Annotated in this window: 48 protein-coding genes and 1 pseudogene (1 of these 49 running past the window's edge); 30 read left to right on the top strand and 19 right to left on the bottom strand. The window is 71.3% G+C overall.

Annotation, left to right across the window (positions count from 1 at the left end; all coding sequences use genetic code 11):
* The 3 genes from ACFVX4_RS03885 to ACFVX4_RS03875 form a co-directional block, all read left to right on the top strand.
* Positions 1–433, top strand: the final stretch of a protein-coding gene (locus tag ACFVX4_RS03885; protein ID WP_389971608.1) for a glycosyltransferase. The gene continues 1037 nt to the left of window position 1, outside the view; 433 of the gene's 1470 nt are visible here — the last part of the coding sequence; its start codon lies beyond the left edge, outside the window; it ends in the stop codon at positions 431–433.
* Between the two features lie 62 nt (positions 434–495).
* Positions 496–2010, top strand: coding sequence for a DUF6056 family protein (locus ACFVX4_RS03880; protein ID WP_389971606.1), 1515 nt, complete (start codon positions 496–498; stop codon positions 2008–2010).
* A 75-nt stretch (positions 2011–2085) separates the two neighbouring features.
* On the top strand, positions 2086–2871 hold the full coding sequence (locus ACFVX4_RS03875) for a phosphatase (RefSeq protein ID WP_266418916.1): 786 nt from the start codon (positions 2086–2088) through the stop codon (positions 2869–2871).
* A gap of 52 nt (positions 2872–2923) precedes the next feature.
* Here ACFVX4_RS03875 and ACFVX4_RS03870 read toward each other — a convergent pair whose 3' ends face one another.
* The 4 genes from ACFVX4_RS03870 to ACFVX4_RS03855 all read right to left on the bottom strand — a co-directional run bounded on the left by ACFVX4_RS03870 (position 2924) and on the right by ACFVX4_RS03855 (position 6593).
* Complete coding sequence (locus ACFVX4_RS03870; protein WP_389971604.1) at positions 2924–3895, bottom strand: cation diffusion facilitator family transporter; 972 nt, start codon at positions 3893–3895, stop codon at positions 2924–2926.
* A 52-nt stretch (positions 3896–3947) separates the two neighbouring features.
* Positions 3948–4823 (bottom strand): acyl-CoA thioesterase, encoded by an 876-nt coding sequence (locus tag ACFVX4_RS03865; protein ID WP_389971602.1) that lies wholly within the window; start codon positions 4821–4823, stop codon positions 3948–3950.
* Positions 4824–4842: 19 nt separating this feature from the next.
* On the bottom strand, positions 4843–6000 hold the full coding sequence (locus tag ACFVX4_RS03860) for an acyl-CoA dehydrogenase family protein (protein ID WP_389971600.1): 1158 nt from the start codon (positions 5998–6000) through the stop codon (positions 4843–4845).
* 203 nt (positions 6001–6203) lie between these two features.
* Positions 6204–6593, bottom strand: coding sequence for a peptidase inhibitor family I36 protein (locus tag ACFVX4_RS03855; protein ID WP_389971598.1), 390 nt, complete (start codon positions 6591–6593; stop codon positions 6204–6206).
* 234 nt (positions 6594–6827) lie between these two features.
* Here ACFVX4_RS03855 and ACFVX4_RS03850 point away from each other — a divergent pair, with 234 nt between their 5' ends.
* Together ACFVX4_RS03850 and ACFVX4_RS03845 are read left to right on the top strand one after the other, a co-directional pair.
* Positions 6828–7187 (top strand): VOC family protein, encoded by a 360-nt coding sequence (locus ACFVX4_RS03850; RefSeq protein WP_389971596.1) that lies wholly within the window; start codon positions 6828–6830, stop codon positions 7185–7187.
* Positions 7188–7542: 355 nt separating this feature from the next.
* Complete coding sequence (locus tag ACFVX4_RS03845) at positions 7543–7671, top strand: hypothetical protein (protein WP_389971594.1); 129 nt, start codon at positions 7543–7545, stop codon at positions 7669–7671.
* Positions 7672–7783: 112 nt separating this feature from the next.
* Here the strand turns inward: ACFVX4_RS03845 and ACFVX4_RS03840 are convergent, their stop codons facing one another.
* On the bottom strand, positions 7784–9259 hold the full coding sequence (locus tag ACFVX4_RS03840; RefSeq protein ID WP_389971592.1) for a PucR family transcriptional regulator ligand-binding domain-containing protein: 1476 nt from the start codon (positions 9257–9259) through the stop codon (positions 7784–7786).
* A gap of 108 nt (positions 9260–9367) precedes the next feature.
* Here ACFVX4_RS03840 and ACFVX4_RS03835 point away from each other — a divergent pair, with 108 nt between their 5' ends.
* The 3 genes from ACFVX4_RS03835 (at position 9368) to ACFVX4_RS03825 (ending at position 13582) form a co-directional block, all read left to right on the top strand.
* Entirely contained in the window at positions 9368–10837 is a 1470-nt protein-coding gene (locus ACFVX4_RS03835) for a sodium:solute symporter (RefSeq protein ID WP_389971590.1), read from the top strand.
* 94 nt (positions 10838–10931) lie between these two features.
* A complete protein-coding gene (speB, locus tag ACFVX4_RS03830; RefSeq protein WP_389971588.1) occupies positions 10932–11900 on the top strand; it encodes an agmatinase in 969 nt (322 codons plus the stop codon).
* Positions 11897–13582 (top strand): thiamine pyrophosphate-binding protein, encoded by a 1686-nt coding sequence (locus ACFVX4_RS03825; RefSeq protein ID WP_389971586.1) that lies wholly within the window; start codon positions 11897–11899, stop codon positions 13580–13582. Before speB ends, ACFVX4_RS03825 begins: the two co-directional genes overlap by 4 nt.
* Before the next feature lie 69 nt (positions 13583–13651).
* Here ACFVX4_RS03825 and ACFVX4_RS03820 read toward each other — a convergent pair whose 3' ends face one another.
* Positions 13652–14026: a hypothetical protein gene (locus tag ACFVX4_RS03820; RefSeq protein WP_389971584.1), complete on the bottom strand. Its 375-nt coding sequence runs from the start codon at positions 14024–14026 to the stop codon at positions 13652–13654.
* A gap of 169 nt (positions 14027–14195) precedes the next feature.
* Here ACFVX4_RS03820 and ACFVX4_RS03815 point away from each other — a divergent pair, with 169 nt between their 5' ends.
* The 4 genes from ACFVX4_RS03815 (at position 14196) to ACFVX4_RS03800 (ending at position 21423) form a co-directional block, all read left to right on the top strand.
* A complete protein-coding gene (locus tag ACFVX4_RS03815; protein WP_389971582.1) occupies positions 14196–15167 on the top strand; it encodes a serine hydrolase in 972 nt (323 codons plus the stop codon).
* A 149-nt stretch (positions 15168–15316) separates the two neighbouring features.
* The gene (locus ACFVX4_RS03810) at positions 15317–19069 is read left to right on the top strand and encodes an ABC transporter ATP-binding protein (RefSeq protein ID WP_389971580.1); all 3753 of its coding nucleotides are present in this window, start codon (positions 15317–15319) and stop codon (positions 19067–19069) included.
* 409 nt (positions 19070–19478) lie between these two features.
* Complete coding sequence (locus tag ACFVX4_RS03805; RefSeq protein ID WP_389971578.1) at positions 19479–19850, top strand: hypothetical protein; 372 nt, start codon at positions 19479–19481, stop codon at positions 19848–19850.
* Between the two features lie 103 nt (positions 19851–19953).
* Positions 19954–21423 carry a S28 family serine protease gene (locus ACFVX4_RS03800; protein ID WP_389971576.1) on the top strand — a complete coding sequence of 490 codons (1470 nt, stop codon included), beginning with the start codon at positions 19954–19956 and terminating at the stop codon, positions 21421–21423.
* Between the two features lie 60 nt (positions 21424–21483).
* On the opposite strand, the gene ACFVX4_RS03795 is transcribed toward ACFVX4_RS03800, so the two are convergent.
* Both ACFVX4_RS03795 and ACFVX4_RS03790 read right to left on the bottom strand, forming a co-directional pair.
* On the bottom strand, positions 21484–23349 hold the full coding sequence (locus ACFVX4_RS03795) for a glycoside hydrolase family 3 protein (protein ID WP_389971573.1): 1866 nt from the start codon (positions 23347–23349) through the stop codon (positions 21484–21486).
* A gap of 192 nt (positions 23350–23541) precedes the next feature.
* The gene (locus tag ACFVX4_RS03790) at positions 23542–24456 is read right to left on the bottom strand and encodes a LysR family transcriptional regulator (RefSeq protein WP_389971571.1); all 915 of its coding nucleotides are present in this window, start codon (positions 24454–24456) and stop codon (positions 23542–23544) included.
* Positions 24457–24570: 114 nt separating this feature from the next.
* On the opposite strand from ACFVX4_RS03790, the gene ACFVX4_RS03785 reads away from it, so the two are divergent.
* Complete coding sequence (locus ACFVX4_RS03785) at positions 24571–25506, top strand: EamA family transporter (protein WP_389971569.1); 936 nt, start codon at positions 24571–24573, stop codon at positions 25504–25506.
* 14 nt (positions 25507–25520) lie between these two features.
* Here the strand turns inward: ACFVX4_RS03785 and ACFVX4_RS03780 are convergent, their stop codons facing one another.
* Entirely contained in the window at positions 25521–26309 is a 789-nt protein-coding gene (locus ACFVX4_RS03780) for a sugar phosphate isomerase/epimerase family protein (protein WP_389971567.1), read from the bottom strand.
* A 125-nt stretch (positions 26310–26434) separates the two neighbouring features.
* The gene (locus ACFVX4_RS03775; protein ID WP_266418956.1) at positions 26435–27499 is read right to left on the bottom strand and encodes a LacI family DNA-binding transcriptional regulator; all 1065 of its coding nucleotides are present in this window, start codon (positions 27497–27499) and stop codon (positions 26435–26437) included.
* 108 nt (positions 27500–27607) lie between these two features.
* Here ACFVX4_RS03775 and ACFVX4_RS03770 point away from each other — a divergent pair, with 108 nt between their 5' ends.
* The 3 genes from ACFVX4_RS03770 to ACFVX4_RS03760 are packed head-to-tail and all read left to right on the top strand — an operon-like array spanning position 27608 to position 30764.
* Positions 27608–28759 carry a Gfo/Idh/MocA family protein gene (locus ACFVX4_RS03770; protein ID WP_389971565.1) on the top strand — a complete coding sequence of 384 codons (1152 nt, stop codon included), beginning with the start codon at positions 27608–27610 and terminating at the stop codon, positions 28757–28759.
* A 38-nt stretch (positions 28760–28797) separates the two neighbouring features.
* Positions 28798–29940: a dihydrodipicolinate synthase family protein gene (locus tag ACFVX4_RS03765; RefSeq protein WP_389971563.1), complete on the top strand. Its 1143-nt coding sequence runs from the start codon at positions 28798–28800 to the stop codon at positions 29938–29940.
* Positions 29937–30764 carry a sugar phosphate isomerase/epimerase family protein gene (locus ACFVX4_RS03760; RefSeq protein WP_389971561.1) on the top strand — a complete coding sequence of 276 codons (828 nt, stop codon included), beginning with the start codon at positions 29937–29939 and terminating at the stop codon, positions 30762–30764. The genes ACFVX4_RS03765 and ACFVX4_RS03760 overlap by 4 nt, the downstream gene beginning before the upstream one ends.
* A 57-nt stretch (positions 30765–30821) precedes the next feature.
* On the opposite strand, the pseudogene ACFVX4_RS03755 reads toward ACFVX4_RS03760, so the two are convergent.
* Together ACFVX4_RS03755 and ACFVX4_RS03750 are read right to left on the bottom strand one after the other, a co-directional pair.
* Positions 30822–31142, bottom strand: a pseudogene (locus ACFVX4_RS03755) (hypothetical protein); the annotation flags it as partial.
* A gap of 7 nt (positions 31143–31149) precedes the next feature.
* The gene (locus ACFVX4_RS03750) at positions 31150–31377 is read right to left on the bottom strand and encodes a Scr1 family TA system antitoxin-like transcriptional regulator (protein WP_389971559.1); all 228 of its coding nucleotides are present in this window, start codon (positions 31375–31377) and stop codon (positions 31150–31152) included.
* A gap of 197 nt (positions 31378–31574) precedes the next feature.
* Between ACFVX4_RS03750 and ACFVX4_RS03745 the strand changes: the two genes are divergently transcribed.
* The 3 genes from ACFVX4_RS03745 to ACFVX4_RS03735 all read left to right on the top strand — a co-directional run bounded on the left by ACFVX4_RS03745 (position 31575) and on the right by ACFVX4_RS03735 (position 35861).
* A complete protein-coding gene (locus tag ACFVX4_RS03745; protein ID WP_389971557.1) occupies positions 31575–32069 on the top strand; it encodes a hypothetical protein in 495 nt (164 codons plus the stop codon).
* 72 nt (positions 32070–32141) lie between these two features.
* On the top strand, positions 32142–34442 hold the full coding sequence (locus ACFVX4_RS03740; protein WP_389971555.1) for an ATP-dependent RecD-like DNA helicase: 2301 nt from the start codon (positions 32142–32144) through the stop codon (positions 34440–34442).
* A gap of 129 nt (positions 34443–34571) precedes the next feature.
* A complete protein-coding gene (locus tag ACFVX4_RS03735; RefSeq protein WP_266418968.1) occupies positions 34572–35861 on the top strand; it encodes a citrate synthase in 1290 nt (429 codons plus the stop codon).
* Between the two features lie 501 nt (positions 35862–36362).
* On the opposite strand, the gene ACFVX4_RS03730 is transcribed toward ACFVX4_RS03735, so the two are convergent.
* The 5 genes from ACFVX4_RS03730 to ACFVX4_RS03710 all read right to left on the bottom strand — a co-directional run bounded on the left by ACFVX4_RS03730 (position 36363) and on the right by ACFVX4_RS03710 (position 41317).
* A complete protein-coding gene (locus ACFVX4_RS03730; RefSeq protein WP_389971553.1) occupies positions 36363–38675 on the bottom strand; it encodes a heavy metal translocating P-type ATPase in 2313 nt (770 codons plus the stop codon).
* 121 nt (positions 38676–38796) lie between these two features.
* Entirely contained in the window at positions 38797–39105 is a 309-nt protein-coding gene (locus ACFVX4_RS03725) for a heavy-metal-associated domain-containing protein (protein WP_389971551.1), read from the bottom strand.
* Between the two features lie 345 nt (positions 39106–39450).
* Complete coding sequence (locus ACFVX4_RS03720; protein ID WP_389971549.1) at positions 39451–39648, bottom strand: helix-turn-helix transcriptional regulator; 198 nt, start codon at positions 39646–39648, stop codon at positions 39451–39453.
* Positions 39649–39828: 180 nt separating this feature from the next.
* Positions 39829–40257, bottom strand: a complete 429-nt coding sequence (locus ACFVX4_RS03715; protein ID WP_389971547.1) for a peptidoglycan-binding protein — start codon at positions 40255–40257, stop codon at positions 39829–39831.
* Between the two features lie 103 nt (positions 40258–40360).
* Positions 40361–41317, bottom strand: a complete 957-nt coding sequence (locus ACFVX4_RS03710) for a sugar phosphate isomerase/epimerase family protein (RefSeq protein WP_389971545.1) — start codon at positions 41315–41317, stop codon at positions 40361–40363.
* A 200-nt stretch (positions 41318–41517) separates the two neighbouring features.
* Between ACFVX4_RS03710 and iolC the strand changes: the two genes are divergently transcribed.
* The 5 genes from iolC to mmsA are packed head-to-tail and all read left to right on the top strand — an operon-like array spanning position 41518 to position 47691.
* Positions 41518–42513, top strand: a complete 996-nt coding sequence (gene iolC / locus ACFVX4_RS03705; protein WP_389971543.1) for a 5-dehydro-2-deoxygluconokinase — start codon at positions 41518–41520, stop codon at positions 42511–42513.
* Positions 42510–43424 (top strand): deoxyribose-phosphate aldolase, encoded by a 915-nt coding sequence (locus ACFVX4_RS03700; RefSeq protein ID WP_389971541.1) that lies wholly within the window; start codon positions 42510–42512, stop codon positions 43422–43424. Before iolC ends, ACFVX4_RS03700 begins: the two co-directional genes overlap by 4 nt.
* Positions 43421–44302, top strand: coding sequence for a 5-deoxy-glucuronate isomerase (gene iolB, locus ACFVX4_RS03695; protein ID WP_389971539.1), 882 nt, complete (start codon positions 43421–43423; stop codon positions 44300–44302). Before ACFVX4_RS03700 ends, iolB begins: the two co-directional genes overlap by 4 nt.
* Positions 44299–46179 (top strand): 3D-(3,5/4)-trihydroxycyclohexane-1,2-dione acylhydrolase (decyclizing), encoded by a 1881-nt coding sequence (iolD, locus tag ACFVX4_RS03690; RefSeq protein WP_389971537.1) that lies wholly within the window; start codon positions 44299–44301, stop codon positions 46177–46179. Before iolB ends, iolD begins: the two co-directional genes overlap by 4 nt.
* A 12-nt stretch (positions 46180–46191) precedes the next feature.
* Complete coding sequence (mmsA, locus tag ACFVX4_RS03685; protein WP_389971535.1) at positions 46192–47691, top strand: CoA-acylating methylmalonate-semialdehyde dehydrogenase; 1500 nt, start codon at positions 46192–46194, stop codon at positions 47689–47691.
* A 66-nt stretch (positions 47692–47757) separates the two neighbouring features.
* On the opposite strand, the gene ACFVX4_RS03680 is transcribed toward mmsA, so the two are convergent.
* Complete coding sequence (locus tag ACFVX4_RS03680; protein ID WP_389971533.1) at positions 47758–48180, bottom strand: hypothetical protein; 423 nt, start codon at positions 48178–48180, stop codon at positions 47758–47760.
* Between the two features lie 176 nt (positions 48181–48356).
* The gene (locus ACFVX4_RS03675) at positions 48357–49085 is read right to left on the bottom strand and encodes a VC0807 family protein (RefSeq protein ID WP_389971531.1); all 729 of its coding nucleotides are present in this window, start codon (positions 49083–49085) and stop codon (positions 48357–48359) included.
* Between the two features lie 228 nt (positions 49086–49313).
* Here ACFVX4_RS03675 and ACFVX4_RS03670 point away from each other — a divergent pair, with 228 nt between their 5' ends.
* The 6 genes from ACFVX4_RS03670 to ACFVX4_RS03645 all read left to right on the top strand — a co-directional run bounded on the left by ACFVX4_RS03670 (position 49314) and on the right by ACFVX4_RS03645 (position 56700).
* Complete coding sequence (locus ACFVX4_RS03670) at positions 49314–49916, top strand: DUF4291 domain-containing protein (RefSeq protein ID WP_389971529.1); 603 nt, start codon at positions 49314–49316, stop codon at positions 49914–49916.
* 108 nt (positions 49917–50024) lie between these two features.
* Positions 50025–50747, top strand: a complete 723-nt coding sequence (locus ACFVX4_RS03665; RefSeq protein WP_389971527.1) for a DUF981 family protein — start codon at positions 50025–50027, stop codon at positions 50745–50747.
* Positions 50748–50923: 176 nt separating this feature from the next.
* Entirely contained in the window at positions 50924–53584 is a 2661-nt protein-coding gene (locus tag ACFVX4_RS03660) for an alpha/beta fold hydrolase (protein ID WP_389971525.1), read from the top strand.
* Positions 53581–54459 (top strand): ABC transporter permease, encoded by an 879-nt coding sequence (locus ACFVX4_RS03655; protein ID WP_385324272.1) that lies wholly within the window; start codon positions 53581–53583, stop codon positions 54457–54459. The genes ACFVX4_RS03660 and ACFVX4_RS03655 overlap by 4 nt, the downstream gene beginning before the upstream one ends.
* Positions 54460–54591: 132 nt before the next feature.
* Positions 54592–56199 carry a von Willebrand factor type A domain-containing protein gene (locus tag ACFVX4_RS03650; protein ID WP_389971522.1) on the top strand — a complete coding sequence of 536 codons (1608 nt, stop codon included), beginning with the start codon at positions 54592–54594 and terminating at the stop codon, positions 56197–56199.
* 33 nt (positions 56200–56232) lie between these two features.
* On the top strand, positions 56233–56700 hold the full coding sequence (locus ACFVX4_RS03645; RefSeq protein ID WP_389972098.1) for a DUF1772 domain-containing protein: 468 nt from the start codon (positions 56233–56235) through the stop codon (positions 56698–56700).
* Positions 56701–56803 lie beyond the last annotated feature (103 nt).

Below are 56803 nucleotides of genomic sequence, written 5' to 3'. Positions count from 1 at the left end.
GAGGAGGCGCACCGTACGCCAGTTCATCGAATTCGGGTTGATCGGAATCATCAATACGGCGGTATATCTGGCGGTATACGCCTCGTTGAATGTCTGGATTCCCTATCTGGCCGCACACGTCATCGGATACGCGGTCAGCGTCGTGGGATCATTCCTGCTCAACTCCTGCATCACCTGCCGCACGAAGCCGACCTGGCACGCCTTCGTCCGGTATCCCCTGTCGAGCGTCGTCAATCTCGTACTCACCGGAATTCTGCTCTACCTCGGCGTGAGCAGACTGGGCATGGACAAGAACATCGCCGCCGTGGCCGCGGGGATCCTCGCCACCCCCTTCTCGTTCCTGCTCGCCCGCTGGGCCATCGACTCCGGTGCCGCCCTCGCCCGGCAGGGCGGCGGCCCGGCCGAGAGCAGTACCGGACACACCACACCGTGAACCCACCACCTGAACTTCTTGGCGTACAAGACGCGAGCAGCGTACGAAGGGCACCAGTGCACATGACCACGGACACGTCGAAATCCACCGGCACACAGGCGGAGGGTGAGGAACCCCCCCGGCCGGAAGCCCGTCCGGGCCCCGCGCGGCGGTGGGCGGCGATCGGGACGTCGGGCCTTGCCCTGCTGCCGCTCGCCCTGCTCGGCGCGGCCTTCTGGATCGGCCGGCTGGTCCGCCCGGGAGGGGACGACTGGTGCTTCCTCCCGGTCGTACGGGACGAGGGCGCCTCCGGGATGATCGGGAAGTTCTTCCTCCACGACAACGGACGCATCGCCAACGCGCTGCTCGTCATCGGGTACGGATCCTTCGGCGTCCCGGGCCACCAATTGTTCGCCCTGGTCAGCGGGGTGCTCATGCTGGGCATCCTCTGGGCGCTGATCGCCTCCGCACTCAAGAGGGCCGGGCTGACCGCGCCACGCGGGCTGGCGCTGCTGGTGGGCGCGACGACGGCGGCGCTCTTCTTCTTCGCGACGCCCAACCCGTACAAGGCGTTCTACTGGCCCGCCTCCTCCGTCTCGCACACCGTCGCACCGGTGCTGGCCTGCGCCGCCGTGATCCCGCTGCTGCGCGCACGGACACGGCGGGGACGCGACTTCGCGCTGGGCGTCGGGTACCTGGCGGGGATCTTCATCGGCACCCTGTCGGAGGAGACGGCGATCGTCGCGTTCGTCGTGCTCGCCGCCGTCCTGCTGATGAGCTGGTGGGCCCTTCCCGGGGCCGGCCGGACCCGTACGCGCGTCTGGTGCGTGGTCGCCTTCGCCGGGGTCGCCGTCGGGACGGCCATCCTGTACCTGTCGCCCGGCGCACGCACCCGGCGTGGACGGTTCGGCGCCGACAGCGCCTCCATGTTCGGCCCGGAGGCGCTGACCACGGCGCTGCGGGCGTTCGGACACGTCCTGGGGACGATCTTCACGACCTGGCAGTACCTGGGAGCGGTCGCCGTCGGCGTGCTGCTGGGCCTGCTGGTGCGCGGAGGCGAGCGGGGAGCGGACGCGCCGGACGGGTCCCTGCGCCGCAGGCCCCTCCTCCTGGTTCTCGTCGGATTCCTCGCCTTCCTGGTCTCCGGCTACCTCTGCGTCGTCGTCGCCTACCCCGCCTTCGGGGCGAGCGTGGGGACCGCGTCGCGCATCTGGGGCGACTTCCTCCTGTTGTACGTGCTGCTCCTGGTCGGCGTCGGCGCCCTGTTGGGACGGGCGTTGCGGGCCCGCAGGTGGGGGATCCGCGCGGCGACGGCGGCGGCCGCCGGAGTCGTGTGCGCCGCGACCTGCGTCGGCCTCGCCGTCCCGCTGCTCCGGCTGGAACGGCAGATGGACGTGCGCGCCCAGCGGTGGGACCGGCAGGACCGCTCGCTGAGGGACGGGGCGGCGCGCGGCGCCCAGGTGCTCCCGTACACGCCGGTATCGGTCAGCGGGATGCTGGAGCCGTTCGGCAACCACGGCCGGCGGGCGTGGCCGGCGCAGTGCGTCGCCCAGTACTACCACCTGAAGAAGGTCACGCACTCGACCCGGCTGCCCTGACCGGCGGGCCGGGCCGATCGGTCAGTCGTGCAAGACACCCGGCACACTGCGCACACCTGACGGCACAATGGGTTCATGCCGATACCCAGCCGCGCCGCCCTCGTCGAACACCTCGTCCGCACGCGTATAGCCGGAGACGTCGCCACACCGCGCGACAACAACCTCTCCCACTACCGCAAGCTCGCCAACGGTGACCGCCACTACTGGCTGGGTCTGGAGCTCGGCGACCGGTGGCGCGACGAGCAGGACGTGCTGGCGGTGATGGCCGAGCGCTGCGGGGTCAGCGACGACCCGGAGCACCGGTTCGGGCAGGACACCATCGACCCGGAGCTGACGGTCGACGCCCTGGAGCGGATGGCGGCGCGGCTGCGGAAGGCGGCGGCGGGATCGGAGCGGGTGCTGTTCGCGACCGGGCACCCGGGCGGGCTCCTCGATGTGCACCGGCAGACCGCGGACGCGCTGCGGGCCGCCGGATGCGAGATCGTACGGATCCCCTCGGGGCTGATCGCCGACGAGGGCATGGTGTTCCAGTTCGCGGACGTCGCGGTGCAGGAGCGCGGCGCGACCCTCTGGCACACCCACTCGCCCGCCCCGATGGCCGCCATCCTGGACGGCCTGGAGCGCGAGGGCCGCCCGCTGCCGGACCTGGTCGTCGCCGACCACGGCTGGGCGGGGTGCGCGGCGCAGCGCGGGCTGGACGCGGTGGGGTACGCGGACTGCAACGACCCGGCGCTCTTCCTCGGCGAGGCGGAGGGGACGCTCCAGGTGGCCGTCCCGCTGGACGACCATGTGCTGGACCCGCGGTTCTACGACCCGATGACGGAGTACCTGCTGGACGCGGCGGGGCTGATCCAGGACTGATCCAGAGCGGATCCAGGACTGATCCAAGGCCGATCCCGGCCGTACGGCCCGGTCAGACCGGGCCGGAACCGGTACCGGGCCCGCGCAGCCGCTGCCTCAGGCCCGGGGTCGGGTCCAGGTACACCCGGCGGATCGACGGATAGCGCTCCCGAAGCTGCTCCTCCGCCTCCTCGCACGCCCACTCGATCTGCTCGGCGGTCGAGGCGTCCCGGAAGTCGATCTTCGCGGCGATCAGGATCTCGGCCGGCCCCTGGATGAGCGTGGTGAGTTCCAGTACCTCGATGATGTGCGGGACGGAGAGCAGTTCCTCGCGGATGCCGGCGCGCATCGGCTTCGGCACCGGACGGCCGATCAGCAGCTGGGCGTTGGACCGGCCCAGCACCCAGGCGACGTACACCAGCAGCAGACCGATCAGGATCGACGCGATGCCGTCCCAGACCCCGGAACCGGTCAGCTGGCCGCCGAGCAGTCCGCCCGCGGCGAGCAGCAGACCCGCCAGCGCCGCCGAGTCCTCCATCACCACGGCCTTGACCGCGGTGTCGGGGGTGTGGCGGAAGTAGTGCCCGACCGGTGCCCGCAGCCGCGCGGCCTCGCCGCGGACCTGCCGGATCCCGGTCCGCAGCGAGTAGCCCTCCAGCAGGAAGGCCACCGCGAGCACGATGTACGAGACGAGCGGATTGCCGAGCTCCTCGCCCGCCGCGAGGGTGTGGATGCCGTCGTAGACGGAGAAGACCGCGCCGCCGACGAACGTGGCCACGGAGGCGAGCATCGCCCAGATGTAGCGCTCGGGGCCGTAGCCCAGCGGGTGTTCCTCGTCCGCGGGCTTCTCGCTGCGTTTCAGCGCGGTGAGCAGCAGCAGCTCGGTGACCGTGTCGGCGACCGAGTGCGCCGCCTCGGAGAGCATCGCGCTGGACCCGCTGATCAGCCCGGCGACGGCCTTCGCCACCGCGATGCCGAGATTCGCGGCCGCCGCGACGACGACCGTGAACAGGGACTCCCCACCGCCGGTTTTCTCGTCGCTCATGGTGGGGAGTATGTCCGAATCGGTGAGCCGTGGCCCGTCGGCGCGGGGCGCGTCAGTCCCGGGGGACGCGGACCACGCCCTCCTGGATGACGGTGATCGCCAGTCGGCCGTCCTGCGTGTAGATCCGGGCCTGACCCAGCCCGCGCCCGCCGGAGGCGGACGGCGACTCCTGGTCGTACAGCAGCCATTCGTCGGCCCGGAACGGCCGGTGGAACCACATCGCGTGGTCCAGGCTCGCGCCGACCACGTCGCCGACCGCCCAGCCCCCGCGCCCGTGGGCGAGGAGCACCGAGTCGAGCAGCGTCATGTCGGAGACGTACGTCGCCATGCAGACATGGAGCAGCGGATCGTCCGCGAGCTTGCCGTTGGTGCGGAACCACACCTGGGAGCGGGGTTCGCGCGGTTCGCCGACGCTGCCGAAGGGCGGGGCGTCCACGTAGCGCAGGTCGACCGCGGCCCGCGCCTCGATCAGCCGGTCCACGACCCCCGGCTCGCTGAAGCGGTCCGCGTACCGGGGCAGCAGCTGCGCCGCCGTGGGCAGCGTCTCCGGGTTCGGGGCGGGCGGCATGGCCGCCTGGTGCTCCAGGCCCTCCTCGTACGTCTGGAACGAGGCCGAGAGATGGAAGATCGGCTGGCCGTGCTGGACCGCGACAACCCGGCGGGTGGTGAAGGAGCGGCCGTCGCGGATGCGGTCGACGCTGTAGACGATCGGCGCGCCCGGGTCGCCCATCCGCAGGAAGTAGGAATGCAGGGAGTGGGCGGTCCGGGCGGCGGGGACGGTGCGGCCCGCGGCGACCAGGGCCTGGGCCGCGACCTGGCCGCCGAAGACACGGGGCACGACCGCCGAACGGCTCGTACCCCGGAAGATGTCCCGCTCGATCTGCTCCAGGTCGAGCAGATCGAGCAGGGAGTCGAGTGCAGCGCTCATGGAACGAACGTAGCCGCTCTCACAGGCCCATGGACTTGGCGATGATCGACTTCATGACCTCGCTGGTGCCGCCGTAGATGCGGTTGACCCGGTTGTCCGCGTACAGGCGGGCGATCGGGTACTCGTTCATGTAGCCGTAGCCGCCGTGCAGCTGGAGGCAGCGGTCGATGACGCGGTGCGCGACCTCGGTGCAGAACAGCTTCGCGGAGGCGGCCTCGGCGGCGGTCAGCTCACCGGCGTCGTGGGCCTCGATGGCGCGGTCGCAGACGGCTTCGGCGGCGTCCACCTCGGCCTGGCAGGCGGCCAGTTCGAACTTGGTGTTCTGGAAGGACGCGACGGTCTTGCCGAAGACGGTGCGCTCGGAAACGTACTGCTGGGCGAACCGGACGGCCGCCTTGGCCTGGGCGTACGCGCCGACGGCGATGCCGAGGCGCTCCTGCGGGAGGTTCTGGCCGAGGTAGGAGAAGCCCTTGTTCTCCTCGCCGAGGAGGTCCTCGACCGGCACCTTGACGTCGACGAAGGCCAGCTCGGCGGTGTCGGAGGTGCGCAGGCCCAGCTTGTCGAGCTTGCGGCCGACCGAGTAGCCCTCGGCCTTGGTGTCGACGACGAGCAGCGAGATGCCGTGCCGGCGGTCGTCCGCCCTGGGGGCGTCGGTGCGGGCGCAGACGATGACCCGGTCGGCGTGGACGCCACCGGTGATGAACGTCTTGGCGCCGTTGAGGATGTAGTGCGTGCCGTCCTCGGAGAGCTTGGCGGTGGTCTTCATGCCGGCCAGGTCGGAACCGGTGCCCGGCTCGGTCATGGCGATGGCGTACATCGACTTGCCGGTGACGAAGTCCGGCAGCCAGCGCTTCTTCTGCTCCTCGGTGGCGTACGCCTTGAGGTACGGCAGGCAGAGCAGCACATGCACGCCGGAGCCGCCGAAGTTGACCGCCGCGCGGGCGCACTCCTCGGAGATGATCGCCTCGAACTTGAAGGACTCGACCCCGGCGCCGCCGAACTCCTCCGGCACCTCGATGCCGAATATGCCCAGCTCGGCGAGCTTGTAGTAGAAGTCGCGGGGCACCTGGCCGGCCGCGAACCACTCGTCGTAGACGGGGGCGACCTCGGCCTCGATGAAGGCGCGGATGGTCTCCCGGAACGCCTCGTGGTCCTCGTTGAATACCGTACGGCGCACGGGGTGCCTCCTTGGTCAGCTTCGGGCGAGCTTCGGCCAGCCTGGCTAAGCGCTTGCTCAGATATGTTTAGAAGTTACCCGGGGGTCACCGAGGCTGTCCAGGGTGATGCGCAGCACGCCCACGCGGGCCGTACGGCCGCGGACACGCGGAAAGCCCTCCCCGGCCACCGGCCGGGAAGGGCTTCTGGTGCACTCCTTGCCGCCTACTGGGGCTTGAAGGAGCGGATCTGGTAGTTCCCCTGGAGGTTGCCGCCCTGTCCGGCGGGCGTGGAACCGACCCGGGAGTTGTAGTTGGTCTGGGTGTAGTACTGCACCTTGTGCCCGGTCGCGTTCCACACGGAGCGGACATTCTGGCCCCGCTGGATGAAGGAGCAGTCGTCGGCGGTATTCGCCCGCTTCTTGTCCGACCACTGGCAGCGGGTGCCACCTCCGTTCCAGTCGCTGTAGATACAGAAATATCCGGGGCTGCAGCTGTAGGAAGCCCTGGCGCTTTCGACGGCGGCGTTCTCGGCCGCCGCGACGGCGACGGGCCCGGCGCCGAGCCCCAGGGCCAAGGCGATCGAGGTGACGGTGAGCGCACTGATGCGATGCATGGCGGAAACCTCTTCTCCTGACGGTGATCAAGGCTCTGCCCCTGATCACCGGCAGCCTGGCACGGCTGTGACCTGCGCAGACAGGCGCGGATGCGGGGCGCTCGAAGCCCGCTTCGAAGGTCACGGTGCTCCTGTGCGCACCGGCGCGAACGCCCTGCCCGGCATGATCGGCGACGGGCGCCCCGCGCCCTCCCGGACCGCGCGTCGTAGGGTGAGCTCCTCCGGAGGTGGATCATGTTCGAGGGCCTACGCACCGTGATGGTTTTCGCGGCGGACCCCGAGGCTTCCGCGCGGTGGTACGGGGAGCTGCTCGGCGTCCCGGTGCGGGTCGATGTCGGTGACACGGGCGCCGTCTACGCTTGGGTCGTGACCGGCGGCGTCGAGCTCGGCTTCCACCCCGTCGACGACGCGCGCAACCCGAGGGGCGGCAGCCCGGTCGTGTACTGGAGCGTGGCCGACGTGGCCGCGGTCCGGGCGCGGCTGCTGGCCGCCGGCTGCGAGCACCACCGAGGCCCCCTGGTGATCGAGCCGGGCCGCCGCATCGCGCAGCTCCGCGACCCGTTCGGCACGATCATCGGCATCGACGGTCCGTAGGGCGTGCCCGGCCGATCGCGGCCGGGTCGCTGGTGTCGTCCAGCCCGGCCTGCGGGAGTTCCTGGACATCGCGAGCCCCGGGCCGGCGGAAGAGGTGACCGCACGCCGTACGCACCCGGGGCGCGCCCCGGCGACCACCCGGGGAGAGCCTGACCGGCCCCGCCCCGACATCGGGGGCGGGCGCCGGCGCTTCCCCGCACCCCGGCGCGCGGTGTGAGCCGGTCGGCTGCCGCCAGTACCTGGGTGGCGCGTGCGTGACGTGCCGTATCGAAATGATCAGCTGTTCAGTCCCCTCAGGCCGGTCCAGAGCGGTATGTTCCGGGAGGCCAGGGCCTCACCCGGCACGCTGATGTCCGTGCCGACGATTGGTCTGACCGCGAGGATGCGAGAGGAGGACAGTGTGCTGCTGAGATTCCGCGCGGCGAACGTACGCTCCCTGCGCGAGGAGCAGGAGCTGTCCTTCGTCGTCCCGTACTTCCCCTGATCGGCATCTTCGGAGCCAATGCTTCGGGCACAAGTCGAATGTGCTGGCCGCCCTGACCGATATGCGCGGACCAGCAGGTGGAGAGCCCTTCGGGACCCTTCTGAGGCACCGCTCACCGCTGCCGCAGCGCGAACCACAGCTCCGTCCGTACGTCCATGTCGTCCAGGTCCGTGTCCAGCAGGGCCGCGCAGCGGGCGATGCGCTGACGGACCGTGTTGCGGTGGATCCGCAGGGCCGTGGCCGTGCGGTCCCAGCTGCCGTGGAGGCTCAGCCAGCAGCGCAGGGTCTCGGTCAGTGGCTCGGTGAGCGGGGCGAGGAGCGCACGGGCGTGGGCCTCGGCCCGGTCGGCGGGGACCAGGGCGGCCAGGCCGGTTCCGGTGTCGGTGTGGTGGTGGGCCAGCGGGGTGCGGGTCGCGACGGCGCGGCCCAGGGCGCGGGCGGCCTGGTCGTCGGCGAGGTCGAGCGCGGTGATGGGGGCGGGGGCGGACGCGCCGAGGGTCCAGCCCGGCTGCGGGGTGATCCGGTCGGCGCCGGGGATCAGTACCCGTACGGCGTCGCCGCCCCGGCCCGCGTCGACCAGGGCCGAACCGAGGGCGGCGCCCAGTGCCCCGGTGGTGAGCGGGTCCACCGGGCCGTCGCCGCTGCGGCGCGCGTGCACCACCGTCCACTGCTCGGCGCCACCGAGCAGCGGTGCGACGTCCTGCGGGTCCGCGCCCAGCAGCATCCGTACCAGGGCGGCCGACCGGCCCGCGGCGTCGGCGCCCTGATGCGGGGCGGCCAGCAGCGAGAGCAGCACGACCGCGACCCCGGCGATGGTGTGGTCGCCCGCCTCGCGCCGGTCCGTCGCCAGCGCCAGGACGAGCCCCTGCCCGCCGCCCAGCGCGTACGCGGACAGATGGGTGTCCCGCAGCGTGTCGGTGGCGGACGTCGGGGCGGGGCGCGCCCCGGCGGCGACCACCCGGGTGAGCCTGGCCAGCGCCGCCCCGACGTCGGGGGCGGCCCGGCGGCCCGCGGCGTGCAGTTCCTCGCCGTCCGCGGCGAGCAGCGCCGCCCGGCCCTCCAGCTGGGCCGCCAGCTGGTGCAGCACCGCCGGAACCGGGTCCGGCCGGGCCGCCGCCGTGGCCAGGGCCTGCTGGGCGCGCGTCACCCGGCGCAGCTCGCGGTGCCGGGCCTCGGCCATCAGCCGCCACACCGCACGGGCGATAGCCGTGAACGGGGTCTCGGGCGGCACCTCCAGCAGCGGCAGGCCGTGCCGGTCGCACGCCTCGATCAGCTCCCGCGGCACCGTGTCGAACACCGGCGTCACCCCGAAGCCGAGCGCCGCCGCCCCCGCCTTCACCAGCCGGGCCACGAACGCGTCCGGGTCCTTCAGCAGCACCCCGGCGCTCAGCAGCAGCTCACCGCCGAGCAGATACGGGTACGGGTCGGCCATCTCCGAGGTGTGCACCCACAGCAGATCCGCCTCGGCCGGACCCGCGATACGGCGAAGTCCCAGCTCTTCGTGGGCGAGCAGCTCGCCGAGCGGGATCGGGGGAGTGGGCGGCGGGGTCGGCCCGCCCGAGGCTTCCGGCATGGACGGTCCATCCATCAGAGACTTCAATTATGGATGAAACATACTCTTCAGCGTCGCTTGCGAGCCACCTACCGTCTTCTTCACGTAAGGCATGTGCACTTGTGACCGAAACGGAGGAAGCCCATGGCTGTCGACTACGCGGTGATCATCATTTATCTGGCCGGCATGCTCGCCATGGGCTGGTGGGGCATGCGCCGCGCCAAGTCCAAGAGCGAGTTCCTGGTGGCGGGCCGCAGGCTCGGCCCCGGGATGTACTCCGGCACCATGGCCGCCATCGTCCTCGGCGGTGCCTCCACCATCGGCGGCGTCGGCCTCGGTTACCAGTACGGACTCTCCGGCGCCTGGATGGTCCTCACCATCGGCCTCGGACTGCTCGCCCTGTCCGTCTTCTTCTCCGCGCGGATCGCCCGGCTGAAGGTCTACACCGTCTCCGAGATGCTCGACCTGCGCTACGGCGGCCGGGCCGGGATCATCTCCGGCGTCGTGATGTGGGCGTACACGCTGATGCTCGCGGTCACCTCGACCATCGCGTACGCCACCATCTTCGACGTCCTCTTCGACTTGAACCGGACCGTCGCGATCATTCTCGGCGGCGCCATCGTCGTCGCGTACTCCACGCTCGGCGGTATGTGGTCGATCACGCTCACCGACATGGTGCAGTTCGTCGTCAAGACCATCGGTGTGCTGCTGCTCCTGCTGCCCATCGCGGTGATCAAGGCGGGCGGCTTCAGCGAGATGAAGGCGAAGCTGCCCACCGAGTACTTCGACCCGCTCGGCATCGGCGGCGAGACGATCTTCACCTATGTGCTGATCTACACCTTCGGCATGCTGATCGGCCAGGACATCTGGCAGCGGGTGTTCACCGCCCGCAGCGACAAGGTCGCCCGCATCGGCGGCACCGTCGCCGGTACCTACTGCCTCGTCTACGCCATCGCCGGCGCCGTCATCGGCACTGCCGCGAAGGTCATGTACCCGACGCTGCCCAGCGCCGACTCCGCGTTCGCGACCATAGTCAAGGACGAGCTGCCCATCGGCGTGCGCGGGCTGGTGCTGGCCGCCGCGTTGGCCGCCGTGATGTCCACCTCCTCCGGCGCGCTGATCGCCTGTGCCACCGTCGCCAACAACGACATCTGGTCCCGGTTGCGGGGCGCGGTGTCCCGGGGCGGCGGGGGCGAGGAGCACGACGAGGTGAAGGGCAACCGCGTCTTCATCCTCGTCATGGGCGTCGCCGTCATCGTGATCGCCATCGCGCTCAACAACGTCGTCGAGGCCCTGACCGTCGCGTACAACCTGCTCGTCGGCGGCCTGCTGGTGCCGATCCTCGGCGGTCTGCTGTGGCGCCGGGGCACCGCGGCGGGCGCGCTGGCCGCGGTGTCGGTCGGCGGCATCGCGGTGATCGGCCTGATGGCGGCGTACGGAATCCTCGCCAACGAACCGGTCTACTACGGTCTGCTGGCCTCGCTCGCGGTGTATGTGATCGTTTCCCTGGCGACGAAGCCGACCGACGCGGCCGTACTGGCTGCCTGGCGCGAGCGGCTCGCGGGGCGGGGCACGGACGCGGAGGAGCCGGCGAGCGAACCGGTCACCGCGTAACTGCCCCCAAGCCCTCAAGCGCGGGGCGGGACCCATCCGGATGCCGTCCCCGCACACCGAACAACGCATGAAACCCGAAGGAAAGGCACTTCACATGAGCAGCAACGAGACGCCGCGCGGTCCCGTCGACTCCTCCCGCGTCCCGCGGTACGCCGGACCCGCGACCTTCGCCCGGCTGCCCCGCCTCGACGAGGTCGGCACCGCCGATGTCGCCGTCGTCGGCGTGCCCTTCGACACCGGTGTCTCCTACCGCCCCGGCGCCCGCTTCGGCGGCAACGCGATCCGTGAGGCCTCGCGCCTGCTGCGCCCGTACAACCCCGCGCAGGACGCCTCGCCGTTCGCACTCGCGCAGGTCGCCGACGCCGGTGACATCGCCGCGAACCCGTTCGACATCAACGAGGCCGTCGAGACGATCGAGGCCGCGGCCGACGATCTGCTCTCCACCGGCGCCCGCATGATGACGCTCGGCGGCGACCACACCATCGCGCTGCCGCTGCTGCGCTCCGTCGCCAAGAAGCACGGCCCGGTCGCGCTGCTCCACTTCGACGCGCACCTCGACACCTGGGACACCTACTTCGGTGCCGAGTACACCCACGGCACCCCGTTCCGCCGCGCCGTCGAGGAGGGCATCCTCGACACCTCCGCGCTCTCCCACGTCGGCACCCGCGGCCCGCTCTACGGCAAGCAGGACCTGGACGACGACGCGAAGATGGGCTTCGGCATCGTCACCTCCGCCGACGTCATGCGGCGCGGCGTCGACGAGGTCGCCGACCAGCTGCGCCAGCGCATCGGCGACCGGCCGCTCTACATCTCCATCGACATCGACGTCCTGGACCCGGCGCACGCGCCCGGCACCGGCACCCCAGAGGCCGGCGGTCTTACCTCCCGCGAGCTCCTCGAAATCGTCCGCGGGCTGTCCTCCTGCAACCTCGTCTCCGCCGACCTGGTCGAGGTCGCCCCCGCGTACGACCACGCCGAGATCACCTCCGTCGCCGCCTCCCACACGGCGTACGAGCTGACGACGATCATGTCCCGCCAGATCGCAGAGGCCCGTACGAAGTGAGCCACGACCACCACGACGAACGGCCGCGGCTCACCCCCGAGCAGATCGTGGCCGCCCTGAACCCCCCGGCCGGACGCAACGGCGGCGACCTCGTCGTCGAGACCCTCCAGGGCCTCGGCGCGACCACCGTCTTCGGCCTGCCCGGCCAGCACGCGCTCGGCATGTTCGACGCGCTGCGCCGCTCCTCGCTGACGTACATCGGACTGCGCGTCGAGAACAACGCGGGCTTCGCCGCCGACGCGTACGGCCGCGTCACCGGGGAAGTGGCGCCGCTGCTGCTCTCCACCGGACCGGGCGCCCTCACCTCCCTCGCCGCGCTCCAGGAGGCGGCGGCGGCCTCCGCGCCCGTGCTGGCGATCTCCAGCCAGATCCCGACCTCGGGCCTGGGCGGCGGACGCCACGGCTACCTGCACGAGCTGCGGGACCAGAAGGCGTCGTTCCGCGACGTCGTGAAGTCGGTCCACACCGTCCGTACCGCCTCCCAGATCCCGTCGGCCATCGCCGCCGCCTGGGAGTCCGCGCTGACCGCCCCGCACGGCCCGGTCTGGATCGAGATCCCGCAGGACGTACTCCTGGCGGAGACCACTCTGCCGGTCGTCACGGCGATGGACGCCACCCCGCGCGAACTGCACGCCCGACCCGAACTGACCGCCGTGGCGGCCGACCTGCTGTCGAAGGCCGAGCGTCCGGCGATCATCGCGGGCGGCGGAGTCGTACGGTCCGACGCCTCCGGCAAGCTGCTGGCGCTCGCGGAGAAGCTGGACGCACCCGTCGTCACCACCTTCGGCGGCAAGGGCGCCTTCCCGTGGGAGCACCCGCTCTCTCTCCAGTCCTGGCTGGAGGACCGCTACACGACGGACTTCCTGGAATCCGCCGACGTGCTGCTGGTCGTCGGCTCCGGACTCGGTGAACTCTCCTCGAACTACCACACGTTCGCCCCGCGCGGCCGGGTGATCCAGATTGAGGCCGACGCCGGGAAGCTGGAGTCCAACCACCCCGCGCTCGGCATCCACGCCGACGCCCGCGAGGCGCTGTCCGACCTCCTCGAAGCGGTCGACCGCCGCGAGGACCCCGCGGCGCCGGACCGGGTCCGTACGGTCCTCGAAGCGGTACGGGACAGGATCGCCGCCCAGGAACTCACCCTGGAGCAGCGGCTCATCGCCTCGGTCCGCGAGGCGCTGCCCGACACGTCCCCCAGCTTCTGGGACATGACGATCCTCGCCTACTGGGCCTGGTCCGCCTTCGACGCCCGCCACCCGAACACGATGCACTCGGCCCAGGGCGCGGGCGGCCTCGGCTACGGCTTCCCGGCCGCCCTCGGCGCCGCGGCGGCCGACCGTACGAGGCCGGTCCTCGCGGTCTCCGGGGACGGCGGCGCGATGTACTCGATCGCGGAACTGGCCACGGCCCGCCAGTACGACCTGCCGGTCACCTGGCTGATCGTCGACGACGGCGGCTACGGCATCCTGCGCGAATACATGACGGGCGCCTTCGGCGAGGCCACGGCGACGGAGCTCTCCCGCCCCGACTTCGTCGCCCTCGCCGAGTCGTTCGGCGTCCCGGCGGTCCGTACGACCCCCGAGACGCTCGCCGCCGACCTGGCGAAGTCCTTCGCCCGGCCCGGCCCTTCGGCGGTCGTGCTGCCGGCCCTGCTGAGGATGTTCGAGCCGACGCATCTGTAGGCACCGGCCCGCTGCCCGCCCGCGTACCCGGCTCCGGTCGCGCGGGCGGGTTCAGCGGGTTCAGCGGGTTCATTTGCGGGGCGGGTGCTCCTTCGCGATGAGTGCCGCCTGGTCCTCCCTGCCCCGGTGGAAATCCGGCCGCTCGTCGGGATTGAGGCTGGTGGGCACGTTCTTCGCCGGTGGCAAGAAGTCGGTCAGCGACCGGAAGACCGGGTCTGCCGCCGCTCCCTGGCCGCGGATCCGGGCCTGCACCAGGTAGTGGACGATCTCCCGCAGGGGCTCTCGCAGCTGGGGTTCCGGCCGCGCGGCGGCCTTCTCCGCGGCTCCCGGCTGTCCCAGCCCATGGTGTTCGTTCTGCGCGAGCCTCTGCAGGGCCGCGACCGCCGCGTAGAGCCGACCGCAGCGGTATGCCTCGGCGTGCCGGACCGGCTGAGCGCTCGTCAAGGTTCCCCCTCGGTCAATGTGCCGGGTCGCACCCGGTGACCGATACCCGCGCGTGACGGGCGACGAACCGCACAGCCCGGAATGTACAACTTTCCGGCCGGTCATGAGTCGTTACTCACGGGTGCGCCGGGAGCGCACCGTACCGATCCACTCATGGGGGAGAAGCCGCATGAAAGAACAGCCCTGCATATCCCGTCGGGCAAAGGCCGCGCTGTCCGTCGCGCTCGCCGCGGGCGTGCTCGCACCCGTGGCGCTCGGCGCCGCGCCCGCGGCGGCGGCGACGCCGACGGTGAGCTGCACGTCCGGCAAGGCCGGGCTCGCGGCGAAGCTGACGAAGGACATCACCGCCGCGCTCAAGGGCCGGAAGTCGACGACGGCCGTGGCGCTCTACGACCGGAAGACCAAGACCAACTGCTCCCTGCGGGCGACCACCAAGTACGACTCCGCCAGCGTCGTGAAGGCGACCGTGCTGGCGACGCTGCTCTGGGACAACGGGAAGCACAACCGCTATCTCACCCAGCGCGAGATCAACCTCGCCACCGCCATGATCACCAAGTCCGACAACAACGCGACCACCAGCCTGTGGAAGCAGCTCGGGGCGACCAAGGTCAAGGCGTTCCTCAAGGCCGCCGGGATGACACACACCGTGCCCGGCTCCGGTGGCTACTGGGGGCTGACCCAGATCACCGCCCAGGACGAGCTGCGGCTGCTGACCCTGCTGACCGCCAAGAACTCCGTGCTGAGCGACAACGCGCGCTCCTACGAGCTGGGCCTGATGCGCAAGGTGATCTCCTCGCAGCGCTGGGGCACGCCCGCCGGAGCCCCGTCCGGCGCGACCGTCCAGGTCAAGAACGGCTGGCTGCCGCGCGCCACCCACGGCTGGCGGGTGCACAGCATCGGTGCCTTCACGGGCAAGGGGCACGATTACGGGATCACCGTGCTCACGCAGGACAACAAGACGATGAACGACGGCATCAACACCATCCAGGCCGTCGCCCGCGCCGTGCACAAGGACCTCAACCCGGCCGTCGCCGCGAAGACGACCTCGACCGTCGCTCCGCCCGCAGCCCCGCAGGAAGCGGTGCCCGCGGTACCGGAGGCCCCGGCGGTACGCATGCTCACCGCGACGCCGCGGTCGTAGCGCCTGCCGGCGGGCCGGTCCTACGCCGGTCGTCGCACGCCCCTACGCCGATAGCACTGTCTTCGGCCCCGTCTTTGTAACGGCGGGATGAAATCCGCTGCCCACCGCGTTGGTGCCTTCCGGTAGACCATGTCTGACGGGAGGCACCGGTGACGGACGCAGGGGACGTACAGAGCGCGACGCAGGCCCCGGGCTGGGCCCGGCGGCTGTGCGGCTACGCATGGCGCTACCGGCGCAATGTGCTGCTGGCGCTCGGCTCGTCGCTCGCGGGAATGGCGGTGATGGCCCTCGTCCCGCTGATCACCAAGGTGATCATCGATGACGTCGTCGTCGGCCACACGCGGTCCCTCGCCGTCTGGACCGGGCTCCTCGTAGTCGCCGCCGCGCTGGTGTACATATCCACGTACATCCGCCGGTACTACGGCGGCCGGCTGGCCCTCGACGTGCAGCACGACCTCCGTACCGAGATGTACGGGACGATCACCCGCCTCGACGGGAAACGGCAGGACGAGCTGTCCACCGGCCAGGTCGTCGGGCGCGCCACCAGCGACCTGCAACTGATCCAGGGACTTCTGTTCATGCTCCCGATGACGATCGGGAACGTACTGCTCTTCATCATCTCCCTGGTGATCATGGCGTGGCTCTCGCCGCTGCTCACCCTGGTCGCGGTCGCCGTGGCCCCCGCCCTCTGGTTCATCGCCCGCCGCTCCCGCGCCCGGCTCTTCCCCGCCACCTGGTACGCCCAGGGGCAGGCCGCCGCCGTCGCCGGAGTCGTCGACGGGGCCGTCTCCGGGGTCCGGGTCGTCAAGGGGTTCGGGCAGGAGGAGCAGGAGACCGGCAAGCTGCGCGAGGTCGGGCGGAAGCTCTTCGCCGGACGGCTGCGGACGATCCGGCTGAACTCCCGCTACACCCCCGCCCTCCAGGCCGTCCCCGCGCTCGGCCAGGTCGCGATGCTGGCCCTCGGCGGCTGGCTCGCCACCCGGGGCGAGATCACCCTCGGCACCTTTGTCGCGTTCTCCACCTACCTCGCCCAGCTCGTCGGCCCGGTCCGGATGCTCGCCATGGTCCTCACCGTCGGACAGCAGGCGAGGGCCGGCGTCGAGCGCGTACTGGAACTGATCGACACCGAGCCGACCATGAAGGACGGCACCAAGGAACTCCCGGCCGACGCGCCCGCGAGCGTCGAATTCGACGACGTTCGGTTCGGCTATGACGAGGGCCGCCCCGTCCTCGACGGCTTCTCGCTGACCATCGAGCCCGGTGAGACCGTCGCCGTCGTCGGCGCCTCCGGCAGCGGCAAGTCCACCGTCTCGCTGCTGCTGCCCCGCTTCTACGACGTGACGCACGGCGCCGTCCTGGTCGGCGGCCACGACGTCCGCGAACTGACCCACGAATCCCTGCGCGCCGCCATCGGCCTCGTACCGGAGGACAGCTTCCTGTTCTCCGACACCATCCGCGCCAACATCGCCTACGGCGTCCCCGACGCCACCCAGGAGCAGATCGAGGAGGCGGCCCGCGCCGCCCAGGCCGACCGGTTCATCGCGGACCTGCCCGGGGGCTACGACACCAAGGTCGGCGAACACGGACTCACCCTCTCCGGCGGCCAGCGCCAGCGCGTCGCGCTCGCCCGCGCCATCCTCACCGACCCCCGGCTGCTCCTCCTCGACGACGCCACCTCCGCCGTCGACGCCCGCGTCGAGCACGAGATCCACGAGGCGCTGCGCCAGGTGATGGCAGGCCGGACCACCCTGCTGATCGCCCACCGCCGCTCCACCCTCGGCCTCGCCGACCGGATCGCCGTCCTGGAGCACGGCCGGCTCGCCGACATCGGTACGCACGAGGAGCTGGAGCGCCGCTCCCCGCTCTACCGGCGGCTGCTCACCGATCCGGACGGGCTGGGCGGCACCTCGCCCGGACACCAGCGGCTGACCGCCGCCGACACGACCCCCGACGACGACCGCGCGCTCCAGGAAGAACTGGACGCCGAGTTCGACGCCGAGCGCGGCATAAGCCCCCATCTGTGGGTCCGCAAGGAGGAGCCGCGCGACACCGGGGCGGCCGGCATGCCCGCCACCCCCGAGCTGCTCGCCCAGGTCGAGGCGCTGCCGCCAGCCACCGACACCCCCGACATCGACGAGGCGCGGGCCGTCGGCGCCGAGAACTCGTACGGGCTGCGCAGGCTGCTGCGCGGCTTCGGGCTGCCGCTGCTGGTGAGCCTGGCGCTGGTCGCGGTCGACGCGGGCGCCGGTCTGCTGCTGCCGGTACTGATCCGGCACGGCATCGACCAGGGCGTCTCGCAGCTGGCGCTCGGCGCGGTCTGGGCGGCGTCCGCGCTGGCCCTCGTGGTCGTCCTGGTGCAGTGGGCCGCCCAGATCGGCGAGACCCGGATGACGGGCCGCACCGGCGAGCGGGTGCTGTACTCACTGCGGCTGAAGATCTTCGCGCAGCTCCAGCGGCTCGGCCTGGACTACTACGAGCGCGAGCTGACCGGCCGGATCATGACCCGGATGACGACGGACGTGGACGCGCTGTCGACGTTCCTGCAGACCGGACTGGTCACGGCCTTCGTCTCCGTCGTCACCTTCTTCGGCATCATGGTCGCGCTGCTGGTCCTGGACGTGCAGCTGGCCCTCGTCGTCTTCGTGACGCTGCCGGCGCTGGTCGTCGGTACGTTCTTCTTCCGCCGCAAGAGCGTCAAGGCGTACGAGCTGGCCCGCGAGCGCATCAGCGTCGTCAACGCCGACCTCCAGGAGTCCGTCTCCGGGCTGCGGATCGTGCAGGCGTTCCGCCGCGAGCGCGACGGCGCCGACCGGTTCGCGGAGCGCAGCGACCACTACCGCGAGGCCAGGGTCCGCGGCCAGTGGCTGATCTCGGTCTACTTCCCGTTCGTGCAGCTGCTGTCGTCGGTGGCCGCGGCCGCCGTCCTGATCGTCGGCGCGGGCCGGGTCGACAACGGCACGCTGACCACCGGTGCGCTGGTCGCGTACCTGCTCTACATCGATCTGTTCTTCGCTCCGGTGCAGCAGCTCTCCCAGGTCTTCGACGGTTACCAGCAGGCCACCGTCTCCCTCGGCCGCATCCAGGAACTGCTGCGCGAGCCGACCTCCACCGACGCCGCGGACGAACCGCTGGACGTGCTGTCGCTGCGCGGCGAGATCGCCTTCGAGGACGTGTCCTTCGCGTACGGCTCCGGCGACGACGCCGAGGAGGCCCTTATCGGCGTCGACCTGCGGATACCGGCCGGACAGACGGTCGCGTTCGTCGGCGAGACCGGCGCGGGGAAGTCCACCCTCGTCAAGCTCGTCGCCCGGTTCTACGACCCGACGGGCGGCCGGGTCACCGCGGACGGCACCGATCTGCGCCGCCTCGACCTCACCGCGTACCGGCACCGGCTCGGCGTCGTGCCGCAGGAGGCGTACCTCTTCGCGGGCACGATCCGCGACGCCATCGCCTACGGGCGGCCCGAGGCCACCGACGCCGAGGTGGAGTCGGCGGCGCGGGCGGTCGGCGCCCACGACATGATCGCCACCCTGGACGGCGGCTATCTGCACGAGGTCGCCGAGCGGGGCCGCAACCTCTCGGCCGGTCAGCGCCAGCTGATCGCCCTGGCCCGAGCCGAACTCGTCGACCCGGACATCCTGCTGCTCGACGAGGCGACCGCCTCGCTGGACCTCGCCAGCGAGGCCCTGGTCAACCAGGCGACCGACCGGCTCACGGGCCGCCGCACCACCCTGGTCGTCGCCCACCGGCTGACCACGGCCGCCCGCGCCGACCGGGTCGTGGTGATGGACCACGGCCGGGTCGTCGAGGACGGCACGCACGACGAACTCCTGGCCAGGGAAGGGCACTACGCCGTGCTGTGGCGCACGTTCATCGGTGAGGACGAGCCCGCGGGGGTGTGAGCACCGGGCCCGTCCACCGGGTCACTCGCCGATGCCGGAGATCTTCCCGGTCCGCAGGTCCGAGCAGCGTCCGGCCGATGAGACGTCGGCCGGGGCCCTGTGCGTTGCGGAGTCGAGGCATGGCGGTTCCTGCCTTTCGTATGGCTCTGTCCTGTTGGAGCCATGCTGTGGCGATTCGGTTGCCCCGGGGGCGGAGCGCACCGGATGCAACCTTCGGATGGCCTCCTGCGTCGTACGCATGTATGCGTACGTGCCGAGCAAGGGCGTAAATGTTCGACTGGTGATGAGGTTGCTGGTGATCGTAGGGGCGGGGAAGTCCGGAAAGGTTGAATTGTCCAGCGGAGGCGACGGCAGAGGCAGAAACGAAGCCGGGAGCGGAGGCGGAGGGGGGAGCCGCGGTACCCGCCGGATGCTGGTGTGCTCGATCGTCCTGCCGCTGGTGGCCGCCCTCGGCCTGGTGCTCAGCGGCCCCGCGGTAGGCCGCGCCGACGCCGCGACGGTCTGTGCCGGGCGCCCCGCGAAGACGGTCCCGTTCGAGACCGGCGAGCTGCGCATCTACAAGAACCGCTCCTACGCCTGCGCGACAGCCGTCGCCAAGAAGCCGGGCCCGCGCCGCACCATGTCCGTGACGATCCAGGCGCGCGGCGGCAGTCCCGTCGTCGACAAGGGCAAATACACCAAGCAGGCCGGCCCGGTGACGGTCCACGCGCTCAACCGATGCGTCAGGGCCTCGGCCAAGATCTCGGGGAAGTCGGGCTCCACGGGCTGGATCCTCTGCTGACCCACGGGCCGGAACACCCGATCTCTCCGCGCCGACCGGGTCTGGCGGCACAGGTGTCGCCCCGCTAGGTTCACGACGAATGTTGTGATTCCTGGGAGGGCGTATGCGCAAGGCGTTCAGAGGGTTCCTGTCGCTCGCGGTGCTCATCGGCACAGCGGGTGTCACGGGTGCCTCGGCCGGGGCGGCCACCGCCGCGGAACCGGCCGCGTTCATGAGCCGGTCCGTCAGTGACGACGGCACCGGCACGGACATCAAGGACCGCATCCTGGCCATCCCCGGGATGAGCCTCATCGAGGAGAAGCAGTACGCGGGCTACCGCTACTTCGTCCTCAACTACACCCAGCCGGTCGATCACCGGCACCCGTCCAGGGGCACCTTCCAGCAGCGCATCACCGTGCTGCACAAGGACACCTCCCGCCCGACGGTCTTCTCCACCAGCGGATACAACGTCTCCACGAATCCCGGCCGCGCCGAGCCGACCCGGATCATCGACGGCAACCAGGTCTCCCTGGAGTACCGCTACTTCACCCCCTCCCGCCCGGCGCCCGCCGACTGGTCCAAGCTCGACATCTGGCAGGCCGCCAGCGACCAGCACCGCGTCTTCACCGCGCTGAAGCGGATCTACCCCAGGAAGTGGCTGACCACCGGCGTCTCCAAGGGCGGCATGACGGCCACCTACTTCGAGCGCTACTACCCCGAGGACATGGACGGCGTCGTCGCGTACGTCGCGCCCAACGACGTGGTCGACAAGGAGGATTCGGCCTACGACCGGTTCTTCGAGCACGTGGGCACCAAGGAGTGCCGCGACCGGGTGAACGCCGTCCAGCGCGAGGCACTGGTCCGCCGCGGGCCGCTGGAGAAGAAGTACCGGGAGCACGCCGCCGCCAACGGCTACACCTTTGCCACCACCGGCTCGCTCGACAAGGCGTACGAGGCCGTCGTCATGGACTACGTCTGGGCGTACTGGCAGTACAGCCTGCTGTCCGACTGCGACACCATCCCGGCCGACGCCGGGACCGCCCCCGACCAGGCGATCTGGGACTCCGTCGACTCGGTCTCCGGCTTCTCCACCTACACCGACCAGGGCCTGGAGAACTACACCCCGTACTACTACCAGGCGGGCACCCAGCTCGGTTCGCCCAATATCCGCCAGCCGTGGCTCGGCGGTCTCAGCCGGTACGGATACCAGCCGCCGCGCACCTTCGTGCCGCGCTCCATCCCGATGAAGTTCCAGCCGTCGGTGATGCGCGACGTCGACAACTGGGTGAAGCGTCACGCCGATCGGATGCTGTACGTGTACGGGGAGAACGACCCGTGGGGCGCGGAGCGCTTCCGGCCCGGTGCGGGCTCCCGTGACAGCTACGTCATGACCGTGCCCGGCGGCAACCACGGTGCCGCGGTGGCCGGCCTCGCCGAGGACGACAGGGCGAAGGCCACCGCGGCCATCCTGCGCTGGGCGGGCGTCGCCCCGGCCGCCGTGCGGGACGACCCGGCGAAGGCCGAGCCGCTCGCGAAGTTCGACGCGCGGCTCGACAAGCGGGACGTGATGAACGAGCGCGGGCAGCGGCCGTAGCGGCTCTCCGAGCCGGGGGAGGGGCTGTGCGCGCGGCGCACAGCCCCTCCGTGCTTCCGGCTAGTACGTCAGCCCGTAACCGACCGGGTGCAGCACCCGGGCCGGATCGTCCGCGCGCTGCACCGGGACCGGCAGGGTGCCCCGCGGTTCGGCGCGGCCCGCGATCACCCGGGCGGCGGCCCGCAGTTCGACATCGGTCCAGGAGTACGTGGCCAGGTTCGCCGCGAACCCGGTCCCGGACAGCTGGGCGACGTCGTACGGATTGCGGATCGCGACCGTGATCACCGGGATGCCGGTCGCCGCCAGCGCGCTCACCAGGGTGCGCTGCGAGCTCGTCGCCGAGACGTTGTACGTCGCCACGACCACCGCGTCCTTGCCCTGGGCGGCCGCCACCGCCTCGTCGATCTTCGCCTTGGCGGGGGCGGTGCCGGTGGACAGCGCGGTCGCCGCGTACCCCAGTTCACCGAAGGCGGTGGCCAGCGTGGTGGTCGGCGGTCCGGTGGTGCCGGACGGGGAGGCGGGATCGGCGCCGACCACGAGCAGGTTCCGGTGGGAGCGGCGGGAGAGCGGCAGCACCGCACCCTCGTTGGCGAGCAGGGTGGTGGTGCGCTCGGCGATCCGGTCGGCGGCGGCGAGGTGCGACCGGGTGCCGACGGTGCGGTCCACTCCCGAGTGGCTGACGAACGGGTCGTCGAACAGCCCGAGCTTCGCTTTCAGCCGCAGGATGCGCAGGATCGACTCATCGATCCGGGCCTCGCTGATCTCACCGCCCTTCACGGCCTCCAGGACGGCGTTCCAGGAGACGTCGAGGCGCGGTGGGTTGAGCAACTGGTCGACGCCGGCCTTGAGGGCGAGGACCGGCACGCGCTCGTCGCCGTACTTCGTCCGCACCCCCTCCATGCCGAGCGAGTCGGTCACCACGACACCGTCGTAGCCGAGCTCCTCGCGCAGGATGCCGGTGAGAATCGGGTGGGACAGCGTCGCCGGGTCCTCCGCCGGGTCCAGCGCCGGGACCACGATGTGCGCGGTCATGATCGAGTCGATGCCCGCGGCGATGGCGGCCCGGAACGGCGGCTCGTCCAGCTCGGCCCACTGCTCCCGGGTGTGGTTGATGACGGGCAGCCCGGTGTGGCTGTCGGTGCTGGTGTCGCCGTGGCCCGGGAAGTGCTTGGCGGTCGAGGCGATCCCGCTGCTCTGATACCCCTTCACCTGCGCGGCGACCATGCCGGCCACGGACTGCGGGTCGGAGCCGAAGGAGCGTACGCCGATCACCGGGTTGGCCGGGTTGACGTTGACGTCGGCGTCCGGGGCGTAGTTCTGGTTGATGCCGATCGCGGCCAGTTCGGCGCCCGCGATCTGGCCGGCCCGGCGGGCGTCGGAGCGCGAACCGCCCGCGCCCAGCGCCATCGCGCCGGGCATCAGGGTGGCGGGCTCGCCGACCCGGCAGACGATGCCGTGCTCCTGGTCGGTGGAGACGAGGAGCGGCAGCGGGGTGGGGCCGGCGAGACCGGCGCGCTGGATGCCGTTGGAGAGGTCGGCGATCTGGTGCGGGTCGCGGGTGTTGTGCGCCCAGGCGAAGTAGATGATCCCGCCGACGTGGTACCTGTCGATCATCTCGGCGGCCGTGCGGACCCCGATCTCGGCCATGTTGGCGTCGATGTCGGCCTGGTCGGGGTCGGTGGCGGAGTGCCCGTACACCCGCATCACGAAGAGCTGCCCGACCTTCTCCTCCAGGGTCATCCCGGAGATGATCCGCTTGAGGCGTTTGGTGGTGGCGGCTGCATTGTGCTGCCCGCCGCTGTGTCCGCTGCTCGCGGACCTCTGGGCGGCGACGGCGCCGGGGGCGAGGCCCACGCTCGTGACGGCGGCGACTGCCGTCGCGGCGGTGGCGGTGAGGAGGGTGCGTCTGGAGGTGCGGTGGTGCACGTGAGCTCCTTCGGCCGTACTCGGGGACGAGGGGTGGTGAAAGAAACTGCCAAGGAGCACGGATATCCAGAAAATAACTTCCGGTCAAGGGTCCGGACCGTTTTGAGCCCCTGCGGCGTGGCAGGGGCCCCTGCCACAGTCCCGTCCCGAGGCCCTGCCCCAACCTCGCCCCGGCCCCGCCTCAGCCGCCCCTCAGTCCTGCCTCAGCCCCACCGTGGCCCCGTGCGTCCGCAGCGCGGACACCGCCGCCGTGATCGCGGGCCGCCGGGCCGCCTCCGTACGCCACAGCGCGTACAGCCGCCGCACCGGTACGGGATCGAGCGGCACCGCCACCACCCCCGGCGGCAGTTGCCCCCGCCCCAGACGCGGGATCATCGCGACCCCGAGGCCGGCGGCCAGCAGGGCCAGCTGGGTGTGGTTCTCCTCCGCCTGGTGCCGGATGTCCGGCTCGCAACCCGCCGCTCGCAACGTCCGTACGAGCCAGTCGTGGCAGACCGTCCCCGGCGGCTGGCAGATCCACCGCTCCTTCGCCAGCTCCTCGCGCCGCACATCGCCCCGCCCGGCGAGGCGATGCCCCTCGGGGACCAGCAGATCGCAGTGGTCGTCACCGATCACCGCCTGCGCCACGCCCTCGGGGGCGGGCAGCGGGGCGATGTCCCAGTCGTGCGCGACCGCCAGATCGATCACGCCCTTGGCCACCAGATCGACCGAGAGATGCGGATCGACCTCGGTCATCCGGACGTCCACGGCCGCGTGGTCCCGGTCCAGCTCCGCCAGCACCCCGGGCAGCAGCCCGCGCGCCGCGGACGCGAACGCGCCGATCGACAGCCGCCCGGTCGGCAGCCCCCTGCGCTCCTCCAGTGTCGTCTCGGCGCGCTCCACGATCGCCAGCAACTGCTGGGCCGTCGCGGCCAGATGGAGCGCCTCCTCGGTCAGCGCGACACCGCGCCCGCGCCGTTCGAGCAGCGTCGTACGGGTCTCCCGCTCCAGCTTGGTGATCTGCTGCGAGACCGCCGACGGGGTGTAGCCGAGCGCGGCGGCGGCGCCCGCGACGGAGCCGTGGACGGAGACGGCGTGCAGGGCGCGCAGCCGGGCCAGATCGAGCATCGGACCTCCCGTGCCATTTGTTGGCGATTCGTGGCGACTCATTAGAGACGCTCAATTCCACCATGAAGATATCCGCGCTGGTGCTACATGGTCGGCGCGGGTGATCCTCGGTGCATGCGTCCCCTCCACATCGCCCTGGCCGCCCTGGTGACCGCCGTCTGGGGTGTCAATTTCGTCGTCATCGAGGTCGGCCTCGGGCACTTCCCGCCGCTGCTCTTCTCCGCCCTGCGCTTCCTGGTCGCCGCGCTGCCCGCGGTCTTCCTCGTCGGCCGGCCCAAGGTCGCGTGGAAGTGGATCGTGGGCGTCGGGCTGGCCCTCGGGGTGGCGAAGTTCGGTCTGCTCTTCATCGGCATGGACCGCGGCATGCCCGCCGGTCTCTCGTCCCTCGTGCTCCAGGTCCAGGCGGTCTTCACGGCCCTCTTCGCCGCCGTCGCACTCGGTGAACGGCCGGGAAGGATACGGGTGTTGGGGATGGTGGTGGCCCTCGCGGGCATCGGCGTCGCGGCGGTCGACGAGGGGGCGGGCGGCCCCGTGCTCGCCTTCGTCCTGGTGATCGTGGCGGCGGCCTGCTGGGGCGTGTCCAACGTGCTGACCCGCAAGGCGGCCCCGCCCGACTCGCTCAACTTCATGGTGTGGGTCTCGACCGTGCCCGTGATCCCGCTGCTCGGCCTCTCCCTCCTCTTCGAGGGCTGGGACCGCGACGTGGACGCGCTGGCCGCGCTGGACTGGAGCGGCGCCGGGATCATCGTCTACGTCGCCTGGATCACCACCGTCTTCGGCTTCGGCGCCTGGGGCTTCCTGCTGCGCCACCACCCGGCCTCCTCGGTGGCCCCGTTCACCCTGCTCGTCCCGGTCTTCGGGATGTCGTCGGCCGCGCTGCTGCTGGGCGAGTCGGTGAGCCCGCTGCGGTGGTGCGCGGCGGCGCTGCTGGTCGGCGGGGTGGCCCTCACCTCGCTGGCGGGTGCGCGGCGGCCGCGCACCCCGGCACCGGACTCCCCGGAGCCGAAGCCGGGGTCGGAGGTGGAGCCGGAGGTGGCGCGGGCCGCCTGAAAGCGCCGTACCGCCTACTGCTTGGGCGAGCCCAGCCGCAGCAGATGCTCCCGCCCGGCGGCCAGCAGCCCCGGCAGCTCCGCCGCCCCCGGGTGCCAGCGCTTCTCGTACTCCCAGCAGACCCAGCTGTCCGGGTCCAGCGTGTCCAGGCAGGCCCTCAGCGGCAGCACCCCGGCTCCCAGCGCCAACGGCTCGGTGTCCTCGGCCGACGCGATGTCCTTCACCTGTACGTATCCCAGGTGCGGGGCCAGCACCGCATGGCTCGCGGCCGGCTCCTCGCCCGCCAGCCAGGTGTGCATGATGTCCCACAGCGCGCCGACCTGGCCGTGCCCGACCGTCCCGACGACCCGGGCCACATCGACGCCGGCCCGGTGCGAGTCATGGGTCTCCAGCAGGATGCGTACGCCCTTGTCGGCGGCGTGCGGAGCGGCGGCGGCCAGTCGCCGGGCGGCGGTCGCGTCGGCCACGGCGGGGTTCTGGCCGCCGCCGCCCGGGAAGACCCGGACGTTCTGCGCGCCCAGGTCGTGCGCCAGGTCCACCAGCCCGGCGAGCTCCTCCAGCACCGGCGCGTCGTCGCCCTCGGCGGCGGCCCGGACATACCCGGCGACGGTCAGGATCTCGACGCCGCCCTTCCTGAACTCCTCGACGACGGCGGCCCGTTCGGGCGCGGAGATGCCCGGGTGCACCGGCTCCTCGGGGTGGGCGCGCAGTTCCACCCCCTGGTAGCCGTGTCCGGCGGCGAGCCGGACGACGTCGGCGACCGGCATCCCCGGCACTCCGAGGGTCGAGAAAGCGAGCTTCACGTGCGTGTCCTTCCGTCGGTACGTGCCACTGCACCGTACGGACCGGGCAGCGGCCGGCACACCATGGGCCCGGGTCGCGGGTCGCGGGCCACGGGGTGTGGGTCACAGGTCGCGGGTCGCGCGGCTCACGACCGCGGCGGCGCCGTCGACCCCCGCACCATCAGTTCCGCCGCGATCGTCGCGATGCCCCCGGGCGGCGGCGTCTCCTTGCCCATCGCGAGGCGGCCCGCCCGCGCGCCCGCCTCGAAGAGCGGCAGCCGCACGGTCGTCAGCGCCGGGACCGCGTCCACCGAGAAAGGCAGGTCGTCGAAGCCCGCCACCGAGATGTCCTCGGGGATACGGAGACCGCGGTCCCGGATCGCCGCGCTCGCGCCCAGGGCCACCGTGTCGTTGGCGGCGACGACCGCCGTCACCTCCGGTTCGCGGCGCAGGAGTTCGAGTGTGGCGTCGTAGCCGGAGCGGCGGTCGTAGGGTCCGTGGACGGTGAGGCGCTCCTCGTCGCCGACGAGCCCCGCAGCCCGCATCGCGTCGCGGTGGCCCTCCAGTCGATGGCGGGTGGTCGTCCGCTCCAGCGGGCCCGCGACATAGCCGATCCGCCGGTGGCCGAGCGAGAGCAGGTGCTCGGTGAGGCGGCGTCCGCCGCCCCGGTTGTCGAAGGCGAGCGCGGCCACGACCGCCTCGCCGTCCGGCAGCGGGGGCCGCCCGCACAACACCACCCGGGTGCCCGCGTCCGCGAGCTTGGCCAGCTTGGCGGAGACCGCGGCCTGGTGCGCCGGGTCCTCCACGGCGCCCCCGGTCAGCACGACGGCCGCGGCGCGCTGGCGCTGGAGCAGGGTGAGATAGGTGAGTTCGCGCTCGGGGGAGCCGCCGGTGTTGCAGACGACGGCGAGCTTCTCGCCACCCGCCCGGCCCGAGCCGTCCCCGGGCCCGCCGATCTCGGTCTGCGCCGCACCCGCCATGATCCCGAAGAACGGGTCCGCGATGTCGTTGACCAGGATGCCGACCAGGTCCGACGTGGCCGCCGCGAGCGAACTCGCCGGCCCGTTGAGCACATAGTCCAGGTCGTCCACCGCGCGCAGGACCCGCTCGCGGGTGGACGCGGCCACCGGGTAGTTGCCGTTCAGCACGCGGGAGACGGTGGCCGGCGACACCCGGGCGCGAGCCGCCACATCCGCCAGGGTGACTGTCATCGCTTTCCTCCGAGGGTTTTGGGCCGGGCCCTCTTGTCCGGGCCGCTGTCGGCAGGCTAGCGTCATCCCTGATAGAAAGCGCTTGCTACGGTTGTTGGAGGAAGTTTCGTGACACGCAGGACAGTGCGCATCGCCATGAACGGCGTCACGGGTCGCATGGGATACCGGCAGCACCTGGTGCGCTCGATCCTCGCGATCCGCGAGCAGGGCGGCCTCGACCTCGGCGACGGGGACGTGCTGTGGCCCGAGCCCGTGCTGGTCGGCCGCCGCGCCCACGCGCTGGAGGAGCTCGCCACGCAGCACGGCCTGACCGAGTGGTCGACCGACCTCGATGCGGTCCTCGCCGACGACACGATCGACATCTACTTCGACGCCCAGGTCACCTCGGCCCGCGTGGACGCGATCAAGAAGGCCATCGCCGCGGGCAAGCACATCTACACCGAGAAGCCCACCGCCACGGACGTCGAGGGCGCCCTGGAGCTGGCCCGGCTGGCCGGTGAAGCCGGAATCAAGCACGGCGTGGTCCAGGACAAGATCTTCCTGCCGGGCCTGCTGAAGCTGAAGCGCCTCATCGACGGCGGCTTCTTCGGCGAGATCCTCTCCGTGCGCGGCGAGTTCGGCTACTGGGTCTTCGAGGGCGACTGGCAGGAGGCCCAGCGCCCGTCGTGGAACTACCGCGCGGAGGACGGCGGCGGCATCGTCGTCGACATGTTCCCGCACTGGGAGTACGTGCTCCACGAGCTGTTCGGCCGGGTCTCCACCGTCCAGGCGCACGTCCGGACGCACATCCCGCAGCGCTGGGACGAGCAGGGCAAGCCGTACGCCGCGACCGCCGACGACGCCGCGTACGGCATCTTCCAGCTGGAGAGCGGCGCGGTCGCGCAGATCAACTCCTCCTGGACGGTCCGCGTCAACCGCGACGAGCTCGTCGAGTTCCAGGTCGACGGAACCCACGGCTCCGCCGTCGCGGGCCTGCGCAACTGCCGTGTCCAGCACCGCTCGGCCACCCCCAAGCCGGTCTGGAACCCCGACCTCCCGGTCACCGAGTCGTTCCGCGACCAGTGGCAGGAAGTCCCCGACAACGCGGTCTTCGACAACGGCTTCAAGGCCCAGTGGGAGCTCTTCCTGCGCCACATCGTCCTCGACGAGCCGTACACCTGGGACCTGATGGCCGGCGCCCGCGGCGTGCAGCTCGCCGAGCTGGGCCTGAAGTCCCACGCGGAGGGCCGCCGCCTCGACGTACCGGAGCTGTCGCTGTGACGAGCCACCCCACGCACGGCACACCGGAGCTGATCTGAGTGACCATCCACCTCCCGCAGGGCCCGTACGAACCCCGCGCCACCCCGCTCGACCTGGCCCCCGGCACCGGCCCGCTCGCCTCGCGCACGGTCTTCTCCGCCGCCCATGTCGTCGCCGACCCGTACGCCGACATCAGCCCCGACTCGCCGGCCGCCGTCGACTGGGACGCCACCCTCGCCTTCCGCCGCCACCTCTGGTCGCACGGCCTGGGCGTCGCCGAGGCGATGGACACCGCCCAGCGCGGCATGGGCCTGGACTGGGCCGGCGCGGCCGAACTGATCCGCCGCTCCGCCGCCGAGGCCAAGGCGGTCGGCGGCCGCATCGCCTGCGGCGTCGGCACCGACCAGCTCACCGGCCCCGCCTCCCTCGCCGAGGTGCGGTCCGCGTACGAGGAGCAGCTCGCGCTCGTCGAGGAGAGCGGCGCCCAGGCCATCCTGATGGCCTCCCGCGCGCTCGCCGCGGCGGCGAAGGGGCCCGAGGACTACCTGGAGACGTACGCCCACCTGCTGCGCCAGGCATCGGAGCCGGTCGTCCTGCACTGGCTGGGCCCGATGTTCGACCCCGCGCTGGACGGCTACTGGGGCTCCTCGGACCTCGACACCGCCACCGACACGTTCCTGAAGGTCATCGCGGAGCACCCGGACAAGGTCGACGGCATCAAGATCTCGCTCCTGGACGCCGAACGCGAGATCGATGTCCGCCGCCGTCTCCCGAGCGGGGTCCGCTGCTACACCGGCGACGACTTCAACTACCCGGAACTGATCGCGGGCGACGACCGGGGCTTCAGCCACGCCCTGCTCGGCATCTTCGACCCGCTGGGCCCGCTGGCCGCCCACGCGGTACGGGTCCTCGACACGGGTGACACCCAGGGCTTCCGCGACCTCCTCGACCCCACGGTCGAGCTGTCCCGCCACCTCTTCCAGGCGCCCACCCGCTTCTACAAGACGGGCGTGGTGTTCCTGGCCTGGCTGGCCGGCCACCAGGACCACTTCACCATGGTCGGCGGCCTGCAGTCCGCGCGCTCGCTGCCGCATCTGGCGAAGGCGTACGAACTCGCCGACCGCCTGGGCCTGTTCCCCGACCCGGAACTGGCCGAATCCCGGATGCGCGCCCTGCTCGCGGTCAACGGAGGCACCCGATGAGCGACGGCCGTCTCTCCATCAACCAGGAGACCATCAAGCAGTGGTCGCTGCCCGAACTGGCCGAGGGCTGCGTCAAGGCGGGCATCGACAAGGTCGGCCTGTGGCGGGCCCCCGTCCAGTCGTACGGCATCGAGCGCACCGCCCGACTCCTGGCCGACTCCGGCCTGTCCGTCACCAGCCTGTGCCGCGGCGGCTTCTTCACCGCCCTGGACCCGGCGGAACGGGCCCGCGCCCTGGACGACAACCGCGCCGCGCTCGACGAGGCGGCGGCCCTGTCCACCGACACCCTGGTCCTGGTCTCCGGCGGCCTCCCCGAGGGCAGCAAGGACCTGCACGGCGCCCGTGAACGCATCGTGGACGCCCTGGGCCAACTGGCTCCGTACGCGGCCGAACGCGGCGTACGCCTCGCCATCGAACCGCTGCACCCGATGTTCGCCTCGGACCGCTGCGTCGTCTCCACGCTCTCCCAGGCCCTGGACATCGCGGAGCGCTTCCCCGCCGAACAGGTCGGGGTGGTCGTCGACACGTACCACATCTGGTGGGACGACCAGGCGCCCGCACAGATCGCCCGCGCGGGCGCGGGCGGCCGCATCCACTCCTTCCAGCTGGCCGACTGGATCACCCCGCTCCCGGCCGGCGTCCTGGTGGGCCGCGGCCAACTCGGCGACGGAGCGGTGGACTTCCGCGCGTTCCGCACCCTGGTCGAGGCCACCGGCTTCGACGGCCCGATCGAGGTGGAGATCTTCAACGAGGAGCTCTGGGCCCGAGACGGTGCCGAAGTCCTCGCGGAGGTCGCGTCCCGGTACGCCGAACACGCCTGCTGAAAAGGCGCTTTGCCACCAAGGCAAAGAGATCGTCAAGACGTGCAACCGTTCGGCGTCCTATCGAGTCGTATCTGGCGTCGGGCGCTTCCGGGGAGGGATCTGGGGGGATCGGGAAGCCCTGGCGGTGGGGGAAAGCGAGGGGGGTCCGGTCTTCTGACCGGGCCCCGTTTCGTGTCCCCCCATGGCGCGGACGTGACACATTGCGTAGGAGGTGTCACGTCTTTTTGGAAGGATGCGCCTGCTGCGTTCTGGTGCGTCAGGCGCTGGCGCTGCCGTCCTTGACCGCGGAGACGAACGACGACCAGCCGCCGACGGAGAAGACGAGCGCGGGGCCGCTCGGGGCTTGCTGTCGCGGACGAGGATGTGGGTGCATCCGTCGGCAACCTCAAGGCACTCGCCGTTGGTGCCACCGCTGTAGCTGGCCGGACTCGGTCATATCCGCCACCTTGTGCAGCTGTTCCGCCATGACGTGCGGCCCGCCGATGCGGTGCCTGAGCGAGGCCTCGTCGAGCAGTGTCCGGGCAACCGGAGTCGATGACTTGGTGAGCAGCCGGCCGTGCTCCATGCGGCTGACCTCCTGGCGGACCGGCGCGTGACCGGCAGCGAACTGCACTTCCTCGCCGCCCGGTTGACGGAGTCGTTGCGTGACGTGAAACGGGTCGCGGAGAGCAGGGGGCACGACCGCCGCAAGCGCCGGGACAAGGAGCGGAGCCGAGCGATCCGTAAAAGTGGCTGCGCATACATGAGCGATGCCGATAGCGTGTGAATAGCACATCTGTGCGAATGATGCTCACTGGGAGGCTACGTCGCGTGTCGCAAAATCCTCAGCTGACCGGAAAGCTCGATTCCGTGGAAGGGCTCAAGGAGCTCTTCGGAGGCGGACTCTTCGGGAAGCGGGCCAAGAAGAACCATGCCCTGTTCTCCGGGGCCACCGCGAAGGGCGTGGCGCGGGCCACCGTCCTGGCCACCCGGGACTACGGCGACGACAATGTTTACCACGTCGTCGCGTTCTGCACCGGGCAGGACGCCATCGCCGACGCCCGGATCGCCGAGTTGCGGCAGCGGGCCGAGGGAATCGCCGACGAGCTGCGTACGCACGGCTATTTCTACTACGACACCCCGACGGTCTGGGACGGCGACGGCAAGATCTGGATCAGCAAGAAGCCGCTGTTCCGCGATCTCGGCGCGCCGACGGAGGGCCTGTACGTCTTCCCGCTCCAGGAGAGCGCGACCGCTTCGGCGCCGACCGACGTGGCCTGGGCCGTCGTCGACGGCAAGCTGCACATCGTGGTCGTCGCGAAGTAGGTACGGCCGGAAGGGGGCGAGGGGGAACCGCCTCCCTTCCGGGCTGTCAGTGCGAGGTACTAGCGTCGAGGCATGTCCAACATGGCCGTCCTCGAAGGTGTGCTTGAGCGCATCACGTACGCCAACGAGGAGAACGGGTACACCGTCGCCCGCGTCGACACCGGTCGCGGTGCCAACGATCTGCTCACCGTGGTCGGTTCGCTGCTCGGTGCGCAGCCCGGTGAGTCGCTGCGGATGGAAGGGCGCTGGGGTTCGCACTCGCAGTACGGCAAGCAGTTCACCGTCGAGAACTACACGACGATCCTGCCCGCCACCATCCAGGGCATCCGCCGCTACCTCGGCTCCGGCCTGATCAAGGGCATCGGCCCGGTCATGGCGGACCGGATCACCACCCACTTCGGCGTCGACACCCTCGACATCATCGAGCAGCAGCCGAAGCGGCTGGTCGAGGTGCCGGGGCTCGGGCCGAAGCGGACGAAGATGATCGCCGCCGCCTGGGAGGAGCAGAAGGCGATCAAGGAGGTGATGGTCTTCCTCCAGGGCGTCGGCGTCTCCACCTCCATCGCCGTCCGTATCTACAAGAAGTACGAGGACGCCTCGATCTCCGTCGTGAGGAACCAGCCCTACCGGCTCGCCGCCGACGTCTGGGGCATCGGCTTCCTCACCGCGGACAAGATCGCCCAGGCCGTCGGCATCCCGCACGACAGCCCGGAGCGGGTCAAGGCCGGGCTCCAGCACGCGCTCTCGCAGTCCACCGACCAGGGGCACTGCTTCCTCCCGGAGGAGCGGCTGATCGCGGACGGGGTGAAGCTGCTCCAGGTCGATACGGGGCTGGTCATCGAGTGCCTCGCCGAACTGGCCGAGGACCCGGAGGGCGTCGTACGGGAGAAGGTGCCGTCGCCCGAGGGCGGCGAGTTCGTCACCGCCATCTACCTGGTGCCCTTCCACCGTGCCGAGATCGCCCTCGCCGCCCAGGTCCAGCGGCTGCTGCGGACGCCCGAGGAGCGGATGCCGGCCTTCGCGGACGTGGACTGGGACAAGGCGCTGGCCTGGCTCGTCACGCGTACGGGGGCGAATCTGGCCCCCGAGCAGGAGGCGGCGGTCCGCCTGGCGCTCAGCCGGAAGGTCGCGGTGCTGACCGGTGGGCCCGGCTGCGGGAAGTCGTTCACCGTCCGGTCGATCGTGGAGCTGGCGCGGGCCAAGAAGGCCAAGGTGGTGCTGGCCGCGCCCACCGGGCGGGCGGCCAAGCGGCTCTCCGAGCTGACCGGGGCCGAGGCGTCCACCGTGCACCGGCTGCTCGAACTGAAGCCGGGCGGCGATGCCGCGTACGACCGGGACCGTCCGCTGGACGCCGATCTGGTCGTCGTCGACGAGGCGTCGATGCTGGATCTGCTGCTCGCCAACAAGCTGCTGAAGGCGGTGGCGCCCGGCGCCCACCTCCTGCTCGTCGGGGATGTCGACCAGTTGCCGTCGGTCGGCGCGGGGGAGGTGCTGCGCGATCTGCTCGCCGACGGCAGCCCCGTCCCCGCGGTCCGGCTCACCACGATCTTCCGCCAGGCCCAGCAGTCCGGCGTCGTCACCAACGCCCACCGGATCAACTCCGGGCTTCCGCCCCTCACTCAGGGCCTCAAGGACTTCTTCCTCTTCGTGGAGGACGAGACGGAGGACGCCGGCGTGCTCGCGGTGGACGTCGCGGCGCGCCGCATTCCCGCCAAGTTCGGCCTCGACCCGCGGCGCGACGTACAGGTCCTCGCCCCGATGCACCGCGGCCCGGCCGGCGCGGGCACGCTCAACGGGCTCCTCCAGCAGGCCATCACCCCGGGGCGCCCGAACCTCCCCGAGAAGCGGTTCGGCGGCCGGGTCTTCCGGGTCGGCGACAAGGTCACCCAGATCCGCAACAACTACGACAAGGGGGAGAACGGCGTCTTCAACGGCACGGTCGGCGTCGTCACCGCCCTCGACCTGGACGAACAGAAGCTGACGGTCCTCACCGACGAGGACGAGGAGATCGGTTACGACTTCGACGAGCTGGACGAGCTGGCCCACGCGTACGCCATGACGATCCACCGCTCGCAGGGCAGCGAGTACCCGGCCGTCGTCATCCCCGTTACCAGGAGCGCCTGGATGATGCTCCAGCGGAACCTGCTGTACACCGCCGTGACCAGGGCCAAGAAGCTCGTCGTGCTGGTCGGCTCGCGGCAGGCGATCGGCCAGGCGGTCCGCACGGTTTCCGCAGGCAGACGCTGTACGGCGCTGGATTACCGGCTGTCAGGGGGCTCGGGCGGAGGATCGGCGGAAAAAATGATCGATCAAATCGGTGGGAAACATCACGCAGCCCTTCCGGAACCGGAACCGAGGGGGCAGGATGAGTAAGTTCGCGGCACTCAGTGCCGCGAGTAGGTCCAATGGACGACCCCGAGTGCACTCTCCTGAGCCAAATGGGGGAGGGTGGAGACAGTCAGGGAACCTCGAAGAAGAGGCACTACGTCGGTGAGGGATGACGTGAGCGACAACTCTGTAGTACTGCGGTACGGCGACGGCGAGTACACCTACCCGGTGATCGACAGCACCGTCGGCGACAAGGGCTTCGACATCGGGAAGCTCCGGGCCAATACCGGTCTGGTGACGCTGGACAGCGGATATGGCAACACCGCAGCCTATAAATCCGCCATCACCTACCTCGACGGTGAGCAGGGCATCCTGCGCTACCGCGGCTACCCCATCGAGCAGCTCGCCGAGCGCTCGACGTTCCTCGAGGTCGCGTACACGCTCATCAACGGCGAGCTTCCCAAGGTCGACGAGCTGTCGACCTTCAAGAACGAGATCACCCAGCACACGCTGCTGCACGAAGACGTCAAGCGTTTCTTCGACGGCTTCCCGCGCGACGCCCACCCGATGGCCATGCTGTCCTCGGTCGTCAGCGCGCTGTCCACGTTCTACCAGGACAGCCACAACCCGTTCGACGAGGAGCAGCGCCACCTCTCGACGATCCGGCTGCTCGCCAAGCTGCCGACGATCGCCGCGTACGCGTACAAGAAGTCGATCGGGCACCCCTTCGTCTACCCGCGCAACGACCTCGGGTACGTCGAGAACTTCCTGCGCATGACCTTCTCGGTCCCCGCCCAGGAGTACGACCTGGACCCGGTCGTCGTCTCCGCGCTCGACAAGCTGCTCATCCTGCACGCGGACCACGAGCAGAACTGTTCGACCTCCACCGTGCGTCTGGTCGGCTCCTCGCAGGCGAACATGTTCGCCTCGATCTCCGCCGGCATCTCGGCGCTGTGGGGCCCGCTGCACGGTGGCGCCAACCAGTCGGTGCTGGAGATGCTCGAAGGCATCCAGGCCAACGGCGGCGATGTCGACTCCTTCATCCGCAAGGTGAAGAACAAGGAGGACGGCGTCCGGCTGATGGGCTTCGGCCACCGCGTCTACAAGTCCTTCGACCCGCGCGCCAAGATCATCAAGGCCGCCGCCCACGACGTGCTGTCCGCGCTCGGCAAGTCCGACGAGCTGCTCGACATCGCGCTGAAGCTGGAGGAGCACGCGCTCTCCGACGAGTACTTCGTCTCGCGCAACCTCTACCCGAACGTGGACTTCTACACGGGTCTGATCTACCGGGCCATGGGCTTCCCGACCGAGATGTTCACCGTGCTCTTCGCCATCGGCCGTCTCCCCGGCTGGATCGCCCAGTGGCACGAGATGATCAAGGAGCCGGGTTCCCGCATCGGCCGCCCGCGCCAGATCTACACCGGAGAGGTCCTGCGCGACTTCGTCCCGGTCGAGGCCCGCTGAGCCTCGTCACACCCCCCGCACGACCCCCGGCCGCCGAGGCCGGTCGACTTCGCCCCGCGTACCGCGCTTTCGCACAGAGCGCGGTGTCCGGGGCGATTTGCGTACCCGGCGGCGGCACGGCGAGCGCCTGACAACAGCGAGAAGCGCCCCGCCATCGATCCCCCCACGGGCCGACAGCGAGGCGCTTCCCATGTCCCGGAGCGGATTCCCCCCACGGGATCCGGCCGGGCGTCTGTGGGAGCCGGAGCTCCTGCGTTCCTCAGCTACTGCGAACTGCGCTCTTCACTTGTCCTTCTGGTGCGGTCTGCCGGGGTACGTACGCACGGGAGGGCCGCTCAAAGCTCCCCGGTGCACGTGCCCCGGCCAACGCTTGCCCCGGAGCGTCCCCCAAGACCCTCCGATGGATGTCCCCCAAGACATCCTTGGCATCGCACTCTTAGACTCACGAACCCGCCGGATGGTTACCCCGAAATCCATGTGATCTGGATCTCTTTGTGGAAATTACGTGAAGGCGCGCAACCGCAGGCTGTTCGTCACGACGAAGACTGAGGAGCATGCCATCGCCGCTCCCGCAATCATAGGGTTGAGCAGGCCAAATGCCGCAAGGGGCAGGGCGGCTACGTTATAACCGAATGCCCAGAACAGGTTGCCCCTGATGATGGTCAGGGTGCGCCTGGACAGCCGGATCGCGTCGGCGGCCACCTTGAGATCTCCACGAACCAGGGTGAGGTCGCTCGCCTCGATCGCGGCGTCCGTGCCGGTCCCCATCGCCAGGCCGAGGTCGGCGGTGGCGAGGGCGGCGGCGTCGTTGACCCCGTCACCGACCATCGCGACCGAGCGGCCCTCGGCCCGCAGCCCCTCGATGACGTGCACCTTCTCCTCGGGCAGGACCTCGGCGTGGACCTCGTCGATCCCGACGGCACGGGCCACGGCGTCGGCCACGGCGCGGTTGTCGCCGGTCAGCAGGACGGGGCGGAGGCCGAGGGCGCGGAGCTCGGCGACGGCCTCCGCGCTGGTGTCCTTGATCTTGTCGGCCACGGCGAGGACGCCGCGCGCCCGCCCGTCCCAGGCGACCATGACCGCGGTACGGCCCTCGGCCGCCGCGTCCGCGACGGCGCCGGACAGGGCGTCGGGGGTGTCGATGCCCGCATCGGCGAGCAACTGCGGACGGCCTACCAGCACCCGGTGCCCGTCGACGACGCCCTGGACGCCGAGGCCGGGGATGTTGGTGAAGTCCTCGGGGGTGGGGAGGGGGGTGCCGGTGCGTTCGGCGGCTCCGGTGGCGACGGCCTGGGCGATGGGGTGTTCGGAGGAGTGTTCCAGGGCGCCGGCGAGGCGGAGCACGTCGGTTTCGTCGGTGTCTTCGGTGGTGTGGACGTCGAGGAGGGTCATGCGGCCGGTGGTGACGGTGCCGGTCTTGTCGAGGACGATCGTGTCGACGCGGCGGGTGGTCTCCAGGACTTCGGGGCCCTTGATGAGGATGCCGAGCTGGGCGCCGCGTCCGGTGCCGACCATGAGGGCGGTGGGGGTGGCGAGGCCCAGGGCGCAGGGGCAGGCGATGATCAGTACGGCCACGGCGGCGGTGAACGCGGCGGTCACGTCGTCCGTGACGAGCAGCCACACGACCAGGGTGACGAGCGCGAGCACCAGCACCACGGGTACGAAGACCGCGGAGATCCGGTCGGCGAGGCGCTGCACCTCGGCCTTGCCGTTCTGGGCGTCCTCGACGAGCTTCGCCATCCGGGCCAGTTGGGTGTCGGCGCCGACCCGGGCGGCCTCGACGACGAGCCGGCCGGAGGTGTTCACGGTGGCCCCGGCGACGGAGTCGCCGACGCCCACCTCCACGGGCACGGACTCACCGGTGAGCATCGAGGCGTCCACGGCCGAGGCGCCCTCGACGACGGTGCCGTCGGTGGCGATCTTCTCGCCGGGGCGGACGACGAAGCGGTCGCCCGCGGCCAGCCGGGCGACCGGGACGCGTACCTCCGTACCGTCCCGGAGGACGGAGACGTCCTTCGCGCCCAGGTGCATCAGCGCGCGCAGGGCGGAACCGGCCTTCCGCTTGGACCTCGCCTCCAGGTAGCGGCCCAGCAGGAGGAAGGTGACGACCCCGGCCGCGACCTCCAGATAGATGGTGGACGAGTCACCGGCGCGCGAGACGGTGAGGTCGAAGCCGTGCCGCATCCCGGTCATGCCCGCGTCGCCGAAGAAGAGCGCCCACAGGGACCAGCCGAAGGCGGCCAGTGTGCCGATCGAGACCAGGGTGTCCATGGTGGCCGCGCCGTGCCGGAGGTTGGTCCAGGTCGCGCGGTGGAAGGGCAGTCCGCCCCAGACGACGACGGGAGCGGCGAGGGTGAGCGAGAGCCACTGCCAGTTGTCGAACTGGAGGGCCGGGACCATCGCGAGCACGACGACGGGGGCGGCGAGGACGGCCGAGACGATCAGCCGCTGCCGCAGCAGGGCGAGAGCCTGGGCGGCGCTCCGCTCGTCGGGGTCGTCGCCCTCGACTTCGGTGCCGGCTCGGGTGTCATCGCTGGTCGGCGGGGCGGGCGGGGGTGGTTCGGGGTGGTGCGCCGGCTGCGCCGTGTAACCGGTCCTCTCGACCGTGGCGATCAGATCCGCGAGGCCGGTCTCCGGGCCGAAGGCGACCTTGGCCTTCTCGGTCGCGTAATTGACGGTGGCGGTGACGCCGTCCATCCGGTTGAGCTTCTTCTCGACGCGGGCCGCGCAGGAGGCGCAGGTCATGCCGCCGATCGTGAGTTCAGCGGTCGAAGCCTCCGCCGCCCGGGTCCCGGCCTCTGTTGCGCTGTGCATGTCCGAACTCCTGAAATGCCGACCGGGCCGTGCCCCACCAGTATCTGCTGGTCGGTCCGGCCCGGCGGCAAAGGGGGTGACGCGGATGCGTCCGGCGTATCGGGGAGTGCCCCGATGGTGTTCAGGCCCGGCCGACGAGCTCGTAGCCCGCCTCGTCGACCGCGGCGCGCACCGCGTCGTCGGCCAGCGGGGCCGCGGAGACGACGGTCACCTCGCCCGTGGAGGCCACGGCCTTCACCGAGGTGACACCCTCGATACCGGAGATCTCCTCGGAGACGGCGCCCTCGCAGTGTCCACAGGTCATGCCGGACACCTGGTAGACGGCGGTCACGTCGCCCGCCTGCGCACCGGCGTCCGCACCGTCGTGGCAGGAGCCGCTGGGGGAGCAGCAGGAACCGGTGGCCTGGGGGAGCTGGGTCTCGGCGGTCATGGTGTTCTCCTCTTCGACGAGCACAAAGGGTTGCGGCGTCGGGGAGGCCCGGGAAGCCCCGTGCGCCCCAACACACTCCACACTATACCCCTAGGGGGTATGAACGCGAGCGCCCCGCCCCTCGCTCGCTCCGGCGTTCCGCGCGCCGCGGGCCAGTGACCGCAGCCGGGCCCGTATGCCGTGGACGCCGGGGTGGCGGGTGATGGATTGCCGGGGTCGCTGTACCAGTTCACACGGACCCCCTCTATCTCTCGTGCATATCTCATAATTTGTCCGAATCTTATGGTGTGTGGCGCTGTAAGGCATTCGGAGGAGGGGCCCCGTACGGGTACGGGGCCGGAGGCGTCAGTCCCCGCGCCCTCGGTTGCGGGGCCTTGAGGCGACCCAGGCGCGGATGGTGTCCGCGTACCAGTAGGGCTTGCCGCTCTCCACGTGGTCGGGGGACGGAAGGAGACCGTGCTTCCGGTAGGAGCGGACGGTGTCCGGCTGCACCCGGATGTGTGCGGCAATGTCCTTGTAGGACCAGAGCCTTCTGTCTGTCATGGGTGACACCTCTCTGCACCGCAGCGGCGGCCCGGAAGGCCGCCGGGGGCTGCGCGCCGCTGACGACCGCTCAGTCTGTGCCCGGTGCAACGACATCGGGCGAGCTCCGGGTAGGGGCTGTCGAGTACCTGTGACGGAAGGCCCGTGTAATCACGACATGGGTGACGAGAGGGTGATCCGTCACGGGAAGGGCAGCGGGGTCACGCGGTTCGGTCCCGCGTGCCAGAGCGCCGACCAGGTGGCCGGGGTGACCAGGCCGTCCGGCACGAGCGGCGGGTGGTCCGCCTGGAAGCGCTGCACCGCGACGAGCGTCTCGGGCCCGAAGGTTCCGTCGAGCGCGGACCACTGCAGATAGTGGCGGTTGGCCAGCAGGCACTGCACCTGGGAAACCCGCTCGCCCTGCTCGCCGAAGGCGGTCGGCCGGTCTCCGTCGTAGAAGGCGCAGACCGGGCTGGAGCCGGGCGGCGGCGCCGGGTTGCTCTCGTCGGCCGAGGCCCCCGGCGCCGAGGCGAGGGTGGCGATCAGGGAGACCGCGGCCAGGGTGGTCGCGGTCAGCGCCGGGGTCGCGGCCGTCCTGCGGGACGGCGGCGTCATTCGGATCCGGATCATGGTGAGCTGCTCCTTGTGCGGTGGTGTGGCGTACGGCGGTGGGGCGCGACCGGGACCGCGCCCCGACGTCTCACCGAGGACAACACCGCACACCGCCGCTACGTCACTTCCGGGGGCCGTTCGGCGTGTCAGGGCGCCCCGGCCGCGGGGGCGCGCCGCAGGAGCGGAGGAACTCCCGGGTGCGGCGGGCGATGGGGAGGGGTTTGTCGGGCGGGCACGGGTACATGTCCTGCTCGACGATGGCGAACAGATCGGCGTCCAGTCCGCGGGCGGCGGCCAGCACGGGCTCCAGCGCGGGCACCCCGCCCGGCGGTTCGCACATCACCCCGCGCGCCACGGCCGGACCGAACGGCACCTCGTCCGCCACGACTTGGGCCAGGACCTCCGGGTCGACCTGCTTGAGGTGCAGATAGCCGATCCGTTCGCCGTAGGTCTCGATCAGCTTGACGCTGTCGCCGCCGCAGTAGGCGTAGTGCCCGGTGTCAAGGCAGAGCGAGACGAGATCCGGATCGGTGGCGTCGAGGAAGCGGCCGACGTTCTCCTCGGTGTCGATATGGGTGTCGGCGTGCGGATGGACGACGATGCGCAGCCCGAAACGGTCCCGCACCTCGCGGCCCAGCCGCTCCGTCTGGGTGGTGAGGTCGCGCCACTGCTCCGCGGTGAGGCTGCGGTCCTCCAGGACCTCGCCCGTCCGGTCGTCGCGCCAGAACGAGGGGATGACCACCAGATGCCCGGCGCCCATCGCCCGGGTGAGTGCCGCGATGTCGGCGACATGCGCCCAGGTCCGGTCCCAGACGGCCGGTCCATGGTGCAATCCGGTGAAAACGGTCCCGGCCGAGACCGAGAGCCCGCGGCGGCGGGTCTCGTCGGTGAGGCGGGCCGGGTCGGTCGGGAGGTAGCCGTACGGGCCGAGCTCGATCCACTCGTAACCCGCCGCGGAGACCTCGTCGAGGAAGCGCCGCCAGGGCACTTGGAGCGGATCGTCGGGGAACCACACCCCCCACGAGTCGGGTGCCGAACCGATACGGATACGGGCCGGGGCCACTGCGGAGGAGGTCATGCCGTCAAGACTTCCGGCCGGGGGAGCGGGTGTCAATCATTCGTCCGTATGTCCGGACAAAGCATTGACACGGTTCCGGGGGAGGGCTAGCGTCCTTCGTCCGGATCAGGCCGGATCAGGCACCGGGGCACGCGAGCCCGGCATGTTCCGGACGAAGGACGCTGGACCTGGAGGCAGTCACGCCGGTCGAAGGGATGGTTATGCCTGAGCGGTACGACGTCATCACCATGGGCCGCATCGGTGTGGATCTCTACCCCCTTCAGGCCGGTCTGCCACTGGCCCGGGTCGACACCTTCGGGAAGTTCCTCGGCGGCTCGCCGTCCAACGTCGCCGTCGCGGCGGCCCGGCTCGGCCGGCGGACGGCGGTGGTGACACGCACCGGCCGGGACGCCTTCGGGGAGTATCTCCACCACCAGCTGCGGGAGTTCGGGGTGGACGACCGGTGGGTGACGCCGGTCGACGCGTATCCGACACCGGTCACCTTCTGCGAGATCTTCCCGCCCGACGACTTCCCCCTCTACTTCTACCGGCAGCCCAAGGCCCCCGATCTGGAGATCCACACCTCGGAGCTGGACCTCGAAGCCATCCGGTCCGCCCGGGTCTTCTGGATGACGGGCACCGGGCTGTGCGCCGAACCGAGCCGGACCGCGACCCTCGCCGCACTGCGCGCCCGCGACCGCTCCGGCATCACCGTCTTCGACCTCGACTGGCGCCCGATGTTCTGGGACACCGCGCAGGACGCGTCGCAGGACGGCCCCACCGCCTGCTACCGCGAGGCCCTGGCCCTCGCCACCGTCGCCGTCGGCAACCTCGACGAGTGCGAGATCGCGACCGGCGAGCGCGAACCGCACGCGGCCGCCCGCGCGTTGATCGGCGCCGGCGTCGAACTCGCCGTCGTCAAACAGGGTCCCGAGGGTGTCCTCGCCGTCCACCGCGACGGCGCGGTGGCCGAAGTGCCGCCGCTGCCCGTCGAGGTCGTCAACGGCCTCGGCGCCGGCGACGCCTTCGGCGGGGCGCTCTGCCACGGACTCCTCGCGGGCTGGGAGACCGGGCGCATCATGCGGTACGCCAACGCCGCGGGGGCCATCGTCGCCTCCCGGCTCGCCTGCTCGTCCGCCATGCCGTTCCCGTACGAAGTCGAAGCGGCCCTGACCGAAGGCGCCGTCACCTCCCGCCCCACCGGAGCCACCCCATGACGCCCGCGGCCTCCTCCGTCTCCGAACTCGTCCAGTTGCGCATGCGCCACCCCGAGGCCGTCGCCGAGGCCGCCGCGCGCCGCCGCAGACGCCCCCTGGTCGGCAGCGGCGGACGGCTGATGATCATCGCGGCGGACCATCCGGCCCGTGGCTCCCTCGCCGTCGGCGACCGCGCACTGGCCATGGCCAACCGCTTCGAGCTGCTGGAACGGCTCCGCCTGGCCCTCTCCCGCCCCGGCGTCGACGGAGTGCTCGCCACCGCCGACATCCTCGACGACCTGCTGCTCCTCGGCGCGTTGGAGAACAAGGTCGTCATCGGCTCGATGAACCGCGGCGGACTCGCGGGCGCGGCCTTCGAACTCGACGACCGGTTCACCGGCCACCGCCCCGAGGACCTCGCCCGCCTCCGCTTCGACGCGGGCAAACTGCTGCTCCGCATCGACTACGACGACCCCGGCTCGCTCGACACCATGCATGCCACCGCCCGAGCCATCGACGCCATGGCCGCACACCGGCTGCCGGTCTTCGTCGAACCGTTCCTCTGCCGCCGCGCCGACGGCCATGTCCGCAACGACCTCGGCGCGGAGGCGGTCACCACCTCGATCGCCATCGCGTCCGGGCTGGCCGGGACGTCCGCGTACACCTGGCTCAAGGTCCCCGTCACCGAGGACCCCGACGACATGGCCCGGGTGATGGAGGCGTCGACGCTGCCCGCGGTGCTGCTGGGCGGGGAGGTGGGCGACGACCTCGACGGAGCGTTCGAGAAGTGGCGCACGGCGCTGCGGCTGCCGACCGTCCAGGGGCTGGTGGTGGGGCGTTCGCTGCTCTATCCGGCCGACGGAGAGGTGGCCGCGGCCGTCGACACGGCTGTTTCCCTGCTGGAACCGAGAGAAATGGAGCCGAGAACATGACGACGGACCACGAACCGCGCCACCACCTGAGGGCCGGGAGCACGGCGAGCGGCTCCTGCACCCTCGACATCGACCCGGAGCGGGCCGGCTGGGACCGGTCGAGTCTGCGTGTCCTGGAGCTCGGGCCCGGTGAAGTTCACACGCTTGTCACCGGAGAGAGCGAGTGGATCGTTCTGCCGTTGACCGGTGGCTGTACGGTGCACTCCTCAGGTGAGATCTTTGAACTGCTGGGCCGGGAAAGCGTGTTCAGCGGGGTATCCGACTTCGCCTATGTACCGCGTGACGCCCGAGCACAGATCGCCTCCGGCGCAGGAGGCCGCTTCGCCCTGGCAGGAGCGAAGTGCGAGCGACGACTCCCCGCTCGCTACGGCCCCGCGCCGGAGGTGCCCGTCGAGCTGCGCGGCTCCGGGAACTGCTCCCGCCAGGTCAACAACTTCGCCGCCGCCGACACCTTCGAGTGCGACCGGCTGATCGCCGTCGAGGTCCTCACCCCCGGCGGCAACTGGTCGTCCTACCCACCGCACAAGCACGACGAGCACCGCCCCGGCGCCGAGTCCGTGCTGGAGGAGATCTACTACTTCGAGGTGGAGCACGACGGCCTCGGCTACCACCGGGTGTCACCCTCCCGGGACGGCGGTACGGATGTCCTCGCCGAGGTCCGCAGCGGCGACGCGGTCCTGATCCCCGACGGCTGGCACGGCCCCTCCATCGCCTCACCCGGCCGCACCCTCTACTACCTCAATGTGATGGCGGGCCCGGGGGAGCAGCGGGAGTGGCTGATCAGCGACCACCCGGACCACGGCTGGATCCGCGACACCTGGCCCTCGCAGCCGGTGGACCCCAGACTGCCGTTCTACGGGACGGAGGCACGCCCATGAGTACCCGCCGCCTCACCACGGCGCAGGCCCTGGTGTCCTTCCTGTCCCGCCAGTACACCGAGCGCGACGGCCGACGCCGGCGCCTGATCGGCGCCACCTGGGGCATCTTCGGCCATGGCAACGTCGCCGGGGTCGGCCAGGCGCTCGTCGAGTCCGGCCGTGCGATGCCCTACCTCCAGGGCCGCAACGAACAGGCCATGGTGCACGCCGCCGTCGGCTACGCCCGCCAGTCGGGCCGGCTCTCCGCGCACGCCGTCACCACCTCCATCGGCCCCGGCGCCACCAACCTCGTCACCGGCGCCGCCCTCGCCACCGTCAACCGCCTCCCCGTCCTCCTCCTGCCCGGGGACACCTTCGCGACCCGGCCCGCCGACCCCGTGCTCCAGCAACTGGAGGTCCCGTCCGCGGGCGACATCTCCGTCAACGACTGTCTGCGCCCCGTCTCCCGCTACTTCGACCGGATCACCCGCCCCGAGGCCCTGGTACCGGCCGCCCTCCAGGCCATGCGGACCCTGACCGACCCGGCGGAGACGGGTGCGGTGACGCTCGCGCTGCCGCAGGACGTACAGGCCCAGGCGTACGACTGGCCGGAGGAGTTCTTCGCCGAGCGCGTCTGGTACGTACGCCGCCCCGCCCCCGATCCGTACGAACTCGACCGGGCGGTACGGGCGGTGCGCGGCGCCCGCCGGCCGCTGATCGTGGCGGGCGGCGGGGTCCACCACAGCGCGGCCGAGGAGACCCTCGCCGCGTTCGCCGCCGCCACCCGCATCCCCGTCGCCTCCACCCAGGCCGGCAAGGGCTCGCTGCGCCACGACCACCCCGCCGACGTGGGCGGCATCGGCCATACCGGCACCGCGACCGCCGACGAGCTGGCCCGCACCGCCGACCTGGTCATCGGCATCGGCACCCGCTACTCCGACTTCACCACCGCCTCCGCCACGCTCTTCTCGAACCCGGCGGTCCGCTTCCTCAACGTCAACATCACCGGCTTCGACGCCCACAAGCTCGGCGCCCTCCCGCTCGTCGCCGACGCCCGCGCCGCCCTCGAAGCGCTCACCGCCGCGCTCGCCGCCCGCAACCACCGCGTCGACCCCGCCTACGAGACGGAGTACACCGACGCCAAGGAGCGGTGGGAGCAGCGCGTCACCGCCGCGTTCACCGCCGAGGACCCGCACGCCCGGCCCACCCAGGCCCAGGTCCTCGGCCTGCTCGACGCCCTCGTCACCGAGGACGACATCCTGATCAACGCGGCCGGTTCGCTCCCCGGCGACCTGCACAAACTCTGGCGCGCCCGCTCCCCGCACCAGTACCACGTGGAGTACGGCTACTCCTGCATGGGCTACGAGATCCCGGCCTCGATCGGAGTCCAGCTGGCCGCCCCCGGCCGCCCCGTCTGGGCGCTCGTCGGCGACGGCACGTATCTGATGAATCCCACCGAGATCGTCACCGCGGTGCAGCAGGAACTCCCCGTGAAGCTGGTCGTCCTCCAGAACCACGGCTACGCGTCCATCGGCGGCCTCTCCGAGCAGGTCGGCGCCGAGCGCCTCGGCACCGCCTACCGGCACCGCGCCGCGGACGGCACGTTCACCGGCCCGCCGCTCCCCGTCGATCTCGCGGCCAACGCCGGCTCCCTCGGCATGCGGGTGCTGCGTGCCAAGACCGTGTGTGACCTGCGCGAAGCCCTCGCCGAGGCGCGGGCCGCGGACCGTCCCACTTGTGTCTACGTCGAGACCGAAACGGCAGACATTGTGTCGGGCCCCCCTCCGGCACAGGCGTGGTGGGATGTTCCCGTAGCCGAAACGGCCACCCGGCCGTCGGCCGTGAGAGCCCGGGAAGAGTACGACCGCCACGTCGCCGACCGACGCCACCACCTCTGAAGGAGTTCTGTCATGAAGACCGTCAACCACTGGATCGGTGGCAAGACCGTCGAGGGCGCGTCGGGCAACTACGGCCCGGTCACCGACCCGGCCACCGGCGCCGTCACCACCCAGGTCGCGCTCGCCTCCCTCGAAGAGGTCGACGCCGCGGTCGCCGCCGCCAAGGACGCCTACGCCACCTGGGGCACGTCCTCGCTGGCCGCCCGCACCGCGGTCCTGTTCCGCTACCGGGCACTGCTCGACGCCCACCGCGACGAGATCGCCGCGCTGATCACCGCCGAGCACGGCAAGGTGCACTCGGACGCGCTGGGCGAGGTCGCCCGCGGTCTGGAGATCGTCGAGCTGGCCTGCGGCATCACCACCCAGCTCAAGGGCGAGCTGTCCACCCAGGTCTCCAGCCGGGTCGACGTCTCCTCGATCCGCCAGTCCCTCGGCGTCGTCGCGGGCATCACCCCGTTCAACTTCCCGGCCATGGTGCCGATGTGGATGTTCCCGCTCGCCATCGCCTGCGGGAACACCTTCGTGCTCAAGCCCAGCGAGAAGGACCCGTCGGCCGCCAACCTGCTGGCCGAGCTGGCCGCCGAGGCCGGTCTGCCGGACGGTGTGCTGAACGTCCTGCACGGTGACAAGGTCGCCGTCGACGGGCTGCTGAACCACCCGGACGTCGCCGCGGTCTCCTTCGTGGGCTCCACCCCGATCGCCCGGTACATCCACGCCACCGCCTCCGCCAACGGCAAGCGCGTCCAGGCGCTCGGCGGCGCGAAGAACCACATGCTGGTGCTGCCGGACGCGGATCTCGACGCCGCGGCCGACGCCGCCGTCTCCGCCGCGTACGGCTCCGCCGGTGAGCGCTGCATGGCGATCTCCGCGGTCGTCGCGGTCGGCTCCATCGCCGACGAGCTGGTCGCGAAGATCAAGGAGCGCGCCGAGAAGATCAAGATCGGCCCCGGCAACGACCCGGCCTCCGAGATGGGCCCGCTGATCACCGCCGCCCACCGCGACAAGGTCGCCTCCTACGTCACGGGCGCCGCGGCCCAGGGTGCCGACGTCGTCCTGGACGGCACCGGCTTCACCGTCGAGGGCTTCGAGGACGGCCACTGGATCGGCCTCTCCCTCCTCGACAACGTGTCCACCGACTCGGACGCGTACAAGGACGAGATCTTCGGCCCGGTCCTGTGCGTCCTGCGCACCGAGACCTACGAGGAGGGCGTCGCCCTCATGAACGCCTCGCCGTTCGGCAACGGCACCGCGATCTTCACCCGGGACGGCGGCGCCGCCCGCCGCTTCCAGCTGGAGGTCGAGGCCGGCATGGTCGGCGTCAACGTGCCGATCCCGGTGCCGGTGGGCTACCACTCCTTCGGTGGCTGGAAGGACTCCCTCTTCGGCGACCACCACATCTACGGCAACGACGGCGTGCACTTCTACACCCGCGGCAAGGTCGTCACCACCCGCTGGCCGGATCCGGCCGACGCCCCGGCGGGCGTGGACCTGGGCTTCCCCCGCAACCACTGATCGGCGGCCCGGCCCGACGGCCTGTACGGATGCGTCGCGCATCCGTACGGGCCGTCGCCGTACGCCTCACAGCCGCCGCAGGCCCGCGTACTGGAGTGCGCCCATCGCCGCCACCACCAGGCCCTGGAACACGATCCAGCCGTTGCCGGCGCCCGTGGCGGTCAGCGCGTCCACGACGACGGCCACCACACTGGCCACGGCCCACGCCACGTTGAGCGTGATGACGGCGGTCACCGCGCCGCGGCCGATGTTCTCCTGGCGGGAGACGGTCAGCACCCACAGGGCGTACACCGTGAGGAACACACCCACCGGGTACTGCACCGAGCGGGGCACGCCGAGGAACGAGTCCAGGACCGTGGCGAGCACGAGGTAGCCGATGCCGTTCGCGCCGGTGAGGATCACGTCCGCGACGAGGGCCGTCCGTAGGAGACGGTCGGAACGGGCCGTGCCCGCCGACCGGACCGCGCTCGCGTTCTGGGACGACATCATGAGGTCTTCCTTCCGTTGTCATGCGGTCGCGCAGGGAACGCATGCCTGTACGGGAACGGTAGGGACGGTCACGGTGCCCGCTCAATTACCTCCGGGGTAATCGTCGGCGCACGGGGAGGGGCCGGAGGGGGAGCCACGAGCAGCTCCCCCTCCGGCCCCTCCCCGGGCCCGGCCCGTCAGCGCACGGTGTCCGCCGCCTTCGCGGCACCGGCCTCCTCGGCGATCATCCGCTCCATCGGGACCGCGCCCACCCGCCCCGAGACCAGGAACGCGAGCACCAAGGTCGCCACCATGATCACCGTGCCGAGCCACACCATCGTCTCCACCGGCACCGTGTACGCGCCCACGGCCCGCACCACGCACTCGCCCAGCAGCGCCGCACCCCACACCGCCGAGAACCGGATCTCCGCCCGCCGGAACGCCGCCGACCCGGCCGAGAGCCGCTGCCAGGCGGTGTCCTTGGCCGCGTCGCCCTTGACCAGCATCGGCCGCACCCCCGCGCTCATCATCGGCTGCCCCTTCAGCGCGGTCACCAGGATCACGAGCCCGATGATGCTGCTCACCCCGCTGTCCTTGGCGAGCATCAGCCGGGGGTCGCCGACCACCAGGCTCGTCACCAGGCTGACCGCGTTGACCGTCACCATCAGCGCCGCCAGCCCGTTGAGCTGCCGCTTGCGCACCACGCCCCACACGGTGCGCAGGGCCGGCAGCACACTGCTCCAGGCCAGCGCGGCGAAGGTGCTCAGGCCCGCCGCCTTCAGGGCGTAGTACGAGAGGAGCGGCACCCCCACATCCACGAGCAGCGGGATCAGGCTGTCCAGCAGAGCCTTGCGCGGCGCGAACGGGGCGGTGGCGGCCGGAGCATCTGCGACAGGGGCGGTGACTGTGGCTGCCGGGCTGGTCATCGCGGGTTCCTCTCCCGTATCGGCGGGTGCCTTCGCGGCCCCGCTCTCGATACGTACAGACTGGCCGCCGGGGCCCGGTGCCCGGCAGAGCCGGGTGTACCGAGCTCCGTATGACGAATGTCAGCCCCCGCCGGTGACGCGCCCGTTCACCACCCGGCGGAATCCCGGACTCCGGTGCGCCGGTAAACCGTTCGCCGCGCCCGGCGGACCGGTGCTCTGATGGGGGCCATGACCGCTCCGACCAGGCCGCAGTACGAGATCCGCGCCCAGCACACGGACACCACCGTCACCGTGTACCAGGCGTACGCACCCCTCATCGGCCTTCCCGCCGTCCGTGACGGGCGCTTCCCCGACGCCTGGAAGCGCGACCGCATGACATGGATCAAGCCGAGCTTCCTGTGGATGATGTACCGCTGCGGCTGGGCCGTGAAGGAGGGGCAGGAGACCGTCCTGGCTGTCGAGATCACCCGCGAGGGCTTCGACTGGGCCCTGGGGAACGCCGAACTCTCGCACTACGCCAGGGGAGTCCACCCGGACCGCGACACCTGGCGGCGGAACCTGCGCCGTGCCCCGGCCCGCGTCCAGTGGGACCCCGAGCGCGACCTCCGCCTGGACCGGCTGCCGTACCGCTCCCTTCAGCTCGGGCTCTCCGGCGAGGCGTCACGGCGGTACGCGGACGAGTGGACGGTGTCGATCCGCGACGTCACCCCGCTCGCCCGGCACGTCCGCGAACTGGTGCGTGCCGGGCGGCTCGACGACGCGGCAGGACTGCTGCCCTCGGAGTCGCCGTACCCGCCGGGCGGCGTCCCGCTCCCGGCAGCGGCCGTCTGACCCGCTGCCGGGCCGAACGGCCGGGGCGCGGGAACATGGCACGTACCTGCGACTCGGGCGAGTAGGCAAATGCCGCATCGGGTGCATATCCATCGATACGCTCCCGGGATGATCCACCATGTCATCCCCCTGGCGGCATCCGGCCTGAAGATCGACTGGGCCAGGATGCCGACGTACAACACGATCATGTCGGTGGCCGCCGGCGCGGGGCTGCTGCTCGTGGTGGCGCTGGGGCGCCAGCTCCTCACGACCGGACGCACCATCAACCCCGAAGGCTGGGTCCTCGCGTTCGGGGCCCTCGGCTTCACCCTGGTCACCACGGGCCTCCACATGACCCTGACCTGGCCGCTCGCCGGACAGGGCTTCCCGTTCGACAACATCATCTTCGGCGAACCGGCGCTCGCCTTCGGTGTCTTCCTCTTCGCCGCGTCCTTCTACCTCTGGAGACGCGGAGCCGAACTCAACAGCGCGGACCGCATCGTCCGATCGGCCCGTGTCGCCATGCCCATCTCGGTCTTCGTGTTCGGGCTCGGGCTTGCCTGCTTCGGAATCGCCGCCGCGGGCTGGAAGTACACCCTCTTCGCCGCACCGCCCGAGGAGCCCATCTCCGGGGAGTTCGCGCGGTGGCCGATCCTGGAGGCGAGCTTCATGTCCGGGCTGTACGTCCTGGTGGGCATCGGCGCCCTGCTGTTCCCGTTCGTGCTGCGCCGGCCGTCGAGCTGGATGGCTCCGGTGACCGGTGTCGTCTGGGGACTGGCCGGTCTGGCGTTCCTGCTCTTCGGCGGGCTCAACTACTTCACCCACATCGGCCTCATCGTCAACACCATGTGAGCCGCCCGCCGCTGTTCCCGGTGCCGCATGCTCCGCATCCGATGGCCCTGTGCGCGCGAACGGCCCGGCATACCGCGCATGGAGTACGGGCGCCGGGCGCCGTACGCCGCAAGGAGGCCGGAGACTTCCGCCCAGTGGCTGGCCGCACGCCGCGGCGGCCCGCTTAGGGTCGCATCATGGAGACTCCCGAAGCGAGCAGGTCCCGGTGGCGGCGGCTGCCGCACCGCAGACGCGGCCGGTGGGCCGCGGGCCTGGCGGCGCTCGCCGTGCTGGCCGGTGCGGGCACCTGGAACGCCGCGGCCGACGACAGCGGGCCCGCCGTGCACCGCCAGGACCGGATGATGAAGGCCGACGGGGTGTCCATCGACACCTCGTACTTCACCGCCGGTGGCAGCGGGCGCCGGCCCGCCGTGCTGATCGGGCACGGCTTCGGCGGCAGCAAGGACGATGTGCGGGCGCAGGCCGAGCAGTTGGCCCGCTCCGGGTACGCCGTGCTGACCTGGTCCGCCCGCGGGTTCGGCAAGTCGGGCGGCGACATCGGGCTCAACGACCCCGACCACGAGGCCAAGGACGTGTCCCGGCTGATCGACTGGCTCGCGGACCGGTCCGAGGTGGAACTCGACGCGAAGGGCGACCCCCGCGTCGGGATCACCGGGGCCTCCTACGGCGGAGCCGTCTCGCTCCTCGCCGCCGGGTACGACAAGCGCGTCGACGCCGTCGCACCGCAGATCACGTACTGGAACCTCGCCGACGCCCTCTTCCCCGACGGGGTCTTCAAGAAGCTCTGGGCCGGAATCTTCGTCACCACCGGCGGCGGCTGCCAGAAGTTCGAGAAGCGGCTCTGCGAGATGTACGAACGGGTCGCCGTCAGCGGAAAGCCGGACGCCGCCGCGCGTGCGCTGCTGACCGAACGGTCACCGAGCGCCGTCGCCGACCGCATCGAGGTGCCCGCGCTCATCGTGCAGGGACAGTCCGACTCCCTCTTCCCGCTCGGCCAGGCCGACGCCATGGCCAGGGCCATCAGCGGCAACGGCGCACCGGTCGCCGTCGACTGGATCGCCGGCGGGCACGACGGCGGCAACCTGGAGACCGACCGCGTCCAACGGCGGATCGGCGACTGGTTCGACCGCTACCTCAAGGACGACAAGGGCGCCGACACCGGGCCCGGCTTCCGCGTCACCCGCACCGGAGGCATCGACTCCACCGACGGGGCCACCCTGGTACGCGGGGCGAGCAGCGACACCTACCCGGGGCTGGACAACGGCACGCGCAACGTCGACCTGGGCCGTCGCACGCAGACCTTCCGCAACCCCGCCGGCGCCAACCCGCCCGCCATCTCCGCCGTCCCCGGAGTCGGCGGCGGTCTCGCCCAGCTCTCGTCGCTCGGCGTCGGGTTCTCGATCGACTTCCCCGGGCAGTACGCCCGCTTCGACTCGGCCCCGCTGGACAGCACGCTGAGCGTCACCGGCTCGCCGACCGTCCGGGTCGACGTCGAGGCGCGGCAGGGCGACGCGGTGCTGTTCGGCAAGGTGTACGACGTGTCGCCGGACGGCAAGCAGCAGTTGCTGCCCTCCCAGCTCGTCGCCCCCTTCCGGATCACCCCGGACCAGCAGGGCAAGGGGATCCGGCTGACCCTCCCCGCCATCGACCACCGGTTCGACGCGGGACACCGGCTCCGGCTCGTCCTCTCCGCCACCGACCTCGGCTACGCCTCACCGGCCGAGCCGACGACGTACACCGTGACCCCCGCCGGCCCGCTGACCGTCCCCACCGCCCCCGGCCTGAAGACCGCGCCCGCCACCCTGCCCTGGTGGACCTGGGGGCTCCCGGCCGCCGCCGTGGTGATCGCCGCCCTGCTGCTGCTCACCGCCCGCCGCCGCACCGCGACGCCCGCACCCGATCCGGCGCTCGCCGACGTACCCCTCCAGATCACCGGCCTGTCGAAGAAGTACGCCAAGTCCAGCGACCGGTACGCCGTGAAGGAACTGTCCTTCCGGGTCGAGAAGGGGCAGGTGCTCGGTCTCCTCGGTCCCAACGGTGCGGGCAAGACCACGACGCTGCGCATGCTGATGGGGCTCATCACCCCCGACGACGGCGAGATCCGGGTCTTCGGGCAGGCCGTCCGGCCGGGCGCACCCGTACTGTCCCGGGTCGGCTCGTTCGTCGAGGGCGCCGGATTCCTGCCGCACCTGTCCGGGCGCGCCAACCTGGAGCTGTACTGGCAGGCCACCGGGCGTCCCGCCGAGGACGCGCACCTGGCGGAGGCCCTGGAGATCGCCGGGCTCGGCGACGCCCTGGCCCGCGCCGTCCGTACCTACTCGCAGGGCATGCGGCAGCGGCTTGCCATCGCCCAGGCCATGCTCGGCCTGCCGGACCTGCTCATCCTCGACGAGCCGACCAACGGCCTCGACCCGCCCCAGATCCGCGAGATGCGTGACGTGATGATCCGTTACGCGGCCGGGGGCCGGACCGTCATCGTCTCCAGCCACCTGCTCTCCGAGGTCGAGCAGTCCTGCACCCACCTCGTGGTCATGGACCGCGGCCGGCTCGTCCAGGCGGGCCCGGTCGCCGAGATCACCGGCTCCGGCGACATGCTGCTCGTCACCACCGCGCAGGAGGTCGCCGAACCGCTCGTGGAGAAGATCGCCGCCCTGGCCGGGATCGGCTCGGCGGTCCGCACCGACGACGGCCTCGGACTGCTGGTCCGGCTCGACGGCACCACCTCGTCCGGGCTGATCGCCGAACTGGTCAGGCTGGACGTGCCGTTGACCGGTGTCGGACCGCACCGCCGCCTGGAGGACGCGTTCCTCACCCTGATCTCCGGAGGCTCCGCATGAGTGCCGCAGTCGAACTCACCGGGAGCGCCGAAGCCCCCGGCTACCGTGCCCGGCACACCCTGCCGCTGCGCGTCGAGGCGGTACGCCAGCTGCGCAGGCGCCGCACCCTGCTCATGGGCGGGGTGCTGGCCGCGCTGCCGTTCATCCTGATCATCGCGTTCGCGATCGGCGGCACCCCGGACTCGCGGGGCGGCGCCGGCGACCGGATCACCCTGATGGACACCGCGACCGCGTCCGCCGCGAACTTCGCCGCGACCTGCCTGTTCGTCTCCGCCGGGTTCCTGCTCGTGGTCCCGGTCGCGCTGTTCTGCGGGGACACCGTCGCCTCCGAGGCGAGCTGGTCGTCGCTGCGCTATCTGCTGGCGGCGCCCGTGCCACGGGCCAGGCTGCTGTGGAGCAAGCTCGTCGTGGCCCTCGGCTTCAGCCTGGCCGCGATGGTGCTGCTGCCGCTCGTCGCGCTGGCCGCGGGAGCCGTCGCGTACGGCTGGGGGCCGCTCGAACTGCCCACCGGGGGAGCGCTCGCGGCCTCGCAGACCGTGCCACGGCTCGCACTCGTCGTCGCGTTCGTCTTCGTGTCCCAACTGGTCACCGCCGGGCTGGCGTTCTGGCTGTCCACGAAGACCGACGCCCCGCTGGGCGCGGTCGGCGGCGCGGTCGGGCTGACCATCGTCGGCAATGTGCTGGACGCCGTCACCGCGCTCGGGTCCTGGCGCGAATTCCTGCCCGCGCACTGGCAGTTCGCCTGGGCGGACGCGCTCCAGCCCGGCATCGAATGGGGCGGCATGGTCAAGGGCGCGGCGATCTCGGTGACGTATGCCCTGATCCTGTTCGCTCTCGCCTTCCGCGGGTTCAGTCGTAAGGACATCGTGTCCTGACCTTGACGTTCCGCCGCTCTCCCGCCCTCCGTTGCCGCATCGAGACCCATCCGCAATGTCTTCGTCCGCTCCCCGGTGCCGTCTCGCACGTCACATTCACAAGTGCTGGCACGACGACGTTGGGGGCAGGCGATGGAACGCCGGACAGGCAAGTACGCGAAACGGTACGTGCGGACCTGGCAGGGTGCGCTCGGGGTGCTGCTGGCGGGCGGGGTGCTGCTCACCGGGTGCTCGGGGACGTCGACCGGGAACAAGACCGCCTCCGACGGCCGGGGCGGCGGCGGCCCGCTCCCGGCGCCCGCACCCGCCGCGTCGGGCGGCGCCGCCGACGACAGCGACGGGGCGAAGAAGCAGGACGGGCTGCGGGAGTCCGCACCGCCCGACTACCTCTCCACCTTCGCCCTGGACGTCGACACCGCCTCGTACGGCTACGCGCGCCGCACCCTCGGGGACGGTGGCCTGCCGGATCCGTCCACCGTGCGGCCCGAGGAGTTCGTCAACAGCTTCCGCCAGGGCTACCGACGCCCGGACGGCAACGGCTTCACCGTGAACGTCGACGGGGCCCGCGCCGGGGGCAAGGGCGGCGACTGGTCGCTGGTGCGGGTGGGCCTGGCCACCCGGGCCGCTCCCGCCCGTGACGAACGCCCGCCCGCCGCGCTCACCTTCGTCGTCGACATCTCCGGCTCGATGGCCGAGACCGGCCGCCTCGACCTGGTGAAGAAGTCGCTGGGCATCCTCACCGACGAACTCCGCGACGACGACTCGGTCTCCCTGGTCACCTTCAGCGACGAGGCGAAGACCCTGCTGCCGATGACCCGGCTGCGGGACCACCGCGGCAGGATCCGCGACCGGGTCGACTCCATGGAGGCCACCGACTCCACCAACGTCGAAGCCGGCATCCGCCGCGGGTACGACGAGGCGGTCGACGGCCGGGTCGAAGGCGCCGACAACCGGGTCGTCCTGCTCTCCGACGCCCTCGCCAACACCGGCGAGACCGACGCCGAAGCCATCCTGGAACGCATCGGCTCCGCCCGCCGCGACTACGGCATCACCCTCTTCGGGGTCGGCGTCGGCAGCGACTACGGCGACGCGCTGATGGAGCAGCTCACCAACAAGGGCGACGGCCACACCACGTACATCGCCGACGAGGACCAGGCCCGCAAGGTCTTCGTCGACCAGCTGCCCGCACACCTCGAACTGACGGCGCGCGATGCCAAGGCCCAGGTCGCCTTCGACCGGGACACCGTCGAGCAGTTCAAGCTCATCGGGTACGAGGACCGCAAGGTCGCCGACGAGGACTTCCGCAACGACCGCGTCGACGGCGGCGAGGTCGGCCCCGGCCACACGGTGACGGCGCTCTACGCCGTACGCCTCAGGGCGGGCGCCTCCGGCCATGTGGCGACGGCGACCGTGCGCTGGCTGGACCCCAGGACCCGGGCACCGCACGAGCAGCAGGGCACGGTCGGGACGAACGCGATCGACGGCCCGCTGTGGGGCGGTGACAGCAAGCGCCTCCAAGTGACCGCGGTCGCCGCGTACTTCGCCGAGGCGCTGCGCGGCGAACAGCTGCCGGGCGCGCCCGGACTCGGTGAACTCGCCTCGCGGGCAAGGGAGCTGGCGTCCGGGACCGAGGACGAGTCGGTGCGGAAGCTGGCGACCATGATCGGACAGGCCGACCGGCTCAAGGGCGGCTCGGGCGACGGCGGTTCCGGGGGAGCGCCGGAGGGCGAACTGGGCTGAACGGGGAGCGGCGGCACGCCCGCCGAGGACATGATGGCCACCATGTCCTCCTCCCTGTTCCTGGCGCTCGCCGTGATCACGACGGGCCTCTACGCCGGATTCATGCTGACCTTCCTGATCGCGATCATGCCGGGCATCGCGGCACTGCCCGACGAGCGGTTCACGGCCGCCATGCGCCGCTTCAACGAGAAGGTGCCGGGTCCGGCCTTCCTGGTCCTCTTCCTCGGTGTGATCGCCTTCCCGGCCGTCGTGGCCCTCGGCGGCGACGGCGGCTCGGACCGGGCGCTCGCCGTCGCGGCGCTGGTCTGCGCGGTCGCCGGCCACCTGATCACGATCGCCGGCAACATCCCGCTGAACAAGGCGCTCGCGGAGTCCGAGGGAGGCGACGACAGCGCGGCCCGCGCGGCGTTCGAGTCCCCCTGGAACAGGCTCCACCGGGTGCGGACGGCCCTGTCCCTCGCGGCGTTCGGCCTGCTGGCCGTGGTCGGAGCGGAGTTCTAGGCCGGTGGGGCGGGGCCTTTTTTCTCGGGGGGCAGAGCACCAAGAGGCGTTGCTTCCTCCAGAGTGCACTGTTCCTTTTTTCCCCGTCGGACGAGGTTGGCGT

The sequence above is a fragment of the Streptomyces sp. NPDC058240 genome (genome assembly GCF_042882135.1).
GTDB lineage: Bacteria > Actinomycetota > Actinomycetes > Streptomycetales > Streptomycetaceae > Streptomyces.
The sequence above is the reverse complement of the archived record's forward strand: the minus strand, read 5'-3'. Positions and strand labels throughout refer to the sequence as shown.

What these genes read in the sequence shown, in the direction of transcription:
- ACFVX4_RS03880 (WP_389971606.1), top strand. Translation starts at nt 496, where the DNA reads ATGACCACGGACACGTCGAAATCCACCGGCACACAGGCGGAGGGTGAG.
- ACFVX4_RS03875 (WP_266418916.1), top strand. Translation starts at nt 2,086, where the DNA reads ATGCCGATACCCAGCCGCGCCGCCCTCGTCGAACACCTCGTCCGCACG.
- ACFVX4_RS03870 (WP_389971604.1), bottom strand. Translation starts at nt 3,895, where the DNA reads ATGAGCGACGAGAAAACCGGCGGTGGGGAGTCCCTGTTCACGGTCGTC.
- ACFVX4_RS03865 (WP_389971602.1), bottom strand. Translation starts at nt 4,823, where the DNA reads ATGAGCGCTGCACTCGACTCCCTGCTCGATCTGCTCGACCTGGAGCAG.
- ACFVX4_RS03855 (WP_389971598.1), bottom strand. Translation starts at nt 6,593, where the DNA reads ATGCATCGCATCAGTGCGCTCACCGTCACCTCGATCGCCTTGGCCCTG.
- ACFVX4_RS03850 (WP_389971596.1), top strand. Translation starts at nt 6,828, where the DNA reads ATGTTCGAGGGCCTACGCACCGTGATGGTTTTCGCGGCGGACCCCGAG.
- ACFVX4_RS03840 (WP_389971592.1), bottom strand. Translation starts at nt 9,259, where the DNA reads ATGGATGGACCGTCCATGCCGGAAGCCTCGGGCGGGCCGACCCCGCCG.
- ACFVX4_RS03835 (WP_389971590.1), top strand. Translation starts at nt 9,368, where the DNA reads ATGGCTGTCGACTACGCGGTGATCATCATTTATCTGGCCGGCATGCTC.
- speB (WP_389971588.1), top strand. Translation starts at nt 10,932, where the DNA reads ATGAGCAGCAACGAGACGCCGCGCGGTCCCGTCGACTCCTCCCGCGTC.
- ACFVX4_RS03815 (WP_389971582.1), top strand. Translation starts at nt 14,196, where the DNA reads ATGAAAGAACAGCCCTGCATATCCCGTCGGGCAAAGGCCGCGCTGTCC.
- ACFVX4_RS03805 (WP_389971578.1), top strand. Translation starts at nt 19,479, where the DNA reads ATGCTGGTGTGCTCGATCGTCCTGCCGCTGGTGGCCGCCCTCGGCCTG.
- ACFVX4_RS03800 (WP_389971576.1), top strand. Translation starts at nt 19,954, where the DNA reads ATGCGCAAGGCGTTCAGAGGGTTCCTGTCGCTCGCGGTGCTCATCGGC.
- ACFVX4_RS03790 (WP_389971571.1), bottom strand. Translation starts at nt 24,456, where the DNA reads ATGCTCGATCTGGCCCGGCTGCGCGCCCTGCACGCCGTCTCCGTCCAC.
- ACFVX4_RS03785 (WP_389971569.1), top strand. Translation starts at nt 24,571, where the DNA reads ATGCGTCCCCTCCACATCGCCCTGGCCGCCCTGGTGACCGCCGTCTGG.
- ACFVX4_RS03775 (WP_266418956.1), bottom strand. Translation starts at nt 27,499, where the DNA reads ATGACAGTCACCCTGGCGGATGTGGCGGCTCGCGCCCGGGTGTCGCCG.
- ACFVX4_RS03760 (WP_389971561.1), top strand. Translation starts at nt 29,937, where the DNA reads ATGAGCGACGGCCGTCTCTCCATCAACCAGGAGACCATCAAGCAGTGG.
- ACFVX4_RS03740 (WP_389971555.1), top strand. Translation starts at nt 32,142, where the DNA reads ATGTCCAACATGGCCGTCCTCGAAGGTGTGCTTGAGCGCATCACGTAC.
- ACFVX4_RS03730 (WP_389971553.1), bottom strand. Translation starts at nt 38,675, where the DNA reads ATGCACAGCGCAACAGAGGCCGGGACCCGGGCGGCGGAGGCTTCGACC.
- ACFVX4_RS03725 (WP_389971551.1), bottom strand. Translation starts at nt 39,105, where the DNA reads ATGACCGCCGAGACCCAGCTCCCCCAGGCCACCGGTTCCTGCTGCTCC.
- ACFVX4_RS03720 (WP_389971549.1), bottom strand. Translation starts at nt 39,648, where the DNA reads ATGACAGACAGAAGGCTCTGGTCCTACAAGGACATTGCCGCACACATC.
- ACFVX4_RS03715 (WP_389971547.1), bottom strand. Translation starts at nt 40,257, where the DNA reads ATGATCCGGATCCGAATGACGCCGCCGTCCCGCAGGACGGCCGCGACC.
- ACFVX4_RS03710 (WP_389971545.1), bottom strand. Translation starts at nt 41,317, where the DNA reads ATGACCTCCTCCGCAGTGGCCCCGGCCCGTATCCGTATCGGTTCGGCA.
- iolC (WP_389971543.1), top strand. Translation starts at nt 41,518, where the DNA reads ATGCCTGAGCGGTACGACGTCATCACCATGGGCCGCATCGGTGTGGAT.
- ACFVX4_RS03700 (WP_389971541.1), top strand. Translation starts at nt 42,510, where the DNA reads ATGACGCCCGCGGCCTCCTCCGTCTCCGAACTCGTCCAGTTGCGCATG.
- iolB (WP_389971539.1), top strand. Translation starts at nt 43,421, where the DNA reads ATGACGACGGACCACGAACCGCGCCACCACCTGAGGGCCGGGAGCACG.
- iolD (WP_389971537.1), top strand. Translation starts at nt 44,299, where the DNA reads ATGAGTACCCGCCGCCTCACCACGGCGCAGGCCCTGGTGTCCTTCCTG.
- mmsA (WP_389971535.1), top strand. Translation starts at nt 46,192, where the DNA reads ATGAAGACCGTCAACCACTGGATCGGTGGCAAGACCGTCGAGGGCGCG.
- ACFVX4_RS03680 (WP_389971533.1), bottom strand. Translation starts at nt 48,180, where the DNA reads ATGATGTCGTCCCAGAACGCGAGCGCGGTCCGGTCGGCGGGCACGGCC.
- ACFVX4_RS03675 (WP_389971531.1), bottom strand. Translation starts at nt 49,085, where the DNA reads ATGACCAGCCCGGCAGCCACAGTCACCGCCCCTGTCGCAGATGCTCCG.
- ACFVX4_RS03670 (WP_389971529.1), top strand. Translation starts at nt 49,314, where the DNA reads ATGACCGCTCCGACCAGGCCGCAGTACGAGATCCGCGCCCAGCACACG.
- ACFVX4_RS03665 (WP_389971527.1), top strand. Translation starts at nt 50,025, where the DNA reads ATGATCCACCATGTCATCCCCCTGGCGGCATCCGGCCTGAAGATCGAC.
- ACFVX4_RS03660 (WP_389971525.1), top strand. Translation starts at nt 50,924, where the DNA reads ATGGAGACTCCCGAAGCGAGCAGGTCCCGGTGGCGGCGGCTGCCGCAC.
- ACFVX4_RS03655 (WP_385324272.1), top strand. Translation starts at nt 53,581, where the DNA reads ATGAGTGCCGCAGTCGAACTCACCGGGAGCGCCGAAGCCCCCGGCTAC.
- ACFVX4_RS03650 (WP_389971522.1), top strand. Translation starts at nt 54,592, where the DNA reads ATGGAACGCCGGACAGGCAAGTACGCGAAACGGTACGTGCGGACCTGG.
- ACFVX4_RS03645 (WP_389972098.1), top strand. Translation starts at nt 56,233, where the DNA reads ATGGCCACCATGTCCTCCTCCCTGTTCCTGGCGCTCGCCGTGATCACG.